Source organism: Streptomyces anulatus (assembly GCF_014650675.1).
GTDB lineage: Bacteria > Actinomycetota > Actinomycetes > Streptomycetales > Streptomycetaceae > Streptomyces > Streptomyces anulatus.
This window is the reverse complement of record NZ_BMVK01000007.1, coordinates 114,891-170,673: the sequence shown is the minus strand read 5'-3', so window position 1 is coordinate 170,673 and position 55,783 is coordinate 114,891. Positions and strand designations below refer to the sequence as shown.

The 55,783-nt window shown below is 72.6% G+C and carries 56 protein-coding genes (2 of these 56 only partly in view); 38 read left to right on the top strand and 18 right to left on the bottom strand.

What is annotated here, in order from left to right; translation table 11 throughout:
- Positions 1–271, top strand: the final stretch of a protein-coding gene (locus IE272_RS19400) for an iron chelate uptake ABC transporter family permease subunit (protein WP_056699344.1). 788 nt of this gene lie to the left of the window's left edge; the window shows 271 of its 1,059 coding nt (coding positions 789–1,059); the start codon falls outside the window, past its left edge; the stop codon is at positions 269–271.
- Positions 268–1,302 (top strand): FecCD family ABC transporter permease, encoded by a 1,035-nt coding sequence (locus IE272_RS19395; protein WP_190007357.1) that lies wholly within the window; start codon positions 268–270, stop codon positions 1,300–1,302. The genes IE272_RS19400 and IE272_RS19395 overlap by 4 nt, the downstream gene beginning before the upstream one ends.
- A 115-nt stretch (positions 1,303–1,417) precedes the next feature.
- On the opposite strand, the gene IE272_RS19390 is transcribed toward IE272_RS19395, so the two are convergent.
- Positions 1,418–2,014, bottom strand: coding sequence for a GNAT family N-acetyltransferase (locus tag IE272_RS19390; protein ID WP_229897351.1), 597 nt, complete (start codon positions 2,012–2,014; stop codon positions 1,418–1,420).
- Between the two features lie 153 nt (positions 2,015–2,167).
- On the opposite strand from IE272_RS19390, the gene IE272_RS19385 reads away from it, so the two are divergent.
- Together IE272_RS19385 and IE272_RS19380 are read left to right on the top strand one after the other, a co-directional pair.
- Positions 2,168–2,536, top strand: coding sequence for a BlaI/MecI/CopY family transcriptional regulator (locus IE272_RS19385; RefSeq protein WP_098893597.1), 369 nt, complete (start codon positions 2,168–2,170; stop codon positions 2,534–2,536).
- Positions 2,533–3,432, top strand: a complete 900-nt coding sequence (locus tag IE272_RS19380; protein WP_057661376.1) for a M56 family metallopeptidase — start codon at positions 2,533–2,535, stop codon at positions 3,430–3,432. Before IE272_RS19385 ends, IE272_RS19380 begins: the two co-directional genes overlap by 4 nt.
- A 30-nt stretch (positions 3,433–3,462) precedes the next feature.
- Here the strand turns inward: IE272_RS19380 and IE272_RS19375 are convergent, their stop codons facing one another.
- From IE272_RS19375 to IE272_RS19355, 5 genes are all read right to left on the bottom strand, one after another.
- The gene (locus tag IE272_RS19375) at positions 3,463–4,521 is read right to left on the bottom strand and encodes an NlpC/P60 family protein (RefSeq protein WP_056699335.1); all 1,059 of its coding nucleotides are present in this window, start codon (positions 4,519–4,521) and stop codon (positions 3,463–3,465) included.
- A gap of 214 nt (positions 4,522–4,735) precedes the next feature.
- Positions 4,736–5,263 (bottom strand): GNAT family N-acetyltransferase, encoded by a 528-nt coding sequence (locus tag IE272_RS19370; RefSeq protein WP_056699330.1) that lies wholly within the window; start codon positions 5,261–5,263, stop codon positions 4,736–4,738.
- 41 nt (positions 5,264–5,304) lie between these two features.
- Complete coding sequence (locus tag IE272_RS19365) at positions 5,305–5,724, bottom strand: hypothetical protein (protein ID WP_190007355.1); 420 nt, start codon at positions 5,722–5,724, stop codon at positions 5,305–5,307.
- A 99-nt stretch (positions 5,725–5,823) separates the two neighbouring features.
- Entirely contained in the window at positions 5,824–7,341 is a 1,518-nt protein-coding gene (gene glpK, locus IE272_RS19360; protein ID WP_050357550.1) for a glycerol kinase GlpK, read from the bottom strand.
- 27 nt (positions 7,342–7,368) lie between these two features.
- The gene (locus tag IE272_RS19355; protein WP_050357549.1) at positions 7,369–8,214 is read right to left on the bottom strand and encodes an MIP/aquaporin family protein; all 846 of its coding nucleotides are present in this window, start codon (positions 8,212–8,214) and stop codon (positions 7,369–7,371) included.
- A 284-nt stretch (positions 8,215–8,498) separates the two neighbouring features.
- Between IE272_RS19355 and IE272_RS19350 the strand changes: the two genes are divergently transcribed.
- The 8 genes from IE272_RS19350 to IE272_RS19315 all read left to right on the top strand — a co-directional run bounded on the left by IE272_RS19350 (position 8,499) and on the right by IE272_RS19315 (position 17,896).
- The gene (locus IE272_RS19350; protein WP_229897350.1) at positions 8,499–9,341 is read left to right on the top strand and encodes a heparin lyase I family protein; all 843 of its coding nucleotides are present in this window, start codon (positions 8,499–8,501) and stop codon (positions 9,339–9,341) included.
- A 108-nt stretch (positions 9,342–9,449) separates the two neighbouring features.
- Positions 9,450–11,471: an outer membrane protein assembly factor BamB family protein gene (locus IE272_RS19345; protein WP_190007354.1), complete on the top strand. Its 2,022-nt coding sequence runs from the start codon at positions 9,450–9,452 to the stop codon at positions 11,469–11,471.
- A 71-nt stretch (positions 11,472–11,542) separates the two neighbouring features.
- Positions 11,543–12,673 carry a substrate-binding domain-containing protein gene (locus IE272_RS19340; RefSeq protein ID WP_268254180.1) on the top strand — a complete coding sequence of 377 codons (1,131 nt, stop codon included), beginning with the start codon at positions 11,543–11,545 and terminating at the stop codon, positions 12,671–12,673.
- A gap of 114 nt (positions 12,674–12,787) precedes the next feature.
- A complete protein-coding gene (locus IE272_RS19335; protein WP_057661367.1) occupies positions 12,788–14,092 on the top strand; it encodes an ABC transporter substrate-binding protein in 1,305 nt (434 codons plus the stop codon).
- A 272-nt stretch (positions 14,093–14,364) separates the two neighbouring features.
- Complete coding sequence (locus IE272_RS19330) at positions 14,365–15,261, top strand: carbohydrate ABC transporter permease (protein WP_050357545.1); 897 nt, start codon at positions 14,365–14,367, stop codon at positions 15,259–15,261.
- The gene (locus IE272_RS19325) at positions 15,258–16,157 is read left to right on the top strand and encodes a carbohydrate ABC transporter permease (protein WP_007449227.1); all 900 of its coding nucleotides are present in this window, start codon (positions 15,258–15,260) and stop codon (positions 16,155–16,157) included. The genes IE272_RS19330 and IE272_RS19325 overlap by 4 nt, the downstream gene beginning before the upstream one ends.
- A 21-nt stretch (positions 16,158–16,178) precedes the next feature.
- A complete protein-coding gene (locus tag IE272_RS19320) occupies positions 16,179–17,189 on the top strand; it encodes a hydroxyacid dehydrogenase (protein ID WP_229897349.1) in 1,011 nt (336 codons plus the stop codon).
- A gap of 26 nt (positions 17,190–17,215) precedes the next feature.
- A complete protein-coding gene (locus IE272_RS19315; protein ID WP_050357543.1) occupies positions 17,216–17,896 on the top strand; it encodes a ThuA domain-containing protein in 681 nt (226 codons plus the stop codon).
- A 37-nt stretch (positions 17,897–17,933) separates the two neighbouring features.
- Here the strand turns inward: IE272_RS19315 and IE272_RS19310 are convergent, their stop codons facing one another.
- The 5 genes from IE272_RS19310 to IE272_RS19290 form a co-directional block, all read right to left on the bottom strand.
- Positions 17,934–18,872: a dihydrodipicolinate synthase family protein gene (locus IE272_RS19310; RefSeq protein WP_190007352.1), complete on the bottom strand. Its 939-nt coding sequence runs from the start codon at positions 18,870–18,872 to the stop codon at positions 17,934–17,936.
- Positions 18,869–19,876: an oligopeptide/dipeptide ABC transporter ATP-binding protein gene (locus tag IE272_RS19305; RefSeq protein WP_190007351.1), complete on the bottom strand. Its 1,008-nt coding sequence runs from the start codon at positions 19,874–19,876 to the stop codon at positions 18,869–18,871. The genes IE272_RS19310 and IE272_RS19305 overlap by 4 nt, the downstream gene beginning before the upstream one ends.
- Positions 19,873–21,846, bottom strand: a complete 1,974-nt coding sequence (locus IE272_RS19300; protein WP_056699305.1) for a dipeptide/oligopeptide/nickel ABC transporter permease/ATP-binding protein — start codon at positions 21,844–21,846, stop codon at positions 19,873–19,875. The genes IE272_RS19305 and IE272_RS19300 overlap by 4 nt, the downstream gene beginning before the upstream one ends.
- A 1-nt stretch (position 21,847) precedes the next feature.
- Positions 21,848–22,798 carry an ABC transporter permease gene (locus tag IE272_RS19295; protein WP_050357539.1) on the bottom strand — a complete coding sequence of 317 codons (951 nt, stop codon included), beginning with the start codon at positions 22,796–22,798 and terminating at the stop codon, positions 21,848–21,850.
- A gap of 74 nt (positions 22,799–22,872) precedes the next feature.
- Positions 22,873–24,468, bottom strand: a complete 1,596-nt coding sequence (locus IE272_RS19290; RefSeq protein ID WP_050357538.1) for an ABC transporter substrate-binding protein — start codon at positions 24,466–24,468, stop codon at positions 22,873–22,875.
- Positions 24,469–24,632: 164 nt separating this feature from the next.
- Here IE272_RS19290 and IE272_RS19285 point away from each other — a divergent pair, with 164 nt between their 5' ends.
- The 3 genes from IE272_RS19285 (at position 24,633) to IE272_RS19275 (ending at position 28,043) form a co-directional block, all read left to right on the top strand.
- Positions 24,633–25,364 (top strand): FadR/GntR family transcriptional regulator, encoded by a 732-nt coding sequence (locus tag IE272_RS19285; RefSeq protein ID WP_050357537.1) that lies wholly within the window; start codon positions 24,633–24,635, stop codon positions 25,362–25,364.
- Positions 25,365–25,535: 171 nt separating this feature from the next.
- Positions 25,536–26,552, top strand: a complete 1,017-nt coding sequence (locus IE272_RS19280) for an acetylxylan esterase (protein ID WP_050357536.1) — start codon at positions 25,536–25,538, stop codon at positions 26,550–26,552.
- Between the two features lie 51 nt (positions 26,553–26,603).
- Positions 26,604–28,043, top strand: coding sequence for a sialidase family protein (locus tag IE272_RS19275; RefSeq protein WP_050357535.1), 1,440 nt, complete (start codon positions 26,604–26,606; stop codon positions 28,041–28,043).
- Here the strand turns inward: IE272_RS19275 and IE272_RS19270 are convergent.
- Positions 27,986–28,744 (bottom strand): FadR/GntR family transcriptional regulator, encoded by a 759-nt coding sequence (locus tag IE272_RS19270; protein WP_050357534.1) that lies wholly within the window; start codon positions 28,742–28,744, stop codon positions 27,986–27,988. The genes IE272_RS19275 and IE272_RS19270 overlap by 58 nt on opposite strands.
- A gap of 173 nt (positions 28,745–28,917) precedes the next feature.
- On the opposite strand from IE272_RS19270, the gene IE272_RS19265 reads away from it, so the two are divergent.
- The 11 genes from IE272_RS19265 to IE272_RS19215 all read left to right on the top strand — a co-directional run bounded on the left by IE272_RS19265 (position 28,918) and on the right by IE272_RS19215 (position 39,159).
- Entirely contained in the window at positions 28,918–29,877 is a 960-nt protein-coding gene (locus tag IE272_RS19265; RefSeq protein WP_050357533.1) for a dihydrodipicolinate synthase family protein, read from the top strand.
- Positions 29,874–30,818: an ROK family protein gene (locus tag IE272_RS19260; protein WP_050357532.1), complete on the top strand. Its 945-nt coding sequence runs from the start codon at positions 29,874–29,876 to the stop codon at positions 30,816–30,818. Before IE272_RS19265 ends, IE272_RS19260 begins: the two co-directional genes overlap by 4 nt.
- Complete coding sequence (locus IE272_RS19255) at positions 30,815–31,528, top strand: N-acetylmannosamine-6-phosphate 2-epimerase (RefSeq protein WP_050357531.1); 714 nt, start codon at positions 30,815–30,817, stop codon at positions 31,526–31,528. Before IE272_RS19260 ends, IE272_RS19255 begins: the two co-directional genes overlap by 4 nt.
- 139 nt (positions 31,529–31,667) lie before the next feature.
- Positions 31,668–32,594 carry an AEC family transporter gene (locus IE272_RS19250; protein ID WP_050357530.1) on the top strand — a complete coding sequence of 309 codons (927 nt, stop codon included), beginning with the start codon at positions 31,668–31,670 and terminating at the stop codon, positions 32,592–32,594.
- A 72-nt stretch (positions 32,595–32,666) separates the two neighbouring features.
- Positions 32,667–33,227 (top strand): RNA polymerase sigma factor, encoded by a 561-nt coding sequence (locus tag IE272_RS19245; RefSeq protein WP_007449202.1) that lies wholly within the window; start codon positions 32,667–32,669, stop codon positions 33,225–33,227.
- Positions 33,224–34,027, top strand: coding sequence for a cupin domain-containing protein (locus IE272_RS19240; protein ID WP_050357529.1), 804 nt, complete (start codon positions 33,224–33,226; stop codon positions 34,025–34,027). The genes IE272_RS19245 and IE272_RS19240 overlap by 4 nt, the downstream gene beginning before the upstream one ends.
- Positions 34,024–34,866 carry an ABC transporter ATP-binding protein gene (locus tag IE272_RS19235; RefSeq protein ID WP_050357528.1) on the top strand — a complete coding sequence of 281 codons (843 nt, stop codon included), beginning with the start codon at positions 34,024–34,026 and terminating at the stop codon, positions 34,864–34,866. Before IE272_RS19240 ends, IE272_RS19235 begins: the two co-directional genes overlap by 4 nt.
- Positions 34,863–36,245 carry a hypothetical protein gene (locus IE272_RS19230; protein WP_050357527.1) on the top strand — a complete coding sequence of 461 codons (1,383 nt, stop codon included), beginning with the start codon at positions 34,863–34,865 and terminating at the stop codon, positions 36,243–36,245. The genes IE272_RS19235 and IE272_RS19230 overlap by 4 nt, the downstream gene beginning before the upstream one ends.
- Positions 36,242–36,805, top strand: coding sequence for a hypothetical protein (locus IE272_RS19225; RefSeq protein ID WP_050357526.1), 564 nt, complete (start codon positions 36,242–36,244; stop codon positions 36,803–36,805). The genes IE272_RS19230 and IE272_RS19225 overlap by 4 nt, the downstream gene beginning before the upstream one ends.
- A gap of 171 nt (positions 36,806–36,976) precedes the next feature.
- Entirely contained in the window at positions 36,977–37,606 is a 630-nt protein-coding gene (locus tag IE272_RS19220; RefSeq protein ID WP_050357525.1) for an ABC transporter ATP-binding protein, read from the top strand.
- Positions 37,603–39,159, top strand: coding sequence for a hypothetical protein (locus tag IE272_RS19215; RefSeq protein ID WP_050357524.1), 1,557 nt, complete (start codon positions 37,603–37,605; stop codon positions 39,157–39,159). Before IE272_RS19220 ends, IE272_RS19215 begins: the two co-directional genes overlap by 4 nt.
- Positions 39,160–39,226: 67 nt before the next feature.
- On the opposite strand, the gene IE272_RS19210 is transcribed toward IE272_RS19215, so the two are convergent.
- Positions 39,227–40,330, bottom strand: a complete 1,104-nt coding sequence (locus IE272_RS19210; protein WP_050357523.1) for a hypothetical protein — start codon at positions 40,328–40,330, stop codon at positions 39,227–39,229.
- Between the two features lie 105 nt (positions 40,331–40,435).
- On the bottom strand, positions 40,436–41,017 hold the full coding sequence (locus tag IE272_RS19205) for a TetR/AcrR family transcriptional regulator (protein ID WP_050357522.1): 582 nt from the start codon (positions 41,015–41,017) through the stop codon (positions 40,436–40,438).
- A 194-nt stretch (positions 41,018–41,211) separates the two neighbouring features.
- Here IE272_RS19205 and IE272_RS19200 point away from each other — a divergent pair, with 194 nt between their 5' ends.
- From IE272_RS19200 to IE272_RS19185, 4 genes are read left to right on the top strand one after another with little or no spacing between them, the layout of a single operon-like run.
- Complete coding sequence (locus IE272_RS19200; protein ID WP_073960137.1) at positions 41,212–41,790, top strand: 2Fe-2S iron-sulfur cluster-binding protein; 579 nt, start codon at positions 41,212–41,214, stop codon at positions 41,788–41,790.
- Positions 41,787–42,779 (top strand): FAD binding domain-containing protein, encoded by a 993-nt coding sequence (locus IE272_RS19195; RefSeq protein ID WP_050357520.1) that lies wholly within the window; start codon positions 41,787–41,789, stop codon positions 42,777–42,779. Before IE272_RS19200 ends, IE272_RS19195 begins: the two co-directional genes overlap by 4 nt.
- Positions 42,776–44,938, top strand: coding sequence for a xanthine dehydrogenase family protein molybdopterin-binding subunit (locus IE272_RS19190; RefSeq protein WP_190007350.1), 2,163 nt, complete (start codon positions 42,776–42,778; stop codon positions 44,936–44,938). Before IE272_RS19195 ends, IE272_RS19190 begins: the two co-directional genes overlap by 4 nt.
- Positions 44,931–46,088, top strand: a complete 1,158-nt coding sequence (locus tag IE272_RS19185; protein ID WP_098892895.1) for an XdhC family protein — start codon at positions 44,931–44,933, stop codon at positions 46,086–46,088. The genes IE272_RS19190 and IE272_RS19185 overlap by 8 nt, the downstream gene beginning before the upstream one ends.
- Here the strand turns inward: IE272_RS19185 and IE272_RS19180 are convergent.
- Positions 46,075–46,764, bottom strand: a complete 690-nt coding sequence (locus tag IE272_RS19180; protein ID WP_050357517.1) for a TetR/AcrR family transcriptional regulator — start codon at positions 46,762–46,764, stop codon at positions 46,075–46,077. The genes IE272_RS19185 and IE272_RS19180 overlap by 14 nt on opposite strands.
- A 152-nt stretch (positions 46,765–46,916) precedes the next feature.
- Here IE272_RS19180 and IE272_RS19175 point away from each other — a divergent pair, with 152 nt between their 5' ends.
- On the top strand, positions 46,917–48,356 hold the full coding sequence (locus tag IE272_RS19175) for an MFS transporter (protein ID WP_190007349.1): 1,440 nt from the start codon (positions 46,917–46,919) through the stop codon (positions 48,354–48,356).
- 18 nt (positions 48,357–48,374) lie between these two features.
- Here the strand turns inward: IE272_RS19175 and IE272_RS19170 are convergent, their stop codons facing one another.
- Positions 48,375–49,061, bottom strand: coding sequence for a DNA alkylation repair protein (locus IE272_RS19170; protein WP_190007348.1), 687 nt, complete (start codon positions 49,059–49,061; stop codon positions 48,375–48,377).
- Between the two features lie 274 nt (positions 49,062–49,335).
- Here IE272_RS19170 and IE272_RS19165 point away from each other — a divergent pair, with 274 nt between their 5' ends.
- The 4 genes from IE272_RS19165 to IE272_RS19150 are packed head-to-tail and all read left to right on the top strand — an operon-like array spanning position 49,336 to position 51,548.
- Complete coding sequence (locus IE272_RS19165; RefSeq protein ID WP_190007347.1) at positions 49,336–49,512, top strand: hypothetical protein; 177 nt, start codon at positions 49,336–49,338, stop codon at positions 49,510–49,512.
- A gap of 41 nt (positions 49,513–49,553) precedes the next feature.
- Positions 49,554–50,273 (top strand): HemK2/MTQ2 family protein methyltransferase, encoded by a 720-nt coding sequence (locus tag IE272_RS19160; protein WP_056699755.1) that lies wholly within the window; start codon positions 49,554–49,556, stop codon positions 50,271–50,273.
- On the top strand, positions 50,257–50,520 hold the full coding sequence (locus IE272_RS19155) for a CDGSH iron-sulfur domain-containing protein (protein ID WP_229897348.1): 264 nt from the start codon (positions 50,257–50,259) through the stop codon (positions 50,518–50,520). Before IE272_RS19160 ends, IE272_RS19155 begins: the two co-directional genes overlap by 17 nt.
- Positions 50,517–51,548: an iron-containing redox enzyme family protein gene (locus IE272_RS19150; protein ID WP_056699231.1), complete on the top strand. Its 1,032-nt coding sequence runs from the start codon at positions 50,517–50,519 to the stop codon at positions 51,546–51,548. Before IE272_RS19155 ends, IE272_RS19150 begins: the two co-directional genes overlap by 4 nt.
- Positions 51,549–51,586: 38 nt before the next feature.
- Here IE272_RS19150 and IE272_RS19145 read toward each other — a convergent pair whose 3' ends face one another.
- Together IE272_RS19145 and IE272_RS19140 are read right to left on the bottom strand one after the other, a co-directional pair.
- Positions 51,587–52,255, bottom strand: coding sequence for an HAD family hydrolase (locus IE272_RS19145; protein ID WP_057661329.1), 669 nt, complete (start codon positions 52,253–52,255; stop codon positions 51,587–51,589).
- A 51-nt stretch (positions 52,256–52,306) separates the two neighbouring features.
- Positions 52,307–52,633 (bottom strand): hypothetical protein, encoded by a 327-nt coding sequence (locus tag IE272_RS19140; RefSeq protein WP_056699753.1) that lies wholly within the window; start codon positions 52,631–52,633, stop codon positions 52,307–52,309.
- Positions 52,634–52,860: 227 nt separating this feature from the next.
- On the opposite strand from IE272_RS19140, the gene IE272_RS19135 reads away from it, so the two are divergent.
- The 3 genes from IE272_RS19135 to IE272_RS19125 form a co-directional block, all read left to right on the top strand.
- Positions 52,861–53,427 (top strand): PadR family transcriptional regulator, encoded by a 567-nt coding sequence (locus IE272_RS19135; RefSeq protein ID WP_050357511.1) that lies wholly within the window; start codon positions 52,861–52,863, stop codon positions 53,425–53,427.
- 63 nt (positions 53,428–53,490) lie between these two features.
- The gene (locus IE272_RS19130; protein WP_056699226.1) at positions 53,491–55,221 is read left to right on the top strand and encodes an acyl-CoA dehydrogenase family protein; all 1,731 of its coding nucleotides are present in this window, start codon (positions 53,491–53,493) and stop codon (positions 55,219–55,221) included.
- 100 nt (positions 55,222–55,321) lie between these two features.
- A protein-coding gene (locus IE272_RS19125; protein ID WP_057661328.1) for an ATP-dependent Clp protease ATP-binding subunit crosses the window boundary here: on the top strand, positions 55,322–55,783 show its 5' portion. The gene runs 2,079 nt beyond the window's last position; only the first 462 of its 2,541 coding nucleotides appear in the window; its start codon is at positions 55,322–55,324; the stop codon falls past the right edge of the window.

The following is a 55,783-nucleotide window of genomic DNA, read 5'->3' as shown; positions in this document are numbered from 1 at the left end:
CCTGCTGTGCGGTTCGGCCACGGCCGCGGCGGGTCCGCTGATGTTCGTCGGTCTCATGGTGCCGCACGCCGTGCGATGGCTCACCGGTCCCGACTGGCGCTGGATCCTCGTCTACTCCGCCGTCCTCGCCCCGGCGATCGTGCTGTTCGCCGACGTACTGGGCCGGCTGATCGTGATCCCCTCCGAACTGCAGGTCGGCGTCATGATGCCGCTCATCGGCGCGCCCGTACTGATCCTGCTGGTGCGCGGAAGCCGGGTGAGGGAACTGTGAGCGGGGCATTCGTCCTCAGGGCGGGAAACCTGAGCCTGCGAGCGACCCGCCGCGGGGTCGTGGTGTGCGGGCTGCTGTCGGCCGCGCTGCTCGCGCTGGCCCTGTGGGCCTTCACCCTCGGCAGCTACTCGCTGAGCCTCGGCGACCTGGCCTCGGTCATGTCCGGCACCGCCGGGAACAGCGTCCGCACCGTCGTCCTGGAGTGGCGGGCGCCGCGCATCGTCGCCGCCGTACTGTTCGGGGCCGCCCTCGCGATGGGCGGCGCGGTCTTCCAGTCCCTGACCCGCAACCCGCTCGGCAGTCCCGACGTCATCGGCTTCACCACCGGCTCCTACACCGGAGTCGTCGTCACGCTGCTCGCGGGTGCGAGCAGTTACTCGGCACTCGCGGCGGGCGCCCTCGCCGGCGGGCTCGTCACCGCCCTCGCCGTGTATCTGCTGGCGTTCCGGCGGGGCGTACGCGGCTTCCGGCTCATCATCGTGGGGATCGCGGTCGGGGCGCTGCTGTCCTCGGTCAACACCTGGTTCTCGGTGAAGGCCGACGTGGACACCGCGCTGAGGGCCGCGGTGTGGGGCGCCGGCTCGCTCAGCGCCATCGGCTGGCCCGCCGTGCTGATGGCCTCCGCTCTGATGGCGGTGGTCGCCCTGGCGGCCCCGGTGGCGCAGCGCCGGATGCGATGGCTCGAACTGGGCGACGACACGGCGGCGATGCTGGGCGTACGCGTCGAGCGCACGAAGCTGCTGCTGGTCGTCCTCGGCGTGGCCGCGACCGCCGCGGTGACCGCCGCGGCGGGCCCCATCGCCTTCGTGGCACTGGCGGCGCCCCAGATCGCCCGCCGCCTCACCGGCCGGGGAACCTCCGTCGACCTCACCGGTTCGGCGCTCGTCGGCGCGCTGCTGCTGCTCGGCGCCGACATCGCGGCGCAGCACGCGATCGAGGGCGTGGTGCTGCCGACCGGCGCGGTCACCGTGTGCGTCGGCGGGGCGTATCTCCTGGTACTGCTGGTGCGGGAGTCCCGCCGGGGGTGGTAGCGGCCCGCCTCGGACGGAGGAGGGCCACGGGCTTCGTCGCCCTTCCGCGTGAGCGGGGCGGCGTGGTGACGGAGACTGCTCGCCGGTGCCGGGGCCGGGTGGGCTGCCCTGGCTTTCAGCGGCGACGGGCACGTGGCGCGGAGTCACCGGGCCTCGTCCCGATCCCGGTCAGCTCGTACCGGATCTCCACGGCGTCCGGGCCGGAGCCGGAGGGGGCGGCCGTGGGGTCCTGGCGCCAGCCGCCCTTCCGGTAGAAGTCGCGGCCCCGGGTGTTGCGTTCCAGCACCCAGAGATATCCGGCCCGAGTGCCCCGCTCCGCCCAGACGGACAGCGTGGAGCGCATCAGGCTGCGTCCGACCCCGGTGCCCCAGGACTCGGGGCGGGCGTAGAACGCGTACAGCTCCTCGACGTCGCGCCGTTGCCCGAGGTCGTCGTCGCGGGCCGGGCCGAAGGACGAGAAGCCGAGGATCCGCCGGCCGTCGTCGTGGACCAGCACGTCGGCGCCGGCCGCGGTGCCGGCCCCGATCCGGTCGCGCCAGAAGCGGGCGAGGGCGGCGGTGTCGAGACCGTGCAGTTCGGCGGCCGGCAGGATTCCGGCGTATGCCGCGCGCCATGCGGCGACCTGGAGCCCGGCGATCTGCTCGGCGTCGTCCTCGCACGCGTGCCGGTCACGCCGGGGGGCGGCCCGGCCGTGCGAATCCGTGGTCAGCACGTGTACTCCCTGAGGTTCGGGGTTGCTCGGCGCCCGGCGCCGTCTGCCGGCCGTCGCGGTCCGTCGCGGTCCGTCGCGGCCTTCGGAGGCGGCGGAGCGTGAACCCACTATGCTTCCCGGGCGCGCGAAGGCGCACGGAATTGGGGACGGGGAATGCGACGGCTCGGAGAGCTCGAAGCCGAAATCATGGACTGTCTGTGGACGTGGGGCAGGCCTGCGACGGTCCGTGAGGTGGTCGACGACATCAACCTCCGCCGCCCGGCCGCCTACACGACGGTGATGACCGTGGCCACCATCCTCTACAACAAGGGTTGGCTGACCCGGCGGAAGCAGGGGCAGGCGTGGCTCTACACGCCGGTCCGCAGCCGCGAGGCCTACTCCGCCGCCCTGATGGAGGACGCGCTGGGAGCGAGCCGGGACCGGTCGGCCGCGCTCGTGCACTTCGTGGAGCGGATGACGGACGAGGAAGTCGCCGCGCTCCGCGAGGCGCTGCGTGCGACGGGCCGGGGCGGCGAGCTGTGAACGCCGCCCCCTTCTTCCTCGGTTACGCGGCGGCCGTCGGCGTCCTGGCCCCGCGCGCGCTGCTCCGCAGCGGCTGGCCCCAGCGGTCACCGCTGCTGGCGGTAGCCGTGTGGTTCGCGCTGGCGGCGTCCTTCTCCGTCTGCGTCGCCCTGGCCGCCCTGCACCTCACCACCCCGGGCGCGCACCTGCACGGAATCCTCTACTCCTGCCGCTCCGCCCTGGGCCTCGGCCCGTCCGGCGGCGGCCTCCTGCCGGGCCTGGGTCTCGCCGCCGTCACTGTCCTGGTCGCCGCCCACCTCATCGGCTTCGCCGAGCACACCGGGCGGGCGTACGCCGCTCGCGCCCGGCACCGCGAGATCCTGGACAAGGTCGGCCGCCGGTCGGCCTGTTCGCGGGCCACTGTGCTGGAGCACGCCGAGCCCGCCGCCTACTGCCTGCCCGGTCGGCACCCGAGGATCGTCATCAGCAGCGGGGCCGTCGGCCTCCTGTCCGGCGGCGAGATCGACGCCGTCGTCGAACACGAGCGGGCCCACATCCGAGGCCGCCACCACCTCGTCCTGGCGGCGGCCCACGCCTTCACCCGGGTTTTCCCCGGTGTGCCGCTCGCCCGCCATCTCCGGCAGCAGATTCCCCTGTTGCTGGAGATGGCCGCCGACGACCACGCGCTCCGCCGCTGCCCGCGCGGCGCGCTGGCCGCCGCCATGTACACCCTGGCGGCGGGCGAGGCGCCGAACGGGGCCCTGGCGGCGGGCGGCCGGACGGTGCTGGTCCGTCTCCGGCGCGTGCTGGCCCCGGCGCACCGCGCGCATCCCGCCCTGCGCTGCGCGGTCGGCACGGGCGCCCTGATCACGCCCGTGCTCCCCGTACTGCTGACCTGCCACGCCGGACTCGGGTGACACCCGTCGGCCGCGAACCGGCCGACGGCATCAGATCCGTACGCCCCACATGAAGGGCATCCCGCTGCGGGCCATCGACTCGTACCGCACCTGGGCGCCGGGCTTCGGCGCGTGGAGTATCTGGCCGTTCCCGGCGTAGAAGCCCACATGGCTCAGGTCGGTGCGCATGATGACGAGATCGCCGGGCTTGAGCGCACCGATCGAATTGATCCGGGTGCCGGCGTTGGCCTGCGCCTGCGACGTACGGGGGAGTGAGACATCGGCCTGCCGGAACGCCCAGGAGGTCAGACCGGAGCAGTCGAAGGACCCCGGCCCGGTGGCTCCCCACACGTACGGCATGCCGACCCTGCTCTTCGCCGCGTCGAACGCCGCGGCCGTACGACCGGACGCACTGGCCTCGTTGCCCAGCCCACCCTGCTCGCTCGCCAGTTGGGTCCGCTCGCTCGCCCGGTTGGCCCGCTCCTCCTTGGCGGCCCGCTCGGCCCGCTCCTCGGCTGTGAGGGTGTTGAGGAGCCGCTGGGCCTCCGCCAGCTTGCCCTGGATCTCCTTCTTCTTGCTCCCCAGTTCCTTGCGGGTGTCCTGGAGGCTGTCGAGCTTCTCCGCGGCCTGAGTGCGCTGCTGTTGCAGGGCGCGCTGCTGCGAGAGGAACCGCTTGAGCGTGTCCGACTGCCGTGCGCTGAGCCGGTCGAGGCCCGAGGCCTTGTCCAGGTAGGCGTCCGGGTCGGCCGAGAGCAGCAGTTGGAGGGAAGGGTCGAGGCCCCCGCTGCGGTACTGCGCCGTGGCCACCGAACCGAGCTGCTGCCGCAGCTCGTTGAGCGCCGCCTGCTTGCGGACGACCTCCTCGTGGAGGTTGTCGGCCTCCTTCTGCAGTTCCCCGGCCGATTCCTTCGCCCCGTTGTACTTCTCGGTGGCCTGGGTGGCCTCCTCGTACAGCCGGTCGACCTGCGCCTGCACACCCTTCTTGTTCGGGTCCGGCAGCGGATCGGCCGAGGCCGACTGCGCCGACAGGGCGACCGTCACCGCCGCTGTCGCGGTGAGCACGGACGTGTATCCGTGGCTGGGCTGCTTGGGACGACGGTGGGACGCCACTGAGGCGAGCTCCTTCTTCCTCGGCCGCTGTCCGACGGTCCATGGACCGTCAAGTACCGCTGCGGGACCACGGCTTCAGCGACACCTCCACCGGTGACCCGGGCGGGCGACCGGCCGTTCGGAGGCCGAGCCACGCATACTAATCAACTTAGTGGCTCACATCCAAGCGCGGCCCGGGGAGCGTTCCGCTCCGCCCGAGCCTCCCGTGACCTGCTCAGTCGCCGAGGATCCGCTCCCACAGCAGCCCGTCCCGCCAGCTCCCGTCGAGAAAGATCGCCGAGTGCGCGACGCCGTACGGGGTGAACCCGTTGCGACGCAGCACCCGCTGCGACGGCAGGTTCTCCAGGTTGGTGGACGCCTCGGCGCGGTGCAGGCCGAGTTCCTCCGTCATCACCCGGAGCGCGAGCCCGACGGCGTTCCCGGCGTGCCCCCGGTTCTGGGCGACGGAGGCGATCCAGTAGCCGACGGAGCCGCGGCGCAGATGCGGCTGCGGCAGGATGCCTCCCACGGTGATCTGCCCGATCACCTGGTCGTCGGCGAGCACCACGCCCGGCCAGACCGTGCCGGCCCGGTATCCGGCCAGCAGGCCCTCGATCCGCTCCGCCTGGCCCTCCGGCGTGAAGTAGTCGGCCGGCTGGGCCGGTTCCCACGGCCGGAAGGCCTCGACGTCCCGCACCCGGTGCGCGGCGATCGGGGCGGCGTCGGTGGGCTCTATCAGGCGGATCCTGGTGCTGCTGCTCATGGGCCGGTCCTCGTCGCGGTGCGTTCGATGGGACGGCCAACCTATGCGAGGGCGTCCGAGGCCCCCCGGGCGGAGGTGGGGACATCGATGGCGAGGAGGCCGTCGCCGTCCGGCCGCGCGGTGGCGCCGGGGTTCAGGCGCGTGACCAGACAGTCCATCACGCGGGCCGTCAGCGACGCGTCCGGGACCGCGGTGCCTTCCGGCGGCAGGAAGTTCTCGTCCTCGCGCGGGGGATGGTCGCCGAGGTAGCGGGCCAGGTCCTTGTTGACGACCCAACAGGCCAGGGAGACCTTCGCGAGCCCGGGGGTCGTGCGCCTCACCCGGACCTGGGCGCGGAGAGTGAAGTCATCCCCACCGAACGACACGGTCGTGGTGAATTCCTGCCCTCGGGGGAACCGTTGGAGCAACTCGGCCACGGCGGGTCCCACCACCGCCCGTGCCATGGGCTCCGCGTACACCATGTGACCTCCTCGTCAGGTGTTCTCCAGCATGCCGGACACACGCATGCCGGAGAACACCGCGACGAGCCTCGGCCGGGACCGCCGCGCCGTCGGAGCGGTTCAGGGGACCTTCACCCAGTCGAGGGTGCGCTCCACCGCCCTCTTCCAGCCCGCGTAGCCCTCCGCGCGCTGCTCCTCGGACCACTGGGGCGACCAGCGCTTCGACTCGTGCCACTGGGTGCGCAGCTCGTCGGTGTTCTGCCAGAAGCCGGTGGCGAGCCCCGCCGCGTAGGCGGCGCCGAGAGCGGTCGTCTCGGCGACGACGGGACGGCTGACCGGGACGCCGAGGACGTCGGACTGGATCTGCATGCAGAGGTCGTTGGCGGTGACCCCGCCGTCGACCTTGAGCACGTCGAGATGGACCCCGGAGTCCTGCTCCATGGCCTCGACCACATCGCGGCTCTGGTAGCAGATCGCTTCCAGCGTGGCCCGCGCCAGGTGGGCGTTGTCGTTGTACCTGGCCAGGCCGACGATCGCGCCGCGGGCGTCGGACCGCCAGTACGGCGCGAACAGACCGGAGAACGCGGGCACGAAGTACATGCCGCCGTTGTCCTCGACGCTCCGGGCCAGCTCCTCGCTCTCGGGCGCCGACTTGATGATCTTCAGCTGGTCGCGCAGCCACTGCACCGCGGAGCCGGTGACGGCGATGGAGCCCTCCAGCGCGTAGACCGCCGGGCTGTCGCCGAACTGGTAGGCCACCGTGGTGAGGAGGCCGTGCTGCGAGCGCACCAACTCGGTGCCGGTGTTGAGCAGCAGGAAGTTGCCGGTCCCGTAGGTGTTCTTGGCCTCGCCCGGGGCGAAGCAGACCTGGCCGACGGTGGCCGCCTGCTGGTCGCCGAGGACGCCCCCGATGGGGATGGCGGCGCTCAGCGGCCGGGAGGTGCGCGTCGAGCCGTACGCCTCCGGGTGCGACGAGGGGTTGATCTTCGGGAGCATCGCCCGGGGGATGCCGAAGAAGCCCAGGAGTTCCTCGTCCCAGTCGAGGGTCTCCAGGTTCATCAGCATGGTGCGGCTCGCGTTGGTCACATCGGTGGCGTGGATACCGCCGTTCGGGCCACCGGTCAGGTTCCACAGGACCCAGGCGTCCGTGTTGCCGAAGAGCGCGTGACCTGCCTCCGCCGCTTCCCGTACGCCGTCGACGTTCTCCAGGATCCACTGGATCTTGCCGCCGGAGAAGTACGTCGCCGGCGGCAGCCCGGCCTTGCGCCGGATGACCTCGCCCTGCCCCGAGCGTTCGAGGTTCGCCGCGATGGCGTCGGTACGGGTGTCCTGCCACACGATGGCGTTGTAGTAGGGCCGCCCGTTGCGCGGGTCCCAGACCACCGTGGTCTCGCGCTGGTTGGTGATCCCGATGGCCACCAGGTCGCTCGGTGACAGGCCGCCGTGCCGCAGGGCGTTCTGTATCACCGAGTTGGTGCGCTCCCAGATCTCCACGGGGTCGTGCTCCACCCACCCGGAGCGGGGCAGGATCTGCTCGTGCTCCAGCTGGTGCTTGGCGACCTCGTTGCCGCCGTGATCGAAGATCATGAACCGAGTGCTGGTGGTCCCCTGGTCCACCGCACCGATGAATTCCGCCATGATGTGTCGCCTCTCCGGCCGCAGTCGTCAGGCCTCGGGCGCCGGGACGCGTCCCGGCGGTTCGGGTTCGGCGGACGGCAGGAAGCGTCCGATGAGGGCCTTGTAGAGACCCGCGCCCAGCAGGCCGCCGATGAGGGGGCCGAGGATGGGCACCCAGAAGTAGAGATTCCCGTACTGGTCGCGCCACGCCCCGCCGTAACCGGTGAGGAAGCTCGCCAGCCGGGGGCCGAAGTCACGGGCCGGGTTGATCGCGTAGCCCGCGTTGGTTCCCCAGGCCATGCCGATGGCGACCACGACCAGGCCGATGATGAACGGGCCCATGTTCGAGCCGGGCGGGGTGTTGAGCAGGTCCGTGATGGCCATGATCAGGAGCAGCAGGATCGCGGTGCCGATGATCTGGTCGCGGAACGCGCCCCACTCGTGGACCGGCAGCGCCGGGTTGCCATTGGCCGGCAGGGTGGAGAACACCGTCTGCGTCTTGATGGTGTGCCCGGGGTCGGCCTTCGCCAGCGCCTCGCTGTAGTTCCACCGGACGAGGAGCGCGGCCACGAACGCACCGGCCGTCTGCGCCAGCGCGTACGGAGCCACCTTGCTCCACGGGAACCCCTTGAACGCGGCCAGTGAGAGCGTCACCGCGGGATTGAGATGGGCCCCGCTCAGTCGCGCCGCCACATAGACGCCGAGCGTGACGCCCAGCCCCCACGCCCAGGCGATGCTGTCGTGGTCCCCGAGTCCGCCGGCCGGATCCGTCAGGGCTCCGCCCGCCGCCACCTGGGCGACGACGCCGCATCCGAAGAGGATGAGGATCATCGTGCCCGCGAACTCGGCCGACAACTCGCCGAGCAATCCGGACTTCTTGCGTAGTTCAGCCATGGAAGCTCGCCCTCCGCCGACCGTGCCGGCTGTCGACTACCCGAGCAGTGTCAGCAGGCTAAGTCGTTTTACAAGATCGGGCATATCGGGATGTTCGGTGCGTTGAGGTGGGGTGACTCTGTGCGCTTGGTCGCATCATTCGCAACCGAGTCTTTCGAATGAAGGCCAAAAGTGCTGTCTCTGGTCTTCCGGTTTCGTTCGGAGGCGTGTCAGCATGCAGGCTGTCAGGCCGCTTCGATGCGATGTCGCTGATGGCCGGTGCCCCGCAGACATGGAGGAGCCCAATGGTCCGTCTTCGCAAAGTGTCGATCGCCTTCTGCGCGGGAGCGCTGCTCGTTCCCGTCCTGCTCTCCGATCCGGCGGGAGCCGGGCCGGAGAGGACCGAGGACGCGGCGCCGGCACCCGCGCCGCCCGCCGAGGACCGCCTGCGGGTGGACTACGAGAGCGGAACGCTGAACTCCGGAGTGGAGGGTCTGACCACCACGAAGGCGACGGCGCCGGATGCCTCCGGCGTCGTGCGGCCCGCGGACGAGGGCAGTCACGCGGTTCAGCACAAGGTGACCCTCGGCGACCCGGGATACGAGTCCAACGGCGCGCCCCGCAGCGAGAGCGCGACGGACCTGCTCCCGTCCGGACGCTTCGTCGTGGGGGACGAGCAGCGCTACGAGTTCAGCGTGCTGCTCAAGGACTGGAAGACCTACACGCCGGGAGACAGCGAGTCGGGCGACATCGTCTTCCAGGGCAAGTACGCGGGGGACAACGTCCCGGCGTTCTACCTCATGGCGAAGCGCGACGAGATCGCGTTCCGCTCGCCGCACCTGAACCGGCAGTCGACGGTCGTGGAGGACCTCGGCCCGCAGGTGAACCGGTGGATGCGCTTTCGCGTGGACGCCCGCTGGACCACCGACGGGACGGGCTACCTCCGGGTCGCCGTACGGCTGTCCGGCGAGGACGGCTTCCGGCCGGTCGTCGCGTACGAGAACGTGCGCACCTACCAGCCGGAGAATCCGGCCGACCACGGCTACCTCAAGTGGGGCCTCTACCGCCCCTCGCAGTCGATCGGGAACGGTGACGTGCCCACCCGGATCGTCCGGCACGACGACCTCCGCGTCACCGACCTGGCCTGACCCGGGCCTGTCCTGACCCGGGCCGGACCTGTCCTGACCCGGACGGGACCCGCGCACTCGATACACCCCTCCCCGCACCCCACACCCCACACCCCCCATGGAGTACAGATGACCCATTTCCCTTCCCCGAGCAGGCGCCGACTGCTCCAGGCCGGTGGCGCGTTCGGGCTGGCGGCGGCCGCCGGATCCCTCCTCGCCCCCCGGGCCGGGGCGGCCGGGCCCGCGGCGGCCTCGACGACGGTGACCGATCTGGGGCCCGGTCTGGTCCAGTTCTCCCTGATGAGCGGGCTGCTGGTCGGCGACACCGTGTACATCGGGTCGCGCAACATGCAGCCCTCCAGCGTGATCGGGTTCCATCTGCCGAGCCGCACGGTGGTGTCCCGCACCGCCCTCGATGCGGGGCCCGAGCCGTCCGTCCAGGCGCTCGCGGCGGACCCCACGGGCCGCTACCTCTACATCGGCGTCCTGGTCAAGGCCGACCGGGGCGGGCCGAACCTCTACCGGTGGGACCTGAAGACGCCCGAGACCCCCGCCGTGGCCATCGGCAGGACCGAGGACCGTGACATCCGCGATCTGGCGGTGGCCCCCGACGGCACCGTCTACGCCGTGGGCGGCGTCCCGGGGAAGGCGCCCTCCCTGTGGGAGTACGACCCGGCCACCGGGGCGGTCACCGGCCGCGGCGTACCCGACCCGAAGGCGACCCTGGCCAGGGCGGTCGCGGCCTCGGACACCACGGTCTTCTTCGGGGCGGGCAGCGTCCTCGCCGGTGGCGGCGGAGCGAGCAAGGCCTCCCTGTACGCCTTCGACCGGAAGACGCACGCCTTCACCCCGATCGTGCCCAAGGAGATGGAGAAGGACCCCAGCCTGCGGGAACTCGCCGTCGTGGACGGTCATCTGGTCGTCGGAACCTCGGGCGGGGTCGACCCCGCGAAGCTCGCCGTGATGGACCTGGACGACCTGTCCTCGTACACCGTCGTGCCCACGAAGGGCACGGTCGTCAAAACGCTCGCCGCCGACGCGGACCGTATCTACTTCGCCTCCGACGCGGGCCTCCACGCCTACGGGAAGGCGGACCGGACGCTCTCCCCCGTGGAGTTCGACGGGCCGGACCTGGGCGAGATCTGGGGCCTGGACCACGTCGACGGGAAGCTGGTGGTCGTCTCGGCGTACGGATTCGTCGCCGAGATCGACGTGGCGGCACGTACGTCGGTCGTCACCGATCTGCACGAAGCGGGCGCGGAGGCCGGTCCGCAGGCGGGCATGGGGATAGCCGCCGGTGCCGGATACGTCTACCTCGGCGGCAACGGCGCCATCTCCCGGCGCGACCTGAGGACCGGCGAGGTGGTCAACCTGCCGGCGCCGGGTGAGGCGAAGGACGCCGAGGTGATCGGGGGCGTCCTGTACACCGGCCAGTACAACGCTCAGGGCATCTGGCGCTACGACCCTTCCCGGTCACGGGATCCGCGGCAGGCCGCGAGCTTCCCCAGCGAGCAGAACCGGCCGCTGGACACCTCGTGGGACCCGGAGAACAGGCTGCTCCTCGTCGGGGTCCAGTCCGACACCGAGGGCGGAGGCGCCCTGTGGACCTACTGCCCGAGGACGGGCAGGAAGGCCTCGTACGTCAACCCGATCGACGACGTCCAGCTCGTCCGGGCGGTGGTCAACCGGGACGGCGTCGCCTTCCTGGGCGGTGACAACGCCTCCAAGGAGGGCCCGCGCGCCACCGTCGTCGCCCTCGATCCGGTCACGGGCAAGGAGCGGTGGCGCCTCGACCCCCGGCAGGCGGCGGGCGTGGCGGCCCTGGCGGTGCAGGGCCGGAACCTCTACGGGCTCACGACCAGGGGCGCCCTGTTCGTCGTCGACCTGCGGACCAGGCAGGTGGTGCACACCGCGGACGTCAGCGCCGTCAGCAAGGGGTTCGCCGCCATGGTCACCCATCGCGGCGCGGTCTACGGCGTCTCGGACACCACGCTGTTCCACTTCCACCCGAAGACGTTCGCCGTCAGGACGGTCGTCGCCGGGATCAACGGTGCCTGGTACAGCGGCCCCCACATCAACGTTCACGGCGGTCTGCTCTACACGCTCCGCGGGCACAACCTCGTCGCGGTCGACGACAGGCCCTCGCACTGAACCGCCGCCGTTCGGGTGATCCGGCGTTCCAGGCCGATGTTGACCTTTGATTGATATCTTTCGGTTGTCGAGTGAAGGGCTGTGACTCACTCGCTACCGAGAGGGGACTAAAGGTGTTGGCTGACGAGCGGCGGGAAGCGATTCTGCGCGCTGTGGAGCGCCAGGGGTCGATCACCGTGAAGGAACTGGCCGAGGAGATGGGCGTTTCCGCCGTCACCCTGCGCCAGGACGTCCGGGAGCTGGCCGGCCGAGGGTTGCTGACCCGGGTGCACGGCGGTGCCAGGGCCCTGGCACCGGCGGGCCCCGCCCCGGCCGAGACGCCCGCAGCCGCCGAACCGTCCGCGACGGAGCGGTACGCCGTCGGGCTGGTGGTGCCCCCGGGCGGCTACTACTACGCGGAGGTCATCCGGGGAGTCCAGGACGCGGCCCGCCCGCTCGGCGTCCGGGTCGTGCTGGCCGTCTCGGGGGAGTCCCTGTCGGAGAACCAGGAACAGGTCCGCCGGCTCGTGGCCGGGGGCATCGACGGGCTGCTGCTGATGCTGCACCCGGGGCTGCGTCCGGTGGACGAGGCCGAGCAGTGGCTGAGCGGCCTGGAGGTGCCGGCCGTCCTGGTGGAGCGCAGGGCGGGGATCAAGGCGGGCAGGCTGGAACAGGTGGCGTCGGACCACGCCTACGGTGCGGCGCTGGCGGTACGTCACCTCGCCGGGCTCGGGCACGACCGGGTGGCCCTGGTCGCACGGGTCGAGAGCCCCAACACGGCTCATCTCAGCGCTGGTTACGCCGAAGCCGTGGAGTCCATGGGGCTCCGGCCGGGACCGGAGTACCGCATCGTCACCGGCGCCGACGCGGCCCCGGCGGACGGGCGGTTCGACGAGGTGGTCCGGGCCGTGGAGGCAGGCGAGGTCCGGGCGGCGCTGGTGCACAACGACATCGACGCCATCGCGCTCGTCGGCATCCTGCGCGCGCGGGGGCTGCGGGTGCCGGAGGACCTGGCCCTGGTCACCTACGACGACGAGGTCGCCGAGCTGAGCGAGACGCCGCTCACCGCGGTGGCCCCGCCCAAGCAGGCCGTGGGGGCGTGGGCCCTCGACCTGGCGGTACGGCGGCTGTCCCGGCCCGACACGCCCCAGGCGGAGATCCTGCTCCGCCCCGAGCTGCGGGTACGGGCGTCCTGCGGCGCCCGGCGCCGGGCGAGCGCCTGAGCAAGTGATGCATCTGCTTTCGTTTCCGAAAAAAACGAAAGCAGATGCATTGACTCGATGTCGTACGTAACGAATGATTGCTGTGACACCCAAGCAAACGATCGGTGGCACATCATGTTTCGTAGACGGCTGACAGCGCTGGTCTGCTCCGTCGCGGCCCTCGGCCTGCTCGCCACGGGATGTGGAGACTCGGACGGTGGGACGCCCGCGGCGGAGAAGGGCACGGGGAAGATCACCTTCTGGTCCTTCGTCAAGGGCTCCGACAAGGTGGCGGAGGCCTTCAACCGGTCCCACCCGGACATCGAGGTGACCTTCGAGGCGGTGCCGTCGGGCCAGGAGTACTACTCCAAGCTTACGAACGCCGTGAAGGCCGGGACCGTCCCCGATGTCGCGGTGGCCGAGTTCGCCCAACTGCCCGAGTTCGCCACGCAGGGAAAACTGGAAGGCCTGAACGACCGGCTCGGCCCGCTGGTCGAGGACCATTTCCCCGAGGCGACACGGGAGTTGGTCCAGTTGGGGGGCGAGACCTGGGGTGTCCCCCGTGACGCCGCCCCGCTGATGATGTTCTACCGGAACGACTTCTTCACGTCCCACGGGATCGACGTCCCCACGACCTGGGCCGAGTACCGGACCATGACCGGACAGGTGAGGAAGGCGGATCCGAAGGCCCGCGGCGGAGTCCTGTACACCGACAACCCCGGCCTGCTGACCGCCCTCGCCCAGCAGGCCGGATCCCAGTGGTTCGACACGGAGAAGGACGCCTGGAAGGTGTCGCTGACCGACGCGCCCTCCCGGAAGGTCGCCGACTACTGGGGCGACCTCGCCGGCCAGGACCTCGTCCACTCACTCAGCTCGCTCGACCCGTTCTGGACGAGCGTCCAGCAGAACCGGACCGTCGCCTACGTCTGCGCGAGCTGGTGCGCCGGAGCCCAACAGGCCACCGTCGCCGACCAGAAGGGCAAGTGGTCCGTCGCCCCGGTCCCCACCTGGGACGGCAAGCCGGCGTCCGCCATGTACGGCGGCTCCTCCTTCGTCATCCCGAAGGGCGCCAAGAACAGCGCTGCCGCCGCCGAGTTCATCAAGTGGATCACCACCGACCCCGAGGGCATGAAGGCGTGGGTCTCCACCGGCACCAGCAGCATGTTCCCCGCCGACCCCCGCCTCGTGCCGGTCACCAAGTCCGCCTTCCCCACCGACTACTTCGGCGGCCAGGACATCTACGCCGTGGGCAGCGAGTCGTACAAGTCCATCGTGCCGGGCTGGACGTGGGGTCCCGTCATGGGCACCACCAACACCGCCGTCGTCGACCGGCTCCCCAAGGTCGCCGACGGCGGGACGAAGCTCATCGACGTCCTCGCCGACGCCCAGCGGGCCACCGTCGAGGACATGGAACGTCGCGGGATGAAGGTCGCCCCTTAAGGGCTGTCCCGCGATTCCCGGCGGGCGCGCGACGACAGCTACGGCACCTCGCCGCGTTGTCGGAACATCCCCGTACATCCAGTACGCGGACGTCCCTCCGCCTTGCGATGCACCGCATCTGACGCCGCGCACTGTTCCACCGGGAATCGCGGGACACCCCTTAGGGGCGTTCCGGACGCCGAACCACAGGTGAGCCGATGCCCGCCCCACCCGGCGGGGCCGGCATCGGCCCACTCCCCGCACCTTCCCGCTCTCCTCGAGAAAGGCCCGGTATGACAAGCCCGTCAGCCCGCGCCCAGCGCCGTACCGCCGCGCTGCTTCTGGCACCGTTCTTCGTTCTCTTCACCGCCGTCACCATCGCCCCGCTGGTCTACGCGGGCTGGATGAGCCTGTTCACCACCCGCACCTCCGGCCTCGGCTTCGGCGGCGCGGAAGAGGTCTTCGCCGGAGTCGACAACTACGTCCAGGCGTTGTCCGACCCCGCGTTCCGCGGCGGATTCGTCACGATCGCCGCGTACGTCGCGGTCTACATACCGGTGATGATCGGCGGCGCACTCGTGCTCGCCCTGCTGCTGGACACGGCGCTCGCCAAGGCGCGGGCCTTCTTCCAACTGGCCCTGTTCCTCCCGCACGCGGTGCCCGGTCTCATCGCGGCGCTCATCTGGGTCTACCTGTACACGCCGGGCCTGAGCCCGGTGACCGACTTCCTCGCCTCCGGCGGCCTCGACATCGACTTCCTGTCGGCGGACAACGCGGTGTTCTCCGCGGCGAACATCGCCGTCTGGGAGTGGATCGGCTACAACATGGTCATCTTCTACGCCGCGCTCCAGGCGGTGCCGGGCGAGACCCTCGACGCGGCGAAGATCGACGGAGCCGGCGGCATCCGCACCGCCCTGTCGATCAAGGTGCCGATGATCCGCCCGGCCATCGCCCTCGCCGTGCTGTTCACCGTCATCGGATCGGTCCAGCTCTTCACGGAGCCGAAGGTCATCTACAGCGCCTCCAGCTCGATCGGCAGCAGCTGGACACCCAACATGTTCGTCCAGACCGCCGCCTTCACCCACAACAACTTCGGTCTGGCAGCGGCCGCCTCGCTGCTCATCGCGCTGTTCGCCGCGGTGCTGTCCTTCCTCGTGACCCGTTTCTCGCGCAGCAGGAGCAAGCCGTGACCCAGCCCACGACACGCACCGCCCCGGCCCCGCGCGGCCCGGGCAGGCGTCCCTCGGTCCTGCTGTCCAAGGCCGGCGTGACCGCGATGCTGGGGCTCGCCGCCCTCTACACCCTCCTGCCGATGCTCTGGCTGGTCCTCTCGTCCACCAAGAGCCGTCAGGACCTCTTCGCCACGAACGGCTTCGCACCGGGCGACGACTTCGCGCTCCTCGACAACCTCCAGTACCTGTTCGAGGCCGACAACGGCATCTTCCTGCGCTGGCTGCTCAACACGGTCCTGTACGCCGGCGTAGGCGCGCTGCTGGCCACGGTGTTCAGCGTGGCCGCCGGGTACGCGTTCGACAAACTGGACTTCCCCGGCAAGGAGAGGATCTTCTCCCTCGTCCTGCTCGGCGTCATGGTGCCCGGAACCGCGATGGCGATCCCGCTGTACCTGATCGCGGCCGAGGCCGGTCTGGTGAACAGCTTCTGGGGCGTGTTCATCCCCGGACTCGTGTTCCCGTTCGGGGTCTACCTGGCCCGGGTCTTCAGCGCGTCGTACGTCCCCGGCGAGGTCCTCGAAGCGGCCCGGGTGGACGGGGCGGGCGAGTTCAGGACCTTCTGCCGGATCGCCCTTCCCATGGTCGCGCCCGGCTTCGTGACCATCTTCCTCTTCCAGTTCACCCAGATCTGGAACAGCTTCTTCCTGCCCCTGGTGATGCTGTCCGACGAGGAGCTCTTCCCGGTCAACCTCGGCCTGTACGTGTGGTATTCGTCCGCGCTCTCCCAGGGCCACCCGCAGGACTACCTCCTGGCGATCGTCGGATCACTGGTGTCCGTGGTCCCCCTGGTCGTCCTCTTCCTGATGCTCCAGCGGTTCTGGAAGTCCGGCATGACCGCCGGCGCCGTCAAGTAGGCCCCCGTCATGAGGATCCCCATGCCTTCCACCCCGCCCCGCCCGCGCGCCCTGTTCGCCATGGCCCGCCGGCACCGCGACGCCCTCTTCACCCCGGCCGCGGTCGACCGGCTGACCCGCCATGTCGACATCGACCCGCACCTGGTCGCCGAGACCTTCGACGGGGTGCCGGACCCGGCGGCCGTCGAGCTCCTGATCACGTCCTGGGGATGCCCCCCGCTCGACGCCGCCGCCCTCGCCCGCATGCCCGGGCTGAAGGCCGTCGTGCACGCGGCGGGCAGCGTCAAACACCATGTGACGGACGCCTGTTGGGACCGGGGCATCCGCGTCTCCACCGCGGCCGCCGCCAACGCCGTACCCGTCGCCGAGTACACGCTCGCCGCCATCCTCTTCGCCAACAAGCGGGTACGGGAGATCGGCGGGCTCTACCGCGAACACCGCGCCGCCCTGGACTGGGCGGCGCACTACCCCGGCTTCGGCAACTACCGCCGGACGATCGGCCTGGTGGGCGCGTCCCTGGTGGGCCGCAGGGTGCTGGAGCTGCTCCGCCCCCACGACCTCGACGTCCTGCTGGCCGATCCCCACCTCGACCCCGCCGGGGCCCGGTCGATGGGCGCCCGGCTCGTCGGGCTCGACGAGATGCTCGCCGTCTGCGACGTCGTCTCGCTCCACGCGCCCGCCCTGCCCGAGACCCACCACCTGCTCGACGCCCGCAGGCTGTCGCTCCTGCGCGACGGCGCCACCCTCGTCAACACCGGCCGGGGCTCGCTCGTCGACACCGACGCCCTCACCGCCGAGGCCTCGTCGGGACGCATCCACGCCGTCCTGGACGTCACCGAACCCGAGGTGCTGCCCGCCACGTCGCCCCTGTACTCGCTGCCGAACGTCCTCCTGACCCCGCACATCGCCGGGTCGCTCGGCGGCGAGCTCCAGCGCATCACCCGCAGCGCCCTGGACGAGGTCGAACGCTACTGTGCCGGCGAGGAGTTCGCCCACGCGGTGACCCGCGCGGCCCTGACCACCTCGGCCTGATCCCGCGCGAGAACCGGAGTAACCGCATGCCCCCGACCGGCCACCTGTCGGACGTCCTCGTCTACACCCGTACGACGGCCTACCGGCACGACTCGATCCCCGCCGCGCGCACCGCGTTGCGCGAACTGGGTGAAGAGGAGGGCTTCACCGTGGAGACCTCCGAGGACCCCGCGGTCTTCACCGACGCCTCCCTGGCGGGACGCGGAGCGGTGGTCTTCCTGTCCACCAGCGGCGAGGTCCTCACCGAGGACGGACGGGCCGCGCTCCAGCGGTGGATCACGGACGGCGGCGGCTTCATGGGCGTCCATTCCGCCGCGTGCACCGAGTACGACTGGCCGTACTACGGCGAACTGCTCGGTGCGCGCTTCGGGGGCCACCCCGCGTTCCAGCCCGGCACCGTGCTGGTCGAGAACCGGAACCATCCGGCGACGGCCCACCTGCCGGCGCGGTGGGAGTGGAGCGACGAGTGGTACGACTTCCGGACAGGCCCGCGCCGCCCGGGCGTGCGGGTCCTCGCCACCGTCGACGAGACCGGTTACGAGGGGGGCGGCATGGGCGCCGACCACCCCCTGGTCTGGTGCAAGGATTCCGGGGCGGGCCGCTCCTTCTACACGGCACTGGGCCACGCGGACGAGGCCTACAGCGACCCCGCCTTCCGCCGCCACCTGCTGGGCGGCCTGTGCTGGGCCGCGGGCGTGACCGCCTGACGCCCGGCACGGGCCGCCCAGCAGGTGGCCATGCCCACTACCGGGCCAGGGAGAGCCCCGCCAGCTCCAGGCAGGCCGCGATCGAGGCGGTCTCCGCCTCGTCCAGGCGGCGCATCGGCGCGCTCATCACGTTGGTGTCGATGATGCCGCGCAGCATCAGGGCCGTCTTGAACGCCCCCAGCCCCGCGGCCGTCGCCGAGGCCGTGCCGGGGCGGGCCGCGCGGACGATGTCGAACAGGCCGACGAGCCGGTCCTGTTCGGCCCTGGCGGTGTCCCAGTCACCCTTCACGGCCGCCTCGTGCAGCCGCACATAGCCGTGCGGGTCCACATTGCCCAGGCCGGGCACGGAACCGTCGGCGCCGCTCAGCATCATCGCGTCGACCACCAGCTCGTGGCCCGTGAGCACCGAGAACCCCGGAAGGTCACGGGCCCCGATGACAAGGCGCCGGAACGAGCCGTCGTCCCCGCTGGAGTCCTTCACCCCGGCGAGCACCCCGTCCGCCGCGAGCGGCAGCAGGAGCTCCGGGTCCAGCTTGCTGTGGACGCAGACCGGCACGTCGTACGCCAGGAGCGGCAGGTCCACGGCCGCCGCAAGCTCCCTGAAGTGGCGGTCGATCTCGGTGACATGGGTGCGCGTGTAGAAGGGAGCGGTGGCCACGACCGCGTCCGCGCCCAGGGCCGCCGCGGCACGGGCCCGCTCGGCGGCCCGGTCGGTGGTGGTCTCGATGGCTCCGACGAGGACCGGGACCTGACCGGCCGCCGTCGCGGTGATCACCTCGATGACCTCGTCCTGCCGGCCGGGTGTCAGGTAGGCCGTCTCGCCCGAACTTCCCAGGGCGAACAGGCCGTTGGCCCCGCCGTCGAGGAGATGGCCGACGACCCGTTCCAGGGAGGCGCGGTCGAGCTCGCCGTCGGCCGTGAGCGGGGTCACGACGGGCGGGATCACTCCGGAGTACAGGGGGGAGGGGGCGGTCATGCGGTGCTCCTTGCGGGCGGTACGGAGGTCCGGTCCCCCGAGGGGGAGACGGAGTTCTGGGGGTGGACGCAGTGCCAGCGGTGTTCGGCGGGGCCGGACGTGGCCACGGGGAAGACCTCGGCGCACGCGTCGTCGGCCTTCCAGCAGCGGGTGCGGAACGGGCAGCCGGTCGGCGGGTTGGTGGCGGAGGGCACGGGGCCCGTGAGCACGATGCGTTCCGTCGCCTCCAGCAGGCTGGGCGTGGCGGAGAGCAGCGCGTCGGTGTACGGGTGCCCGGGGGAGCCCGCCACGTCGGCGGCCCGGCCCTCCTCGACGATGCGGCCGAGGTAGAGGACGGCGATGCGGTCGGCGAGGTAGCGCACGGTCTGGATGTCGTGGCTGATGAACACCATGCCCAGGCCGAGGCGTTCGCGCAGGTCGACCAGGAGGTTGAGCACCTGGGCGCGTACGGAGACGTCGAGCGCGGAGGTCGGTTCGTCGGCGACGATCAGCTCCGGTTCGAGGGCCAGGGCGCGGGCGATGGCGACGCGCTGGCGCTGGCCCCCGGAGAGCTGCCCGGGCAGGGCGGCGAGGGTGTGGCCGGGCAGTCCGACCAGGTCGAGCAGCTCCTCCACCCGGGCCTCGCGCGCCTCCCGCGTGCCCCGCCGGTGCACGTCCAGCGGATCGCGGAGGATCTGCCGGACCGTGAGGCGGGGGTTGAGGGCGGTCGCGGGGTCCTGGAAGACGACGCCGACGGCCGAGCCGAAGTCGTCGCGCCGCTCCGCGCCCGACATCTTCCACAGGTCGCGCCCGTGGAAGAGGACCTCGCCCTCGGTGGGCTTCTGCAGTCCGGTCAGCACGCGGGCGAGCGTGGACTTGCCGCAGCCGGACTCCCCGACCAGGCCGACGATCTCGCCGCGCTCGACCTTCAGCGTGGCGTCGGTGAGCGCGTGGACGGCATCGCGGGAGAAGATCCCGCCGCTGCGTGCCTTGTGGCGTACGTGGACGCCGTCGAGCCTGATCACAGGGCGCTCCCTTCCAGTTCCTCGGCGGTCGTCCTGGCCGGGTGGTGGCAGGCGAAGCCGTGGTCGTCCGTGGTGCCGCGCGGGGTGAGCGCGGGTGTCGTGGTGCGGCAGAGGTCGGTGGCGGCTCCGCAGCGCCCGGCGAAGCGGCACCCCTCGCCGAAGCCCTGGGGTGCGGGCACGACGCCCCGGATCTGGTGGAGCCGGTTCGCGCCGGCCTCCAGGGAGACGACGGAGCCGAGGAGGCCGCGGCTGTAGTGGTGGGCGGGGCCGGTCAGGACGGACCGGGTGTCGCCGACCTCGGCGAGGCGGCCCGCGTACATCACGGCGACCCGGTGGGAGAGGTCGCCGACCAGGGCGAGGTCGTGGGAGACCAGCACCATGGCGAAGCCGAGCTCGTCGCGGAGCTTGATGAGGAGTTCGACGACCTGCGCCTGGACGGTGACGTCGAGGGCGGTGGTCGGCTCGTCCGCGATCAGCAGGCGCGGGCTGCGGGAGAGGGCCATGGCGATGAGGACCCGCTGACGCTGTCCGCCGGAGAGTTCGTGCGGGTAGCTGCGCAGCGTGCGTTCGGGGGAGAGGCCGACGAGTTCGAGGAGCTCGGCGGGGGTCTGCGTGGAGCCGCGCGAGGTCAGCTGCTTCAGCTGGGTGCCGACGAGCACGGAGGGGTTGAGGGAGGAGAGCGCGTCCTGGTAGACCATCGCGATCTCGGGGCCCATCAGGGCGCGACGCTCCTTGGGCGGGAGCTTCAGCAGGTCCCGGCCCCGGTAGAGGATCTCGCCGGTGACCTCGGCGTTGCGGGCGAGGAGGCCCATGACGGCGAGGCTGGTGATGGACTTGCCGCAGCCGGACTCGCCGACCAGGCCGAGGGTCTCGCCCTCGTGGACGGTGAAGTTCAGCCGGTCGACGACGGGGATGTCGCCGTAGCGGTCGGGGAAGCGGATCGCCAGGTCGCGGACGACGAGGAGCTCCTCGGCGTCCTCGCGGACCGGGGTGATGGTGGGCTCGGTGGCGTTGATGTGCCGGGCGAGCTTGGCGAGGGCGGCGTCGATGTCGACGGTGGCGGCGGCCTCGACCGGGTCGGGCGTCGTGGTGGCGGCGGGCGCGGGGGAGGTGCGGGCGCTCCTGGGCGCGGCGGAGGCGTCGGTGAGCCCCTCGGAGAGGATGTTGAGCGCGAGGACGGTGACCAGGATGGCCAGGCCCGGGAAGAAGGTGGCCCACCAGCCGCCGGCCAGGAGGATCTGCCGGCCGTAGGCGAGGACGCTGCCCCAGCTGGGGTCGGGGTCCTGCACGCCGGCCCCGATGAAGGAGAGGCTGGCCTCGAAGATGATCGCCTCGGCGACCATGACGGTGGCGAACACCATGACCGGCGCCATGCAGTTGACGGCGACGTGGCGGAGCACGATGTACCCGCGCCGGGCGCCGATGACCTTCTCGGCCGCGACGTAGTCCTCGCCGTACTGCGCGAGCACGTTGGCCCGGACGACGCGGGCGAGCGAGGGGGTGTAGACGAAGGCGATGGTGAAGATGATCACCGGGACGCTGGTGCCGAACACGGCGACCAGGACGGCCGCGAGGGCGATCGGCGGGAACGACATCACGACGTCGAGCGTCCGCATGACGGACTCGTCGCCGAGCTTGCGCGAGGTGGCGGCGATCGAGCCGAGCACGGCGCCGGCGATCAGTGCGACGGCGGTCGCGCCGAGGCCGATGACCAGCGAGTAGCGCGATCCGTGCACCACGCGGGCGAAGACGTCGCGGCCGGCCCGGTCGGTGCCGAACCAGTGGTCGGCGCTCGGGGCCTGGACGGGGGTGCCGGTGGTCAGCGGGTCCTGGGTGAGGAGCGGGGCGAGTACGGCGCCGAGGATGACGACGACCAGAACGCCGAGGGCGACGCGGGAGGTGACCGGCAGGGCGCGGAAGGCGATGCCCGGTCGGGAGAGCTTCTTGGCCAGACGGCCCGTGGCGAACATGTCACACCGTCCTGATGCGCGGATTGACCAGCAGGTAGAGCAGGTCGACGATGACGTTGACCACCAGGAAGGCGATGGCGATGGTCAGTACGGTGCCCTGGACCAGGGCGACGTCGCCGCCGGTGACACCTTCGAGGATGAGTTTGCCCATGCCGGGCAGGTCGAAGATCGCTTCGATGACGACGGCGCCGCTGAGCAGATAGCCGACCTTGACGCCGAGCACGGTGAGCGGGGTGACCAGCGCGTTGCGCAGCACCGAGCGGATCACCAGGAACACCGGCAGGCCGTTGCCCTGGGCGGTGCGTACGTAGTCGCGGTCGAGTTCGGCGACCATCGAGGTGCGGACGAGCCGGGCCAGCGACGCCGCGACCGGCACCGCGAGCGACACGGCGGGCAGGGCCATGGTGGTGAGCCAGCCACTGAACGAGTCGGCGGGGTTGGTGTATCCGCCGGTCGGGAAGATCCGGGTGTTGAGCGCGAACTGCTGGATGAGCAGGACGCCGAGCCAGAACGAGGGGATGGCGACCCCGGCCATGGACAGCACGCGGAAGAGCTGGTCGGGCCACCGGTCGCGGTACATCGCGCCCAGGACTCCGCCGATGACGGCGAGGGTGACCGCGAGGAGCAGCCCGAGGAAGGTCAGTTGGAGGGTGAGCGGAAACGCCGCGGTGATCCGGTCGATCACGGGCTGGCTCGGTGGGACGGTCATCCCGAGGTCGAAGTGGAGCAGTTGGCCGAGGAAGTCGAAGTAGCGGATCGGCAACGGGTCGTTGAGCCCGTTGGCCTCCGCGAAGGCTTCCCTGGCCTCAGGACTGGCGCTCTCCCCGAGCGCGTTGTAGGCCGGGTCGGCCGGCGAGAACTGCAGCACCACGAAGACCAGCAGTGCGATGCCGAGAATCATCACCGGCATCATCGCGACGCGGCGCAGCGCGAGCCGGAGAAAAGCAACCATCGTCGGGTTCCTTGCGATCGTGCGGAGGGCGGGTCCGGGCCGCCGGGGAGGTGGCGGCCCGGACCGGGCGGACGTCAGGCGCGGCCGACGCCCACGAAGGACAGGCCCGTGGTGGGCAGCGGCTTGAAGCCGGGGAGCGCCTTGTCGTTCCAGGCGGTGGGCAGCTTGCGGTGCAGGATCGGGTAGAGCGCGGCCTCGTCGGCGACCAGGTCGGTGATCTCGCCCCACAGCTGCTTGCGCGTCGCCTCGTCGGCGGCCCGGGCGGCCTTGTCGAGGAGCTGCTTGACCTTCTTGTACGCGGGGGAGCCGGCCCACGCGTAGCGCTTCTCGGGCCAGAAGCCGTAGTAGAACCAGCGCATCAGGAGGTCGACGTCGTTGCCGAAGACCGAGGGGTCGCCCGGGGCCACCATGACCTCGAAGTCCCCGCCGTCGACCTTGGCGTACTGGGCGGCGGACTGGGCGATGTTCAAGGTGGCCTCGATGCCGGCCGCCGCCCAGCTCTCCTTGAGCAGCGGGGCGATGTCCTTGACCCAGCCGGTGTCCGTGGTCAGCACGGTGAACTTCAGCTTGCCCACGCCCGCGTCGGCCAGCAGCTTCTTCGCCTTCGCCACGTCGTGGGTGTAGGCGGTGGCGGCCTCGTGGTGGTCGGGGTGGGTGGTGGGGACGTAGCCGGTGGCGGCCGTCGCGTTGCCGACCATCGCGGTCTTGATGATCTTCTCGGTGTCGAGGGCGTAGTGCAGGGCCTGGCGCACCCGCTTGTCGGCGAAGCGCTTGTCGGCCGTGTTGAACATCAGGAAGAGGAGGCCGAAGGACTGCACGGACTCGGTCTTCGTGGTGGCGGAGAGCCGCTGGACGTCGATGTACGGGACGTCCTCGATGGCCTGGACACGGCCGGACTCCATGGCGCTGACGCGGGCCGACTGGTCCGACATCAGGCGCCAGATCATCTTCTGGGCCCTGGCCGGGTGCGGGCCGTTGTACTTCGCGTACTTCTCGAAGACGATCTTGTCCTCGCGGGTCGCCTCGACGAACCGGTACGGCCCCGAGCCGACGGGCTTGGCGTCGAAGCCCTTGACGTCCGCCTCGACGATCTTCTTCGGCACGATCCGCGCCACGGCTATCCGGGAGGGGAAGAGCGCGAAGGCGTGACGGAGCTTGAACTCCACCGTCTTCGCGTCGACCGCCGTGACCGTGTCGATGAACGGCACGAACTGTGCCATCAGCGACGCGTTCTTCTCGTCCAGGATGCGTTCGAAGCTGAACACGACGTCCTCGGCGGTGACCGGTGATCCGTCGTGGAAGGTCGCGCCGTCGCGCAGGGTGGCGCGGTAGGTCGTCGCGTTGATCTTCTTCGGCATCTCGGTGGCGAGCGCGGGGCGCGCCACGAGTGTTGCGGGATCGAGATCTACGAGCCCCTCGAAAATGTGCATATTGGCGGCGTACGGGGTGGCGCCCGACGTGATCATCGGGTCGAATCCGGTCGAGAGGGGATACGACAGACCCGCCTCGATGGTGCCGTTGCCATCGCCCTTCGCGGCCGCTCCGTCGGCGGTCGAGGAGGGCCCGCCGCAGGCCGAGAGGCCTGCCGTGATGGCGGCTGCCGCGCCGAGGGCACTGGTGTAACGCAGGAAGGTGCGGCGCTCGACGCCGGCTGGCCTCAGCTCGGGCACGGGTCCTCCAAGGGACGTTGGTGAGGAATGGGTGGAGAACGGATTTTCGAAGGCTATCGGGACGCCTCAGCGGCGTGAGCATCAGACGTCAGATGTCTGATGCCTTGATAGCGTGGGAACGTAGCTTGACAATCGAGAGGGGTCAAGAGGTGGGGAGTTCACCTATGTCCGGCGCGAGACCCGGTCGCACCCTGTTGCGGCAGGAGGTCGTCGAGGGCATCAAGCGGTACATCCTCGACGAACGGCTGCGCCCGGGGGACCCGTTGCCGACGGAACCGGCCCTGTGCGAGGCGCTCGGCGCCAGCCGCTCCAGCGTCCGGGAGGCCGTCAAGATTCTCGCCGCCCTCGACATCGTCGAGGTCCGTCACGGCCACGGGACGTACGTCGGCCGGCTGAGCCTGTCGGCGCTGGTGGAGAGCCTCACCTTCCGGGGCCTGCTCTCGCCCGACGACGACTTCCAGGTGATGGCCGACCTCGTCGACGTGCGCGAGCTCTTCGAGCGGGGCATGGCCGACCGGATCATCTCCTCGCTGGACGCCGGGGAGCTGGACCGGCTGGACAGCCTGGTGGCGACCATGCGCGAGACCGGTGTGGGCGACGGGCACGGCTTCGTCGCGGCGGACCGCGCCTTCCACGCGCTGCTCGTGGCGCCGCTCGGCAACGATCTGATCGGGCAGCTGTCGATGGCCTTCTGGGACGTCTACACGATCGTCGCGCCGCATCTGCAGGGCTTCACGCACGCCGACGAGGCCGAGACCGTCGCCGCCCACCAGAACATCGTGGACGCGGCCCGCGCGGGCGACGTCACCGCGTTCCTGAAGGCCCTCGGCGAGCACTACGCCCCGGTCAGGCGCCGGATCGCCGAAGCCAGGGCCTGCGGGGAGGGCAAGGGCTGATCGAGGCCGCCGGGCTCCCGTCCGCGCTCCCGTCGGGCCTCCGGGACGGGGGCGCGGGGCGGCCCGGCCCTTGACGGGCGGCCCACGGCTCCCTACGGTCTGGTTTGCCATCAGGACATCTGACGTCTTCTGTCCTGTCGCTCACCTCGTCGCCTCCAGGAGGGCACCGCCATGCCGTCGGCCGATCTCACGCTCGCGGAATGCCGCGCCTACCGGCCCGAACTGCCGCTTCCCGACGGGTTCGACACCTTCTGGTCCGACACCCTGGACGAGAAGGCCCCCGGCGGCGCAACGGACCGGCAGCCGCGGTTCGACCGGTTCGACCGGGTCGACAGCGGGCTGGTCCAGGTCCGCACGTACGACGTGAGCGTCCCCGGATACGACGGCCGTCCCGTACGGGGGTGGCTGCGGATGCCCGCCGGGTCCACCGGGCCGCTCGGCTGCGTCGTGGAGTTCCTCGGGTACGGGCGCGGCCGGGGTCTCGCCCACGAGCAACTGATGTGGGCCTGCGCCGGATACGCGCACCTGGTCATGGACACCCGCGGCCAGGGCTGGTCCTCGGCGACCGGCGACACCCCCGACACCGACCCCGGATCGGCCGGCGCCGTGCCGGGCTTCCTGACCCGGGGCGTCGAGAGCCCCGGAACGCACTACTACCGGCGGGTGTTCACCGACGCGGTCCGGTGCGTGCAGGCGATGCGCGAGCACCCCGAGGTCGACCCCGCCCGCATCGTGGTGACCGGGGTCAGCCAGGGCGGAGGCATCGCGCTGGCCGTGGCCGGGCTCGTGCCGGGGCTCGCCGGAGTGATGCCGGACGTGCCGTTCCTGTGCAACATCCCCCGGGCCGCGCGGATCGCCGCGACACCCCCGTACACCGAGATCGCCGCCTACCTCCGGCTCCACCGCGACCGCGTCGAGCCGGTGTTCCGCACCCTGTCGTACTTCGACGGGGCCCACCACGCCACCCGGGCCACCGCCCCCGCACTGTTCTCCATCGCGATGGCGGACGACATCTGTCCGCCCTCCACCTGCTTCACGGCCTACAACCGGTACGCGGGCCCCAAGGAGGTGCGCGTCTACGAGTTCAACGGGCACGAGGGCGGCACCGAGCACCACCGGGCCGAGCAACTGGCCTGGGTGCGCGCCCTGTTCGCGGGCCTCCCGGCCGGGCAGGCCGACCGCGCCTGACCACGGAACGCTCCATCCGCACGTCTCCCCTCACGAGAAGAGAGATCGTCCATGCAGCGCAGAGTCACCGTCGCCATGCTGTCAGCCGCCCTCCTGGTGGCCACCACCGCCGGCACCGCCCACGGCGCACCGGCCGCCGCCCCCGGCGAACTGACCTCCCAGGACATAGCGACCCAGGGCGTCGGATCCCCCCACTACCGCATCCCCGCGCTCACCACCTCCGTCAAGGGCACGGTGATCGCCGCCTACGACACCCGCCCCACGCTCGGCGACCTCCCCGGCAACCTCGGCGTCGTCGTACGGCGCAGCACCGACGGCGGCACCACCTGGGGGACCCAGCAGGTCGTCCGCAAGGAGGCGGCCCCCAAGGGCTTCGGCGACCCCAGCCTCCTCGTGGACCGCACGACCGGCCGGATCTTCGTCTTCTACGCGGGCTCCGTGAACCAGGGCTTCTTCGGCTCGGGCACCGGCAACGACGAGAGCGACCCGGACATCCTCCAGGCCGACTACAGCTACTCGGACGACGACGGCGTCACCTGGACCCACCGCCGCATCACGAAGCAGATCAAGAACCCCGCCTGGGCCGGTATGTTCGCGGCCTCCGGCGAAGGCATCCAGGTGCGCCACGGCGCGTACAAGGGGCGGCTGATCCAGCAGTACGCCATCCGGAACAACGGCGCCAACTACGCTGTCAGCGCCTACAGCGACGACCACGGCGCGACCTGGGCGATGGGCAACCCGGTCGGACCGGGCGGCGACGAGAACAAGACCGTCGAACTCAGCGACGGCCGGATCATGCTCAACAACCGCTCCGCGCCCTACCGGACCGTCGCGTACTCCAGCGACGGCGGCGTCACCTACACGCCGTTCACCCAGGACACCAACCTGCGCGACCCGGCGAACAACGGCTCGGTCATCCGGTACGCCCCGGACGTCCCCGCCTCCCACCCCCAGGCGCCCTGGCTGCTGTTCAGCAACACCGACAGCACCGCACGGAAGAACCTGACCGTGAAGATGTCCTGCGACAACGGGAGGACCTGGCCGATCCGGAAGGTCGTCAACCCCGACAGCGCCGCCTACTCGACGCTGACCCGGCTGCCGGACGGCCGGCTCGGGCTGCTCTACGAGCGCGACGACTACCGGCACATCACCTACTCCTCGTTCGACCTGAAGTGGCTCGGCGGCACCTGCGCGGACATCACCATCACGCCCCCGGCCGCGCTGAAGGCGGGGACGGCGACGGAGGTGACCGTGCGGGTCGTCAACCGGATGGACGTCACCCGCAACGCGGGCACGCTCGACCTGACCGTGCCTGCCGGCTGGGCGACCCGGCAGGTGGCGTTCCCGGCGCTCCGGCCCGGTGAGGGCGCGAACATCAAGGTCCCGGTCACGATCCCGGCGGGCACGTCCGGCGCCGCCGAACTGACCGTGACCTACAGGGCCGACGGCAAGCAGGCGTCCGGAAGCCGGTCGGTGACCGTGACCCCGTAGCCGCCCCCGGCCGGGCGCCGCTCCAGGCGGGAGCGGATGCCGTCGAAGTGGGCGCGCATCGCCGACGCCGCCAGGACCCCGTCGCCCGCCGCCACCGCCACGACGATCTCGTGGTGCTGGCGGCAGGTGGTGACGGGGTCCTGGTGGCCGTCGTCCGTGCTCGTGCGCACCCGGTCCATCGCCGCCCAGAACGCGTCCAGCACCTCGCTGAGCAGGTGGTTGTCGAGCGAGGCGTAGAGCGCCAGATGGAACGCGCGGTCGGTCGCCCGGGCTACCCGGCCGTCCCGGGCGGCCTCCGCCTCCATCGTGGCGACCAGACTCCGCAGCACCGCCAGGTCCTCGGCGGGAATGCCCGCGCTGACGGCGCCGACCAGCCCGGTCTCCAACGCCTCGCGCACCTTCATCAACTCCAACAGCCCCGGCTCGCCCCGGCCGTGCCGCACGACCGCCCGGAAGGCCAGTCCTTCGGCGAAGGGCGTCAGCGAGAGCGAGCCGACGAAGGTGCCGAAGCCCCGTCGGATCTCCACGACGTTCATGGCCTGCAGCGCCTTGAGGGCCTCGCGCACCGAGACCCGCCCGGCGGCGAACAGCTCCATCAACTCGGGTTCGGTGGGCAGCGGATCGCCCGGACCGAGCCCCCGGTCCAGGATCAGTTCCTTGATCCTCCGCTCGATGTCCTGCGCCATGGTGGGGCGGGCCACAACCGTCCTCCTGAGGTGTCGTCGGCCGCCGCGGCCTCTTGACCGGCCGCCGGGGCATCGGCTTAAGGTAAGCCAAGACGTAAGACATCTTACGTCTCATGTCCTGGTCTCGTCCTCCCTTCCGGGCGAAAGGCGAAAGACCGGCGTCCCGAGCGAGCTGGAGCTCTCCCACCATGTCCCTGACCGCACCGCTGCGCGGCGTCGTACCGCCGGTCTGCACCCCGCTCGACGACCGGGGCGAGGTCGACACCGCCTCCCTCGCCCGGCTCGTCGGCCACCTCGTCGACGGCGGAGTGCACGGCCTCTTCGCCCTCGGTTCGACCAGCGAGGTCGCCTACCTGACCGACGACCGGCGAGCCACCGCCCTGAAGGCCGTCGTCACCGCCGCCGCCGGACGGGTCCCCGTACTCGCCGGGGTCATCGACACCACGACCCCCCGGGTGCTCGCCCACGCCCGGACCGCCGCGGAACTGGGCGCCGACGCCCTCGTAGCGACGGCGCCCTTCTACACCCGCACCCACCCCACCGAGACCGCGCGGCACTTCCGCAGGCTGCGGGCGGACGTCGACCTGCCGCTGTTCGCCTACGACATCCCGGTAGCCGTGCACTCCAAGCTCTCCACCGCCCTGGTCCGCGAGCTGGCCGAGGACGGCACCCTGGCCGGCCTCAAGGACAGCAGCGGCGACGAGGGCGGGCTGCGCAGGCTCGTCGTCGCGCTCGGCGGACGCGAGGGCCGGGCGCAGGGCCCCGTGCCGCACTTCAGCGTGCTGACCGGATCCGAACTCACCGTGGACGCCGCCCTGCTGGCCGGAGCCGACGGCGTCGTCCCCGGACTCGGCAATGTCGATCCGGCCGGCTACGTACGGCTGTACGACGCCGCGCGAGCGGGCGACTGGGCGCTCGCCGCCCGCGAACAGGAGCGGCTCGTCGAGCTGTTCGCCATGGTCGACGTCGGCCCCGAGCAGGAGATGGGCCGCAGCTCGTCGGCGCTCGGATCCTTCAAGGAGGCGCTGCGGCTGCTCGGCGTCATCGATCGCGGCGCCACCGCCTTCCCGCAGATCCCGCTGTCCGCCGCGTCCGTCGCATCCGTCGCGGAGCGGCTGCGCGGCGCCGGACTGCCGCCGGTCCGATGACCGGGCGGACGACCGGAGCCGTGGTCATCGGCCTCGACCTCGGGGGCACGAAGATCGCGGCGGCCCTCTTCGCCCCCGACGGCGCGGTGCTGGCCCGGCACACCCGGGCCACCCCCGCCCGGGAGGGCTCCGCCGCCGTGCTCGACGCGCTCGCCGCGGCGGCGGCCGAGGTGGACCCCGACGGCCTGGCCTCCCTGATCGGCATCGCCGCCGCCGGGGTCGTCGACCCCCGCAGCGGCATGGTCACCAGCGCCACCGACTCCATCCGGGGCTGGGCCGGCACCGCACTCGGCGCAGGCCTCGCGGACCGTACGGGTCTGCCGGTGGCCTGCGACAACGATGTGCGCGCCACGGCGGGACCCGAACTCACCGCCCTGGCCGACAGCCGGGGTTCGCTGCTGTACGCGGCCGTCGGCACGGGGGTGGGCGGCGCCCTCGCCGTCGACGGGCGGATGCTGCACGGCGCCGCCGGGATCGCCGGGCACCTCGGCCATCTGCCCAGCCCCGAGGCGGCCGGACTGCCCTGCACCTGCGGCGCCACCGGACACCTGGAGGTCATCGCCTCCGGCCCGGGCATCACCGCCCACTACGCACGGCTCACCGGCACCCGGCCCGACCGGCTCGAAACGGTCGCCGCCCGCGCCGCCGAGGGAGAGCAGGCCGCCGTACGGGCCATCACCACCGGGGCGACGGCGGCCGGCCGGGTCCTCGGCGGCCTGGCCAACGCACTCGGCCCCGACCGGGTCGTCGTCGGCGGCGGGGTCCCCCGCATCGGCGCGCTGTACCGCGACGCGCTGGCCACGGCCTTCGCCGCCGAACTGATGCCACCCCTGCGGGGACTCCACCCCGAACCCCCGCTCCACGGCGGGGACGCCGCCGTACGCGGCGCGGCGGCCCTGCCCGCCACCCTTCCCCTCCACCGTCCGGGAGCACACCGATGAACGCACAGGATCTGGCCGCCGCACTCCGGGGCCGGCTGATCGTCTCCTGCCAGGCGCCCCCCCGGGACCCGATGCGCGAGACCGCCACCCTCGTCCGCCTCGCGCTCTCGGCGGCCGCCGGCGGCGGCGCCGCGATCCGCGCCAACGAACCGGAGGTCGTCGCCGCGATCGTGGCGGCGGTGGACCTGCCGGTCATCGGCCTGTGGAAGGACGGCGACACCGGGGTGTACATCACCCCGACCGTCCGGCACGCCCTGGCCGTCGCCGCGTCGGGCGCCGCCGTGGTCGCCGCCGACGCCACCGACCGGCCGCGCCCGGACGGCTCCACCTTCGCCGAGCTCGTCGCCGCCGTGCACGCCGCGGGCGCCCTCGTCATGGCCGACGTCGCCACCCTCGCGGAGGGGATCGCCGCCGCCGGACACGGGGCGGACTTCGTCTCCACCACCCTGTCCGGCTATGTACCGGGGACCCCGAAGCAGAGCGGACCGGATCTGGACCTCGTGGCGTCCCTGTCGGCCGCGATCTCCGTACCCGTCGTCGCCGAAGGGCGCGTCAACACCCCCGAGGAGGCCGCCGAGGCGCTCGCCCGCGGCGCCCACAGCGTCGTGGTCGGCACCGCCATCACCGCACCCACCGCCCTGACCGCCCGCTTCGTCGGCGCACTGGCAAACGGACCGGGCGACGGCGCGGGCGAAACCGCCCGGGGCTGACCGGCAGGCGGTGGCCCACCGGGTCGCGCCCCACCCCGCCTCGGGGGCGCGACCCCAGGTCTGAGACGCTGTCCGGCACCTGACCAGGTGTTCCACCCGTCCGGCCGCCCACCGCAGCTGATCCACCCGCAAGGAAGACATGCAGGGAGTCCTCACCGGCTTCACGGTGATCGCCACCGTCATCGCCGTCGGGTACGTCATAGGCCGCCGCGGATATCTGGGACAGGACGGCCGCACCGTGCTGACCCGGCTGGCCTTCAACGTGGCGACCCCGGCCCTGCTCTTCACGATGCTCGCGGGCGCGGACCTGTCCGTCGTCCTGTCGACACGTCTGCTGGTCACCGCGACGGCCACGGCAGCCGCGGCCGGCGTCTTCGTCGTGGTGGCCGGGCTGTTCCTGCGCTGGGACGCCGGACGGGTCACCATCGGCGCCCTGTGCTCCAGTTACGTCAACGCCGGGAATCTCGGCATCCCCATCGCCGTCTACGTCCTCGGGGACGCCTCCCTCGTCGCCCCGGTGCTGCTCCTCCAGCAGATCGTGGTGACCCCGCTGGCCCTGACCGTCCTCGACCTCGGCCGCCCCGGAGAACCGGTCTCGGTCCTCCGGCGGCTGACCACCCCGCTGCGCAACCCGATGGCGATCGGATCGCTGGCCGGCGTCGCCGTGGCCGCGTCCGGCCGGACCCTGCCCGGACCCCTGCTGGAACCGCTCGTCCTCATCGGCAACATGTCGGTCCCCGCGGTCCTCCTCGCCTTCGGGATATCCCTGTACGGCGGCGAGCGCCCGGGCCGGGGGGAGGACCGGGGCGCGCTCTACCTGTCCGCCCTGCTGAAGACGGTCGCCCAGCCGGTCGTCGCCTGGGTCGTCGGCGCGGGGCTGTTCGGTCTGCGGGGCGAGGCGCTGCTGGCCGTCGTCGTGATCGCCGCTCTCCCGGCCGCCCAGAACCTCTTCACGTACGCCTCGCACTACGGGGTCGCCGAGCGGTTCGCCAGGGAGTCGATCCTGCTGTCCACCCTGCTCTCGGTCCCGGTGCTGATCACCGTCGCCGCGCTGCTCGGGCGGTAGCCCCGTCCACCGGGTATGACGCAGACCACTCCCAGGTGAGAACCCGCGGGCCCCGCCCCGCGTCTGGCCGGTGTGAGACTACGAAAGAAGCGGCCCCCGGAGCCGGCCGAGGAACATCTCCTCCGCCTGGTCGCCGACGGAGACCGCGCCGCGTTCGACGAGCTGTACCGGCGCACCTCGCCCTGGCTGGCGGTACGGCTGCGACGTCGGTGCGCCGACGAGCAGATCGTCGCCGAGGTCATGCAGGAGACCTATCTCGCCGTGTGGCGCGCCGCCGGCGCCTTCGTCGGCAGCGCCGTCGGCGGGAGCGCCGCCGGATGGCTCTGGACGATCGCGGCCCGCCGCCTGGTCGACGCGTTCCGCCGCCGCGCCCACCACGCCGAACCGCCCGTCGCCGCCGCCGGACGAGTCACCGCCCCGGCCGCCGAGGACGAGGTGCTGGCCGCCGCCGTCGGCGGAGAGGTCGGGGACGCCCTGCGGACCCTCGCCCCGGAGCTGCGGCAGGTGCTCCAGGCCCTGGTGCTCGACGGGCTCTCGGTCCGGGAGACCTCGGTCCTGCTCGACCTCCCCGAAGGCACCGTCAAGACCCGGGCCCGCCGGGCCCGTATCGCCATGAGAAGGGCACTGGCATGAGCGTCGAGCACCCCTCCGACCGACTGGTCGCCGGCTACGCGCGAGGAGACACCGATCTGCCCGCCGACGAACTGTGGGCCGTGGAGGCCCATATGGAGCAGTGCGCCGGCTGCCGGGGCCGGCTGGCCGGCGCGGCGGCCGACGTACCCGCCGTCACCGCCCTGCTGACCGCCGTCCGCGACGGCCTGGAGCCCGCCCTGGACCGTTCGACGCCCGCACCGCGCCGTCGCCGCCGCCCCATGGCCTGGGCCACCCCGGTGATGGGCCCCTGGCTGGCCATGGTCATCGGCGTGAGCGTCGTCGCGGTGCTGCTGGACCGCACCGCGGGCTGGACGCGGGGCGCACCGCCCGTCCTGCTGCTGGCGCCGGTCCTTCCGCTCGCCGGAGTCGCCGCGGCCTGGTCGCGGGGCCTGGACCCGGCGTTCGAGCTGACCGCCGTCACCCCGCGCGCCGGGCTGTCCCTGCTGCTGCGGCGCACCCTGACCGTGCTCGCCGTCGTCCTTCCGGTGCACCTGGTGGCCGGGCTCCTGACGGGCGTCGCCCTCGCGCAGTGGCTCCTGCCCTCCCTCGCCCTCACCGCGACGGCGCTGGCGCTCGGCAGCGTCATCGGCGTCGGCCGCGCCACCGCCGCCCTCGGAGCGCTGTGGACCGCGGCGGTACTGGCCCCGGCCGCGGCCCTGGGCCGGCTCTTCCTCCTCCAGCCCGAACACCTCCCGCTCTGGGCCCTGACGCTCGCCGCCGCGGCCGTCGTCACCCTGGCCCGCCGCCGCGCCTACACCACCCCCAAGAGCCTGCGATGACCCCCCGCAAGGAGCCCCCGTTGACCGTACCGACCGTCCCGACCGGCGCGCTGGACACCGCGCCACGCGTCTACGCCCATGAGATCCATGCCACCGGCCTCACCGTCAGGGTGGGCCGCGACCGGCTCGCCGTCGACGGGCTCGACCTCGCCCTGGGCACCGGAACCCATGGTCTGCTCGGCCCCAACGGCGCCGGAAAGACCACTCTGATCCGGGCGCTCGCCACCGTCCTGCGACCCACCGGGGGAGACCTCGAACTGTTCGGCCACTCCGTCCGCGACAGCGCCCGCCACCGCGAGCTGCGCCGCCGCATCGGCTATCTGCCGCAGGAGTTCGGCTACTACAAGCGGTTCACCGTCCGGGAGTTCGTCACCTACATGGCCTGGCTGAAGGAGATGCCCGCGCGGGACATCCCCGGCGCCGTGCAGCGCGCCGTGGAACGGGTCGGACTCGCGGACCGGGCCGACAGCCGGATGAAGGCGCTCTCCGGAGGAATGGTGCGCCGCGTCGGCATCGCCCAGGCCATCGTCAACGACCCCTCGGTGCTGCTGCTCGACGAACCGACCGTCGGCCTCGACCCGGCACAACGCCTCCAGTTCCGCGCCCTGCTCCAGGAACTCGGCCGGGAGAGCTGCGTGCTGGTCTCCACCCACCTGGTCGAGGACGTCGCCGCGGCCTGCACCGATGTGGTGCTCTTCGACCGGGGCCGCCTCGTCTTCCAGGGGACGCCGGAGGCGCTGGCCGCCGCCGGAACCGCCGACCAGCCGGGCGACAGCCCCTTGGAACGCGGCTACTCCGCCCTCCTGTCCGGCTCCGACCACGAAAAGGGCAGCTGGTGAACCTCCGCGTCCTGCGCACCGAACTCCTGCGCTCAGCAGCCCCCTTGGCCGGCCTCACCGTCCTGGCCTGCGGGTTCGCGTTCCTCTACGGCATCGACGGGAGCTGGTGGGGCACCACGGTGGACTGGACCGGGCAGTGGACCTCCCTGGCCCTGTGGACCCGGGGGCTGCTCGCCTACCTGTGGCCCCTGGTCGCCGGGATCGGCGCCCTGTACGGACTGCGGGACCACCGCTCCCGGATGCCGGAACTGCTGGCTGCCACCCCCCGGCCCGGATGGCAGCGCGCGGCGACCCCGGTGACCGCGGTCGCCCTGGCGCTGGTCGCCGGGTTCGGGGCGCTGCTGGTGTGGGGCGGCGTCCAGGTGGCGCTCGGCCCGACCTCGTACACCCACCTGGGCTGGCTGCCCATCTCGGCCGTCGCGCTGCTGGCCCTGGTGGCGGCCGCGGTGTTCGGCATGGGCGTGGCACGGGCCCTGCCCTCACCGCTGACCCCGCCGGCCGTGGCGGTCCTGTTCCTCGCGGTGACCGTGTTCCTGATGCAGCAGACCGACAGCGAACTGCCCACCGCCCGCGTCGGATCCCAGCTGCTCTCGCAGCTCTCCCCGGCGGTCGCCGAGCCGCGCCAGGTGCTGCTGACCCTCACCGGAGCCGTGCACCTGGGCCAGACCCTCTGGCTGCTCGGTCTCCTGGCCACCGGGTTCGCCCTGCTGAGCGCCACCCGCCGGCGGAGCCGCCTGACGGCCGTGGCGCCCGTGCTCGCCGGAGCCGCCCTGGCGCTGCTGGTGCTGCCCGGCGACGCGCGCGGCGGCTACCGCATCGACCCGGCGGCGGCCGCCCAGGTATGTGAAGGCCAGGTCTGCGTCACGGAGGTGCACCGCCACCGGCTCGACGCCCTCGCGCCTTCCGCCACCCGGGCCCTGGAGGTCCTGGACACCGCCCTCGGCGACGCGGCGCCCCGACAGGTCCGGGAGGAGACCGCGCTCCGGGCCGTGGGCGAGGAGCGCCGGCTCGCCCCGGCGGCGGTGCTCGTCAACTTCGAGGACCCGCAGATCGACACGGCGAAGGGCGACCGACTGGTGCGTCGCCTCGTCGGCGAGGGCCTCGCGCCGAGTTGCCGGGCCATCACCTCCCGGGAGTTCGGCGGCGACGAGGTGCTCGTCGTGCAGAGCGTGCTGGCGAGCTGGGCGCTGGGCGCCTTCCGGCCCATCGAGGCCGATGTGTACGACCGCGCGGCCTACCGGGCCTCGACGGGGAAGGCGTGGAAGCAGTTCACGGCACTCTCCCCGGACCAGCAACGGAGCCGGGTCGCCGAGGTGCGCGAAGCCGCCCTCGGCTGCGAGTTCACCTGGGCCGACGACCTGGCCGGGGGAGCGCGGTGACGAGCGGTCTCCTGCTGTACGCGCGATCGCGGCGGGCCCCGGCCGCGGCCTGGGCGCTCCTCGCCTCGGCGGCGCTGCTCGGGGCGGGCGCGGCGGCCGACGGCGCCGCCGATCCTCGGCCGAGCGTCCTGGCCGTGGCGGTCGCCGTCGCCTCGGCGGCCCCCGGGCTCGGCGGCCAGGACGCCGCCCTGGACCGGACGGCGGCGATCCGCTGGGCCCCGCTCCGGGCGGCGCACGTCCTGCTGATCGCCGCCGCCGTCACCCTCGTGCTCCTGGCGGCGCAGACGGCGGTGCGGGAACCCGTGACGGTGGCGTTCCTGCTCCGGGACGCCGCCGGGCTGACCGGTCTCGCCGCGCTCGGGGCCGTCCTGTTGGGTGCGGAGTACGCCTGGACGCCGGTCGTCGGCTGGCCGGCCGTCACCCTCTTCGCAGCGCCCGACCCGGCCGGGGTCGGCGGCTGGCTGCTGGCCCCGCCCGACGGCCGGGCCGCCGCCTGGACCGCCGCCGCCCTGCTGGTGGCCGGCGCCACCGGATACGCGGCGGCCGGGCCCCGGAGGTGACGGCCGGTCGTGGGTGGGCCGGGGGAGCGTCGGCGAGGGCGATGCCGGCGCTTCCGGCCCGGTGGACGAAGGCGGGCCGGGCTCGGCACCCCGGCGCGGCAGCGCGTACCGTACGCGGCGAGGAGACCGGCAACACATCAGGGAACGCCGGTAGTTCTTCCGGAGGGGGAGATGATGGTGGTTCCCGCCATCGCGGCGGACGGCGCGACGGTCGCACTGGGCGACACCACACTGCTCGCGCCCACGACGTTCTCGGTCCCGCCGGGCCAGTTCTGGTGTGTCACCGGCGGCAACGGCTCGGGCAAGACGACGCTGCTGCGCGCCTTCCTGGGCAGCCGGACCCTGACGGCCGGATCGTGCTCGGTGCTGGGGGACCCCGTCGACCTGGCGAAACCCCTGCACCGCCGACTCGTCGCGTCGCTCGTCGACCCGGTCCCGTACGCCCGGGACATGACGCTGCGTGAGCAGGTGACGCTGGTCGCCGCCTCCTGGTACGGCAACTCCGCGAGCACCGCCGAACGCGCCGGGCGGATCATCGACCGGCTGGGACTGGCCCCGCTGGGCGAGCGGTTTCCCCATCAGGTCTCGTCCGGGCAGCTCCAGCTCTTCGGCCTGGCGCTGACGCTCGTCCGCCCTGCCGAGGTCGTCCTGCTCGACGAGCCCGAACGGCACCTCGACAGCGACCGCGTGGCCCTGGTGGCCGCCCTGCTCACCGAGCGGGCCGAGGAGGGCACCGCCTTCCTGGTGGCCACGCACGAGGAGGCGCTGGTGGCGGTGCGGGACGGTCGCGTGGGCCTGTGACGACGACGCGCCCCGTCGCCCCGCCCGCGTCCGAAGCGCGCGCCCGCGTCCAGGCCGTACGGCAGGGCTACGCCCGGCGCGGCGGCAGGGCGACGGTGCGGGGTCGCGCGTACCCCGCCTATCTCGTCGCGCTGTTCACCGTCTTCTACCTGGTGCCGGTCGTCCACGCCCGGAGCACATCGCCGGCGCCCCTCTCCGTGTCCTCCGTGAACTTGTCGGCCGGGGCCGCGCCGCTGGTCTGCGGGCTCGCGGTGGCCGTGTGCTGGGGCGGCCAGCTCGTCGGCCGGTTCTGGGGGCCGCTGGTGGTCCAGCCGTTCCTGCTGCACGTGCTCATGTCCACGGACCTCTCGCCCGCCCACTACCTCGGGACGATCGCCCGGCGCAGGCTGGCGTACGCGGGCACGGTCACGCTGCTCGCGGTCTGCTCGGCGGCCTACCTCGCGACCGATCTGTTCGACCGCCCCGGCACCGCGCTGCCGGGGCTCGCGGTCACGGCCGGGACCAGTGCCGTCGCCGCCGTGGCCTGGCTGTGGGGCCAGGTCAGGGCGGTACGCGACAACCTCCTGCTCGCCGGTGCCGTCGGCGCCTCGGCACTCGTCGTGGCCGCGGTCGGCGGCACGGCCCCGGACGGCCGTTACGGTCACTGGCTCGCCGCCCTCGTCCCGGCGCTCCTGGCAGCGGCCGTCGGACCGCCGGCGTTCCGCGCGCTGCCCTCGATCGACCTCGCCCGGCTCGCACGGGAGTCGGCGCGCGCCTCCCAGGCCCGGGCGTACGCGTGGACGGGCACGCTCCACCATGCGCTCGACCTGTACCGGCCGGAGCCGCGCGGGTTCACCTCCGCCCTGATCCGCACGGACGGATCCCTGCGCGGGTATCTCGCCCAGGGGGCGGTGCGGGCGCTGCGAACGCCCGGACGCGCGGCCGCGGCGGCGGTGCTCCTTCCGGTCGGCGGCGCCTCGTTGACCCACGGGGTGGCCGGATCGGGGGGCGGCCCGGAGTGGTGGTGGTGGGCGGCCGGCTCGGTCGGGGTGTATCTGGGGTCCGGGTGGGTGGGCGAGACCTGGCGCGGTCTGCGCGACGAGCTGACCATGGCCCCGCTGTTCGGTGAGCGGTGGGGCGGGCTGCCTGCCCGGGCTCTGGCGTGGCCCGTCGTCGCCGTGACCGCCGGAACCTTCCTGGGCGGCGCCCTGGTGGCCCTGTTCCGGTGGCCACTCCCCGCCGGCCGGGCGGGGAACACGGTCCTGCTCGTCGCGGGATCGGTGGTGCTGGTGCTCGGCGCCCGGTTCCTGCGGGAGATGAAGCTGCATCTGCCGCTCGAACTGCTTCTCCCGGTCATCACGCCCTTCGGCGACCTCTCCGGACTGCGTGTCGTGGCATGGCAGTTCGACGGATTCGTCGTCGTGCTGACCGGGGTCGCGCTGATGAACGCCGTCCCGTCCGCGACCGGCGCGGCGGTGCTGGCGCTCTGCCTGGCCGCGGGCTGCGTCGGGGCGGGGCTGCGCCGGACCGGGTGGGCGCACCGGGGGCTGTTCTCCCGTCTCCGCCGGGGGTAGCACCGCGAACAGGGCCTGCTTCGCGGCGCTACCCGAAACGCTCCCGTGCCGTGCGGACCGTCCCTCCTCAGGAGCGGGAGGCGGTTCCGCAGCCCTCGTCGTCGCTTTCCCGCATGCGCTCCTCCATCGACGTGCTCCGGTCGTACGGGTCGACCTCGGCGCCGCCGTCCGGGCGGGTGGCGGCGCGCTCGGCGAGGAACGCGGGCGTCAGATAGCCGGTGTGGGTGTCGCAACCGCCGTTGGTGGTGTCCACCTTGTAGGAGACGAGGGAGAACGTCCCCGGCTCGATCACGATCTTCGCCGGGTCGTCCCAGCTCATCACCACCTCGCGGCGCACGATGGTCCGCGCGACCTCGTCGTCGCCCCCTTCGGCGCGCACGAGCGGATAGACGTAGGTGATGTCGGTGGACACCTCCACCGCACCGCGCTCGCCCTCCCGGAAGGTGACCCGGCCGCGTGTCTTGACCACGTCCCCGGCCGGCCGCGCGTCGGAGGACCGGAAGCGGCTGAACAGCAGGAGCGGGTCGTTCTCGCGATCGGGCGCGCGGAACGCCTTCTTGAGGAATTCCCGCACGTCCGACTGGTGCGGGTTGATGAGCGCCATGGCCTTGTCAGGCCGCTCGCCGCGCAGTACGGCGGGGTCGAGAGCGGACGCCGCGAGGAAGTCCTGGGTCTTCTCCAGCGCTCGCGCGACCTCGGCCCTGCTCATCCAGCCGGTCGCCCGTGCCTCGGGCAGGTGGATGCCCGCCGTTCCGTCGCTCCACCGCGCGGCCGGTGATCCCCTGAACGGCTCGTCCAGTGTGGGAGGCCGTTCTGTCGCCTCCCGCGCGGGAGGCCCGGTCGGGCGCTCCGACTCCGCGGCGAGGGGCGTGGCGCTCGTACCGTCGCCGCCGTCGAACCAGTCGGCGATCCCCCAGGGGCCGACGGCCACGACCACCACGGCGACGGCGGCCGCCAGACCGAGCGCGGCCCAGCCCTTGCCCTTGCGCCGCCGGGCCGGTGAGTACGTCCGCCACCCCTCCGGCGGGCCGTCGGGCTCTTCCCGGAGTCGCTGTGCCACCATCCGGGCCCGCGCCGACGGCTCCTCGGGCGCCCCCGCGCCCCCGGCCTCGGCCTCCTTCAGGAAACGCTCCCACTCCTCGTCCGGTATGGACGCCCCGCCCTTGCCCAACTCACCGCTCCCGTCGTGCGTGTTGTGCTCAGTCCCTCCCCAGGTCCGAGCGTTGTACGGGGCATCATCACACGGCCCGCCGACACCCGGCGGCGGGCGGTCGGGTCACCGGCCGGGCGCCCCGAAGCGCAGTCCGTCCATGACGAAATCCAGGAGCCGGCCGGCCCTCGGCTCCCAGTCCTCGTGCGGGTCGATCTGCCAGAGACCGGCGATGGCGAGGAAGAAGTCGTCCGGGGTCACCCCGGGGCGGACGACGCCGGCGTCCTCGCAGGCGCGGAGCAGCGCTCCGGCCGCCTCCATGACCGGGGTGGGGCCGGGCTTGGCGGGGCCGCCCGGGGCGCTGGTGACCAGCCGGATCGCGTCCGCCAGACCGGCCTTGGTCAAGGCGAAGCGGGCGAGGCGGTCCATCCACTCGCGCAGGGCCCGTTCGGGCGGGCGCGTCCGGAGCAACTCGCCCGCGGCGTCGGCGACCTGCTGCATCTCGTAGCGGTAGACCTCCAGGACGAGGGCCTCCCGGTGCGGGAAGTTGCGGTAGAACGTGCCCTGCCCGACGCCCGCCTTCTTGGCGATCGCGCTCAGCGGGGCGTCCGCGCGCAGCGTCAGCTCGGCCATGGCCACGCGCAGGATGCGCTCGCGGTTGCGCTGCGCGTCGAGACGCAGGGGAGCGTCCTTCTTCGGCTGGGACACGGATCCTCCTCGCGGGTTCGTGGCCGAAACCCGTCCTTGTTAACCGGACAGCTGTCCGTTACGTTTTTTCCCGTGAGCGGACAACAGTCCGGTTAGGGCTACCTTAGCGCCGGTCGCGTTCGCCGGTGGCCGGGTCGACCGGTCGTCGGCCGACGGCCCGGTTCCTCGTCACCCGACACCAGAGAAGGCTGATCATGGCCCCAGCGACCTCGTCGACGTCCAGTGCGATCACCCTGAACGTCAACGGCGAGAAGCACCACCTGCCCATCGACCACCGCACCACCCTGCTCGACGCCCTGCGCGAGCGCCTCGATCTCACCGGCACCAAGAAGGGCTGCGACCAGGGGCAGTGCGGCGCCTGCACCGTTCTGGTCGACCAGCGGCGCGTCGTCTCCTGCCTCAGCCTCGCGGTCGCGGCCGAGGGACGCGAGATCACCACCATCGAGGGCGTGGCCGAGGGCGACGACCTGCACCCCGTCCAGCAGGCCTTCCTCGACCTCGACGGCTACCAGTGCGGCTACTGCACACCCGGCCAGATCTGCTCGGCCATCGCCGTCATCGAGGAACACGCGGCCGGGTGGCCGAGCGCCGTCACCGACGACGTCGGCCCCGAGGCGGGTCCGCCACCGCTGACGCCCGACGAGATCCGCGAGCGGATGAGCGGCAACCTGTGCCGCTGCGGCGCCTACGTCTCGATCGTCCAGGCCGTCGCCCGCGCCGCCGAGGCACACGCCGAGGACCCGACGGCAGACACGAAGGAGACCGCCGCATGAAGGAGTTCGGCTACCGGCGCGCCCACGACGTCACCGGCGCGGTCGCCCTCCTCGCCGCCGACCCGGAGGCGCGGTTCCTCGGCGGCGGAACCAACCTCGTCGACCTGATGAAGTCGGGCGTGGAGCGCCCCGCCCTGCTCGTCGACGTCCGCGAACTCCCCCTGGACCGCATCGAGACCACGGCCGACGGCGGTCTGCGCATCGGGGCGACCGTCACCAACAGCGATCTCGCCGCCCACCCCGAAGTCCGGCGCCACTACCCGGCGTTGGCCCAGGCCGTGCTGGCCGGAGCTTCCGGACAACTGCGCAACATGGCCACCGTCGGCGGCAATCTCCTCCAGCGCACCCGCTGCGGCTACTTCACCGACGTCTCCAAGCCCTGCAACAAGCGGTCCCCGGGCAGCGGTTGTCCCGCCGTCGCCGGCGAGCACCACAACCACGCCGTCCTCGGCGCCTCCGGCCACTGCGTGGCCGTTCACCCCTCCGACATGGGCGTGGCGCTGACGGCGTTCGACGCCGTGGTCTCCTACGAGAGCGCCGACGGGCCCGGGCGGAGCCCGATCACCGACTTCTACCTCCCCGTCGGCGACACCCCGCACCGGGAGACGGCCCTGCCGCCCGGCGCGCTGATCACCCACGTCAGCCTGCCCGCCGCGCCCGTCGCCGCCCACTCCCGCTACCGCAAGGTGCGCGAGCGCGCCTCGTACGCCTTCGCCATCGGCTCCGTCGCCGCGGCGCTCGACATCGAGGACGGCGTCGTACGCGAGGCGCGCCTGGCCCTCGGGGCCGTCGCCTCCCGGCCCTGGCGCGCGCGTGCGGCGGAAGCCGTGCTGACCGGCGCGCCGGCCGACGGCGCGACCTTCGCCGCCGCGGCGGACGCCGAACTCGCCGCCGCCCGCCCGCTGCCCGACAACGGATACAAGGTGACCCTCATGCGCAACCTCGTGGTCTCCGTACTCACCGAACTCGCCGGGAGTGACGCCCGATGACGACCACCACGCCGGGACCCCCGGCCGTGCGCGGAGCCGTCGGCGTCGCCCACACCCGCGTCGAGGGCCGCGACAAGGTCACCGGCGCGGCCCGCTACGCGGGCGAGATCCCCTTCGCGGACCTGGCCCACGGCTGGCTCGTGCTGTCCACGGTCACCCGTGGCCGGATCCTCGACGTGGAGACCGCCCCGGTCCTCGAGATGCCGGGCGTGCTCACCGTGCTGCACCACGGCAACGCCCCCCGTCTGAACACCGATTACATCGGCCTGCTCGGCACCCCGCCGGACCCGACCTGCGCCGTCTTCCAGAACGACAGGGTGCCGTTCGCCGGCTGGCCGGTCGCGCTGGTCGTCGCCGAGACCCCCGAGGATGCCCGGGAGGCCGCCGAGGCGCTCGTGGTGACGTACGACCAGGAGCCCCACGACACCGCGCTCGTCGATGACCACCCGGACGCCTACCCCGCCGCGGGCCATATGCCCGCCGAGACGGAGAAGGGCGACCTGGAGGACCGGCTGGCCGCGTCCGCCTTCGTCGTGGACGCGCGGTACACCACCCCCGAAGAGCAGCACAGCATGATGGAGCCGCACGCGGCGACCGCCCGCTGGGACGGCGGCCGGCTGGAGGTCGTCGACTCCAACCAGGGCACGAGCTGGGTGCAGAGCGAGCTGGCCGCGATGTTCTCGCTCGACGCGTCCTCGGTGCGGGTGCGCTCCGAGCACATCGGCGGCGGCTTCGGCAGCAAGGGCCTGCGCGCCCACCAGGTGTCCGCCGTGATGGCCGCCACCGCCCTGCAGCGCCCGGTGCGCGTGGTGCTGACCCGGCGCCAGACCTTCTCGCTGGGCGGCTACCGCAGTCCCACCACCCAGCGGATCAGGCTCGGGGCGGCCCCCGACGGCCGGCTGCTGGCCCTGGAGCACCTCTCGCTGAACCAGACGTCGACGGTGTACGAGTTCGTCGAGCCCAGCGCGGGCGTCGCCCGGGTGATGTACGACGCCGAGGCGCACCGCACCGCCAACCACGTCGTACGGCTCGACGTGCCGTCCCCGACCTGGATGCGCGCACCGGGGGAGGCCCCGGGGTCGTTCGCGATCGAGGCGGCCCTCGACGAACTCGCGACACGCGCCGGTGTCGACCCGATCGAACTGCGGCTGCGCAACGAGCCGGACGTGGGCCCCGTCTCGGGGCTCCCGTTCAGCAGCCGCAATCTGGCGGCCTGCTTCCGCGAGGGCGCCCGCAGGTTCGGCTGGGCGGGCCGCGATCCGCGTCCCGGCACGCGCCGCGACGGACGCTGGCTGCTGGGCACCGGCACGGCGGCGGCCTCCTTCGGGGCCGGGGCCGCCCCGTCCACCGCCCTGGTCACGGCGGAGGCGGACGGCTCCTTCACCGTACGGATCGCCGCGGCCGACATCGGCACCGGGGCCCGTACCGCGCTGACCCTGATCGCCGCCGACGCGCTGGGGACCGCACCCGGACACGTCCGGGTCCGCATCGGCGACAGCGACTTCGGCCCCGCGATGATCGCCGGCGGTTCCATGGGCACCCGCTCCTGGGCCTGGGCGGTCACGGCCGCCGCCGCCGAACTCCGGGAGCGGCTCGCGGTCACCACGAGCATCCCCCCGGAGGGGATCACGGTGCGGTCCGACACCACCGAGGCGCTCGGGACCCTCGCGCAGAAGGAACGGCACTCCTACGGGGCCCAGTTCGCCGAGGTCGCCGTCGACATCGCCACCGGCGAGGTGCGGGTGCGCCGCATGCTGGGCATCTTCGCGGCGGGCCGGATCGTCAACCCGCTCACCGCCCGCAACCAGCTCGTCGGCGGGATGACCTGGGGCATCTCCATGGCCCTCCACGAGGAGGCGGTCCGCGACCGGAACAGCGGCGGCCACTACGCCCCCGATCTCGCCGGCTACCACGTGGCCACCCACGCCGACGTCCCGGACATCGAGGTGGACTGGGTGGACGACCACGACCCGGACGACCCGGTCGGCATCAAGGGCGTCGGGGAGATCGGCATCGTGGGCGCGGCGGCGGCCGTCGCCAACGCGGTCTGGCACGCCACCGGCGCCCGCCACCGGAACCTGCCGATCCGCCCCGACCGGGTCCTGGCGGCGACCGTGTCCGACTCCGCCGGGGCGGGCGGGGGAGCGGCGGATGCTTGACATCGCCGGTGAGCTGCACCGATGGATGGCGGAGGGCCGGGAGTTCGCCGTCGGCACCGTCGTCTCCGTCGGCGGCAGCGCACCGCGCGGGCCCGGCGCGGCCCTCGCCGTCGACAGCGGGGGCACCGCGATCGGCTCGGTCTCCGGCGGCTGTGTGGAGGGCGCGGTCTACGAGCTGTGCGCGCAGGCCATCGGCGACGGTGTGACCGTGCGCGAACAGTTCGGCTACAGCGACGAGGACGCCTTCGCCGTCGGGCTGACCTGCGGCGGGGTCATCGACATCATGGTCACGCCGGTCCGCGCCGACTCGCCGGAACGCACGGTGCTGGAGGCCGCGCTGTCCGCCGCGGTCTCCGGCGCGGGGGCGGCCCTCGCCCGGGTGGTGAGCGGCCCGGACGGGTTCCTCGGACGGGCCCTGCTCGTCCGCGCCGACGGCGCCCACGAGGGCGGCCTCGGCGGAACTCCGGAGCTGGACCGTACGGCGGCGGCCGAGGCCTCGGCCCTGCTGGACGCCGGGCGCACCGGCACCGTCACCCTCTCCGAGGACGGGACGCACTGCCCCGGCGGACTCACCCTGCTCGTCGAGAGCAGCGTGCCGCCGCCCCGCATGATCGTCTTCGGTGCGGTGGACTTCGCCGCCGCGCTGGTACGGGCCGGAAAGTTCCTGGGCCACCACGTGACGGTGTGCGACGCCCGGCCCGTCTTCGCCACCCGGGCCCGCTTCCCCGAGGCCGACGAGGTCGTCGTCGACTGGCCCCACCGGTATCTCCGGAGCACCCCCACCGACGGGCGCACGGTGCTGTGCGTGCTCACGCACGAGGCCCGGTTCGACGTGCCGCTGCTCACGGAGGCGCTGCGGATGCCCACCGCGTTCGTCGGCGCGATGGGATCGCGCCGCACCCACGAGGACCGGACGCGGCGGCTGCGCGAGGCCGGCCTGAGCGACCGGGAGCTGGACCGCCTGCGCTCGCCCATCGGTCTGGACCTCGGAGCCCGTACGCCCGAGGAGACGGCCCTGTCCATCGCGGCGGAGATCGTCGCGGCCCGGCGGGGCGGCACGGGCCTGCCCCTGACCGGAGGCGCGGAGCCCATCCACCGGGAACCGCACCGGGAGCCCCACCGGGGCCGGCCGGCCGTCAGCCGGCGCTGAGTCCGCCGCGGATCCGGTCGACGACGGCGGCGACGAGCTGGTCGAACTGCTCGTCCGCGGTGGGCAGGGGCAGCGCGGCCGCCTGCCGGAGGGTGGGGATGTCGAGGTCGGCGTGAGCGGTGAGCCAGTGGTCGGGGACGAGTGTGTTCCGGTCGTCCCCGGCCCGGCCGGCGGGCCCGTCGACCACGAGGGCGAAGGACAGCACGAGCAGGGAGAGATGGCGGTGCGCCGCGAGCGCCGCCGGGAGGTCCAGGCCGACGTCCCGCAGCAGCCGGAGGAAGCGGTCCAGGTTGAGCAGACGGTTGGGGTGCACCGAGGCCGGGGGCGTGTCCTCGTCCAGGGAGACCAGCAGGGCGCGGGGCCAGCGGCGGTAGAGCGCGCGCAGGGAGCGGGCGTAGCCGGCGACGGAGGTCTCCCAGGCCGCGGGGTCGAGCGGGGGCGGGTTCCAGGAGGTCAGCATGAGGTCGACGGCCAGGCTGACGACCTCCCCGCGATCTTCGACGTAGTTGTACAACGCCCGTACGGTCACGTCCAGTTCGGTGGCGAGGGCGCGCATCGTGATGGACGGGAACCCTTGTGCGCCTGCCATCTCCAGAGCCTTGGCGGCGATGATCTCGCGGGTGAGGACGGGGCGGCCCTTGCGCGTGGCGGGTCGGCGGCGAGGCGTGGCAGGCATGGCGACAGCGTACGGTCCCGCTTGAACTTCACGCTTGTTGACTTTAACGGTGGGTGCGGCCAGGCTGGCCGGGCACGGGCCGTCCGGGCCCGTCCGCCCGCTCTCGCCGTGCGGGCCCGTGTGCCCCCCGACGCCCGGAGGCCGGTTCCCGTATGCCCGCTCAGAAGTCCCGCCGTCTCCCGCCGCTGAGCGGGGTTCTGGTGCTCGTGATGGCCTCCACCGGTCTGGTGGTCGTCGACCTGACGATCGTGGCCATCGGGCTCCCGCTGATCAGCGCCGACGTAGCGGACGGAGCCTCGGCCGAGTCCGTGGTGGTGACGTACATGGTCGCCATGGGCGCGCTCACCCAGGTCGTCGGCAGCCTGTCGGACCGGTGGGGCCGACGGGCCCTCTTCCTCGCCGGGATCGCCGTGTTCGCCCTGGCGTCCCTGGCCGCGACCGTGGCGCCGGATCTGCTGTGGCTCAACGCCGCCCGTGTGGTCCAGGGGGCGGGAGCCGCCGCGATCATGGTGAACGGCATTCCGCTGCTCTCCGACCGCTACGAGGGCGAGGAGCGCAACCTCGCGATCGGCGCCTGGGGCTCGTTCGCCACCGCGGCGGGCCTGCTCGCACCGACCCTCGGCGGGGTGCTGGCCGAGACCTTCGGCTGGCGGGCGGTCTTCGCGGTCAACCTGCCCCTCGGCGTGGCCGCCTGGGTGCTCGCCGTACGCGTGCTGCCCCGTTCCCCGGGTGCTTCGGAGGCGGGGCGGACGGACTGGCTCGGCAGCCTGCTGCTCATGCTCGGCCTCGGCACGGGGACGCTGCTGATGCTCCGCCCCGGCGACGCCCCGTGGTCCGGGCGGGAGACCGCCGTGCTGCTCACCGCCTGCCTGGCGCTGGCCGCCTTCCTGGCCGTACAGCTCCGGGCGCCCGCGCCGACCCTGGAGCTGCGGATGTTCGGCCGGCCCGCGTTCCTGGGCGCGATGCTGGCCGTCCTGCTCTCGCGCGTCCTGACCATCGGCGGCTCGGTCTACCTGGTGCTGTACTTCTCCGACGGCCTCGGCCTGAGTCCGACCGCGGCGGGCCTGCTGATGACCCCGATCTTCCTCGCCCAGATCGTCATGGGCATGGTCGGCTCCAAGCTGATCGGCAACCGGGCCCCCGGCCTGGTCATCGGCGCCGGCTACGCGCTCAAGGGCGCCGGCCTCGCCGCCCTGGCGTTGCTGATCACCCCCGGCACCCCGTGGTGGGTGCTCCTGGTGCCGCTGCTCGCCTGGGGAGCGGGCGGCGGGATCGCGGGCGCACCCGTGATGGCCGTCGCCGTGCAGGTCACGGCTCCCGAACGGGTCGGCATGGTCGCCGGGACCGTCGCCACCCTCGCATCCCTCGGCGCGGGGGTCGGCACCGCGGCGCTCGGCGCGGTCTTCACCCTCCACGGCGGCCACGGCGCCCAGGCGGTCACCGACGGCGCCCGAGCCGTACTGGGCGTGTCCGCGGTACTCGCGGTCGTCGCCGTGCTCACCACCGTCACGCTCATCGGACCGCGCCGCGCCCCCGCCCCCGCCTCGGCCTCGGCGGAGGAAGGCGGCGATCCCTCGCCCGCCCGGAGATGAGGACCGCCGGAGGCTCCGCTACGCGGCGTCCTGCCGGCGCACCATCTCGGCGATCCAGACGGGCGCGTACGGGGACGTGCAGCCCGGAGAGGTCGGATAGTCCTTGAGCACCTCCAGCCGCTCGCCGATCCCGACGGCGCGGGCGCGGAGGCCGGGGTGGTCGATCCCGATCCGGGCCAGACAGTGGTTCATCGCCCACTGAAGGCGGTCCGGAGCGTCCTTCATCCGCGCCTCGATGACGTCGAGCAGCCCCGGGAGGTCGAGGCCCTCGGGCTTCTTTCCGACGCGCTCGGTGGTCAGCGCCCACCCGGCGCTCGCGACCACGGGATCCGGATCGGCGGACCAGGCCACCCGCAGCTCCTCGGCGTGCGGGCTCTTCTTCACCACGTAGTTCACGAGCCAGTCGTGCACCTTGGGCGCGCGGGCCTCACGCACCATGACGTCCAGCGCGTCCCGCTCGAACGCCTTCGGCCGGCAGATCAGGACGGCCAGCAGCATCGCCGCGGTGTCATCCGTCTCCCACAGCCGGCACGCGAGCTCCTGCTGCGTCCTCAGCCGCTTCGCCAGGGCACGCAGCTTTCCGAGGTTCACCCCGTGATCGTCACCGTGCTTCTCGTTCACCGCGCGCGCTCTCGGATCCTCCAGCGCGGCCAGTTCGGCCATCACCTCGGCCACCGTCGCGTCGGTCGGCGTCTCCGCGGCCACCTCGGGCCTCCTGTCGGTCCGTTCGTCGCTCGTCCGTGCTCTGCCGGCCGGAACGAGGGATTCAGCCTACGACGGACCTCCGGCGCACGGCCCGTGCCCCGGAGAGGCGCGGGGCGGCGCATGTTTGGCAGGGCCGTTCGGGGTCACTCCCCTACAGCGGCGCGAGCCACCAGGAGCAGGCCCGCCCACGTGACGGAACCTGGGGTGTGCACCGAGGACGAGGAGACACGAACCGCTCGACGACGAACTACCGCTGACCGCACAGGAGGACACGATGCGTGACGTACGCAGGATTCTGCGGGCCAAGGTGCTGAAGGCCCGCGGACTGGCCATGGAATCGGACGGCAAGGCGCTCGACGACCAGGACCGCAGGGACGAGGGCCGACGCCGGCAGGCCGAGGCGCGCCGCCAGGAGCAGCAGGACCGGCCCGACGGGCGTTCCGGCCGTTGAACGGGCGAGGGGTGCGGGTACCCGAGGGCGAGGACGGCCCGATGACGCGGCAGGCCCTGCCGGACGCCCCCGACAGGGCGCCACGGCCGGGCGCGGAAGCTCCGCGGCCCGGCCGGGTCGTACGGCTTCCCGGCGTCTACCGACCGCAGACCGACACGCTTCTGCTCGCCCTGGCCATGCGCCGCGAGGGGATCGGGCCGGGCACGGACCTGCTGGACCTCTGCACCGGGAGCGGCGCACTGGCCCTGCACGCCGCCCGGCTCGGCGCCCGCGTCACCGCGGTGGACATCAGCCGCCGGGCCGTGGCGTCCGCACGGCTGAACACCGCGCTCGCCCGCCTGCCCGTCACCGTACGGCGGGGGGACCTGCTCCGGGCCCTGCCAGGACGTACGTTCGACGCTGTCGTCAGCAACCCCCCGTACGTTCCGGCCCCCGACCCGACGGCTCCACGGCACGGGGCAGGCCGCTCCTGGGACGCGGGCCCCGACGGCCGGGTCGTCCTCGACCGTATCTGCGACGACGCCTTCGCCGCCCTGCGCCCCGGCGGTCTGCTTCTGCTGGTCCAGTCGGGACTGAGCCGACCCGAGGACACGGTCGGCCGGCTGACCGAGGCCGGGCTGGACGTCACCGTGACCGACCGGGTGACGATCCCGTTCGGACCGGTCACCCGCCGCCGGGCCGCCTGGCTGCGGGCACGTGGCCTGCTGCGGGACCGCCTGGACAGGGAAGAGCTGGTGGTGATCCGTGCCCGGAAGGAATGAGACGCCGCGCCGCGTGGTGATGAACCGGGAAGGCCCGATCCTGGTGGAAGGGCCGGTCGAGGTCGTGGGCGACGACGGCACGACGGCCCGGTCCGACCGCTTCGTCGTCGCGATCTGCACCTGCCGCCGCAGCCGCGCCTACCCCTGGTGCGACACCAGCCACCGCCGCCGCGAGCGCGCCGGGTCCTCCGGGGCCCCGCCCGGCGGCCGACAGCCCCAGCAGGGCGAGGAGGAGTCCCGACCGTGACGACCCCGGCCACCACCCCCCACCGGAGCCCCGCGGACTCTCCCGGACTTCCCCGGGCCCGCGGACCCCTGAGCGGGAGCGTCCTCGCCGCACTGGCGGGCGGCGGAACCCGTCTGCCCGAAACCGGTGCGGTCCGCGCGTCCGACCCGTACGGGGACGACCTGCAACTGCTCCTGTACGTCCTGTACGAGCTCCACTATCGCGGCTTCGCGGGCGTGGACGAGCGCCTGGAATGGGACCCCGCCCTGCTCGGCGTGCGCGCGGCGGCCGAGGACGTCTTCCTGGACGCGCTGCGCCGTGACAGCGGCCCGGGCGGGAACGACGTGGCGGAGGCGGTCGACGCGCTCCAACTGGAACCCGTCGGGGACGACGGCCACAGCGTCAGCCACCACCTCCAGCGGGAGGGGGAGCTGTGGCAGCTGCGCGAGTACGCCGCCGTGCGTTCCCTCTACCACCTGAAGGAAGCCGATCCGCATCTGTGGGTGGTGCCCAGGCTCCGCGGCCGGGCGAAGGCGGCGATGGTCGCCGTGGAGTTCGACGAGTTCGGAGCGGGCCGGGCGGAGGACATCCACGCCCAGCTCTTCGCCGACCTGATGACCGACCTCGGCCTCGACGCGCGGTACGGCCGCTACCTCGACGCCGCGCCCGCCCAGGCCCTGGCCACCGTCAACCTGATGTCTCTGTTCGGGCTCCACCGGCGGCTGCGCGGCGCGCTGGTCGGGCACTTCGCCACCGTGGAGATCACCTCGCCCCCCGGGTCGAGGAGGCTGGCCGAGGCACTGCGCCGCGTGGGCGCGGGTGTCGATGCCCAGCGGTTCTACGACGAGCACGTGGAAGCCGACGCGGTCCACGAACAGGTGGTGCGCCACGAGGTGATCGGCGGCCTGCTGGAGGACGAGCCGGGGCTGGCGGCCGACGTCGTCCTGGGCATCGAGGCGACCGGCCACCTGGAGGACCTCCTCGGGGACCACCTGTTGGCGGCATGGCGTGACGGGCACACCGCGCTGCGCACACACCCCCACCCCTGACGCCGGAGAGCCTCGCGTGACGCCCTGAGAGCCCCGCGTCAGCCGGGGGCCGGACCGAAGGGGCTCTCGTCGAGGCGGTCGAGCAGCTCGGCCACGTCCCGGTAGACCGCTTCCGCTCCCGCCCGCTCCAGGTCGGCGCGCGGGATGCCGCCCGACAGGAGTGCCACCGCGCCCACCCCGGCCCGGGCCGCCGCCTCCATGTCCCACACCGTGTCGCCCACGAAGACCGCCCGCCCCGCACCGACCCCGGCCAGCCGGCAGGCCAGCTCCACGGGCTCCGGGGAGGGTTTGCCCCGCTCGACGTCGTCCGAGCTCGCCGTGGCCCGGATCGCGTCGTCCGCGTCCACCGCCCGCCGCAGTGCCGCGAGTTCGGCCCCGCTCGCCGACGTGGCGAGAACGATCCGCCAGTCGCGTCCGGCCAGCGTGCGCAGCAGATCGCCCGCGCCCCGGAAGGCGGGGAGGCGGTCGAAGTACGTCGCGTAGAGCACGGTGTGCGCGGAGCTGATCGCCGCATCCTGCTCGGGGTCCCGGTCGGACCCCAGCAGCCGCTTGATCAGATCACCTGAGCCGAGGCCGACCGCCCGGTGGATGTCCGGCATCGCCACGGTGTGCCCGGACTGCCGGAAGGCCTCCCACCACGCCACTACATGGAGGTGGTTGGTATCGGTGAGCGTGCCGTCCACATCGAAGATCGCCGCGCCTGTCATGGTCTCCCGTTTCCGTCGTCGGGCCTCGCGGCCCTGGACCTCCGCCGGGCATCAGCGTCCGAGGGCCTTGCGGAGCTGTTCCTTGTTCATGTTGGAACGCCCGTCGATGTTCTTCTTCCTGGCCTCTTCGTAGAGCTGGTCCTTCGTGGGGCCCTGCGCGCCCTTGTGGGAGCGTTCGCCGCCGCGCTGATAGGCGGACTTCTTGTCCTGCGTGGAGGTCCTGCTCGCCGTCTCCGACTCGCCGGACCGGGCACGCTGCTTGTTCACGGTCCGGGCCGCGATCTCCTTCGCGCGTCCCTTCGAAACGCCCCGTTCTTCCTGGCTCTCCTTGATGTGCTCGTACTGTCGCTCACGCTTCCTGCTGGACCCAGCGGGCATGATGCGCTCCTCCTCCACCGCTCTTCCATGGGCGTCGGGCCCGGAATCGCGCCACCGACGACACGGTGGCGCCCCTTCTCCGAGAGCTTCCACCGCGTTTCCCGTACGGATCCCACTAAACAACGCCCGCCGGAATGGCGCTCCCGGACGCCCGGACCCGGGTGAGCCGTGTCTCACCGGGGCTCCACGACTTGTCTATGCAACGAGTTGCATAGAAGGATCGAGGTATGGCCCTCGACCACGCGATCCTCGTCTCCCTGCTGGAGCAGCCCGGCTCCGGCTATGAGCTGGCCCGGCGTTTCGAGCGGTCCATCGGGTACTTCTGGACCGCCACCCACCAGCAGATCTACCGCGTGCTCGGGCGCATGGTGGGCGACGGCCTGCTCCTCGTCCGCGAGGTGGAGCAGCAGGGCCGGCCGGACAAGAAGGAGTACTCCGTCACCGGGCCCGGCCGCTCGGCGCTCGCCGTGTGGCTGCACAAGCCGATCGAACCGGAGAGCCTCCGGCACGACCTGGCCGTGAAGATCAGGGGTGCGGCCTTCGACGACCCGGCCGCCCTGATCCGCGAGGTCGAACGGCACCACCAGGTGCACCGGGACCGGCTCGCGCACTACCTCGCCGGCGAACTGCGCGACTTCACCGGGCCCGACGCCCCCGTGCCTCCGGACGCGGGCCAGGAGCTCCAGCACGTCGTGCTGCGCGGCGGCATCGCGTTCGAGCGCATGACGATCGCCTGGCTCGACGACGTACTCGACACCCTCAACCGGCTCGCGGCTCCGGGGCCGGACGCCTGAACGGCGTCCCGGCCGCCGTCCCCGTGACCACCAGAACCCTCACCCTTCCCGGAAGGCACCGCCATGGCTGAGTCCGCGTCCTTGCTGTTCAACCCGCGTACCTACGACCCCCAGCACTTCGACCCGGAGACCCGCAGGCTGCTGCGCGCCACCGTCGACTGGTTCGAGGAGCGCGGCAAGCGCCGGCTGATCGAGGACTACCGATCCCGCGCCTGGCTGGGCGACTTCCTCGCCTTCTCCGCGAAGGAGGGGCTGTTCGCGACCTTCCTCACCCCGGCCTCCGCCGCCGGGAGCGAGGACCAGCGCTGGGACACCGCCCGGATCGCCGCACTCAACGAGATCTTCGGGTTCTACGGCCTGGACTACTGGTACGCCTGGCAGGTGACCATCCTCGGTCTTGGCCCGGTCTGGCAGAGCGACAACGCCGCGGCCCGCGACCGGGCGGCCGAACTCCTCTCCCGGGGCGAGGTGTTCGCCTTTGGTCTCTCCGAGAAGACCCACGGCGCCGACATCTACTCCACCGACATGCTGCTGGAGCCGGACAGCGAGGTCGACGGCGGCTTCCGGGCCTCCGGCTCCAAGTACTACATCGGCAACGGCAACGCCGCCGGTCTCGTCTCCGTCTTCGGCCGTCGCACGGACGTCGAGGGGCCCGACGGGTACGTCTTCTTCGCGGCCGACAGCCGCCACGAGGCTTACCACCTGGTGAAGAACGTCGTCGACTCCTCGAAGTACGTCAGCGAGTTCCGCCTCGACGGCTACCCGGTGGCCCCCGCCGACATCCTGCACACCGGCCGCGCCGCCTTCGACGCCGCGCTCAACACCGTCAACGTCGGCAAGTTCAACCTCTGCACCGCCTCCATCGGCATCTGCGAGCACGCGATGTACGAGGCTGTCACCCACGCGAGCAACCGCATCCTCTACGGCCGCCCCGTCACCGCCTTCCCGCACGTGCGCCGCGAGCTGACCGACGCCTACGTCCGGCTCGTCGGGATGAAGCTGTTCAGCGACCGCGCCGTCGACTACTTCCGCTCCGCCGGACCCGAGGACCGCCGCTACCTGCTCTTCAACCCGATGACGAAGATGAAGGTGACCACGGAGGGCGAGAAGGTCATCGACCTCATGTGGGACGTCATCGCCGCCAAGGGTTTCGAGAAGGACAACTACTTCGCCCAGGCCGCCGTCGAGATCCGGGGCCTGCCGAAGCTGGAGGGCACGGTCCACGTGAACCTCGCCCTGATCCTCAAGTTCATGCGGAACCACCTGCTCAACCCGGTCGACTACCCGGCCGTCCCCACCCGCCTCGACGCCTCCGACGACGCGTTCCTCTTCCAGCAGGGACCTGCGCGCGGTCTCGGCTCCGTACGCTTCCACGACTGGCGCACCGCGTTCGACGCGTACGCCGAGGTGGAGAACGTCGCCCGCTTCCGCGAGCAGGCCGACGCCCTGTGCGCGTTCGTCGAGACGGCCGCCCCGGACGAGGAGCAGAGCCGTGACCTCGACCTCCTCCTCGCCGTCGGCCAGCTCTTCGCGCTCGTCGTCCACGGCCAGCTGATCCTGGAGCAGGCCCGGCTGACCGGCCTGGACCAGGAGCTGCTGGACGAACTGTTCGCCGTGCTCGTACGCGACTTCTCCGCACACGCCGTCGAGCTGCACGGCAAGGACTCCGCCACCGAGGAGCAGCAGAGCTGGGCGCTCGGCGCGGTACGCCGTCCCGTCGTCGACGCGGCCCGTTCGGCGCGGATCTGGGAGCGCGTCGAGGCGCTGTCGGGGGCGTACGAGATGGCGGAGTAGCCCGCTCCGGGCCGGGGAGGCGGCCGGGGCCCGTTCCGTTTGCGGGGCGGTGGACATCGCGTTTGAGTGGGAGAGCCCCCCTCGCCTCCCTGGAGCTGATATGTCGATGGCGTTCGGTTCACCCCTCGGTCCGTCCGATCCGTTCAGTGACCTGTTGAACCGGTTCTTCGGGATGTCGCCCGCGTCGTCGCCCCCGGCCATGCAGCGCGTCCCGATCGGGCGGCTGCTGACGGAGTCCTCCCACGAACTGCTGGGCCGGGCCACGAGCAAGGCGGCCGACGACGGAACGGCGGACCTCGACACCGAGCACCTGCTGTGGGCGGCGACGCAGGTCGAGCCCTCGCGCGGGCTGCTCTCCCGGGCCGGGGTCGACCCCGACGCCCTCGCCGGGCAGCTCGACGAGGTGCTGCCCCGGGAGGCGGGCGAGCCGTCCGCCGAGCCCGGACTCACCCCGGCGGCCAAGCGGACCCTCACCGCCGCCTACGCCCGCTCGCAGGCGGCGGGGGTGTCCTACATCGGCCCCGAGCACATCCTGGGCGCGCTCATCGACGACGCGGACTCC

What these genes read in the sequence shown, in the direction of transcription:
- IE272_RS19365 (WP_190007355.1), bottom strand. Translation starts at nt 5,724, where the DNA reads ATGGTGTACGCGGAGCCCATGGCACGGGCGGTGGTGGGACCCGCCGTG.
- IE272_RS19220 (WP_050357525.1), top strand. Translation starts at nt 36,977, where the DNA reads ATGATGGTGGTTCCCGCCATCGCGGCGGACGGCGCGACGGTCGCACTG.
- IE272_RS19310 (WP_190007352.1), bottom strand. Translation starts at nt 18,872, where the DNA reads ATGACCGCCCCCTCCCCCCTGTACTCCGGAGTGATCCCGCCCGTCGTG.
- IE272_RS19285 (WP_050357537.1), top strand. Translation starts at nt 24,633, where the DNA reads ATGTCCGGCGCGAGACCCGGTCGCACCCTGTTGCGGCAGGAGGTCGTC.
- IE272_RS19335 (WP_057661367.1), top strand. Translation starts at nt 12,788, where the DNA reads ATGTTTCGTAGACGGCTGACAGCGCTGGTCTGCTCCGTCGCGGCCCTC.
- IE272_RS19255 (WP_050357531.1), top strand. Translation starts at nt 30,815, where the DNA reads ATGAACGCACAGGATCTGGCCGCCGCACTCCGGGGCCGGCTGATCGTC.
- IE272_RS19370 (WP_056699330.1), bottom strand. Translation starts at nt 5,263, where the DNA reads ATGAGCAGCAGCACCAGGATCCGCCTGATAGAGCCCACCGACGCCGCC.
- IE272_RS19295 (WP_050357539.1), bottom strand. Translation starts at nt 22,798, where the DNA reads ATGGTTGCTTTTCTCCGGCTCGCGCTGCGCCGCGTCGCGATGATGCCG.
- IE272_RS19280 (WP_050357536.1), top strand. Translation starts at nt 25,536, where the DNA reads ATGCCGTCGGCCGATCTCACGCTCGCGGAATGCCGCGCCTACCGGCCC.
- IE272_RS19385 (WP_098893597.1), top strand. Translation starts at nt 2,168, where the DNA reads ATGCGACGGCTCGGAGAGCTCGAAGCCGAAATCATGGACTGTCTGTGG.
- IE272_RS19355 (WP_050357549.1), bottom strand. Translation starts at nt 8,214, where the DNA reads ATGGCTGAACTACGCAAGAAGTCCGGATTGCTCGGCGAGTTGTCGGCC.
- IE272_RS19345 (WP_190007354.1), top strand. Translation starts at nt 9,450, where the DNA reads ATGACCCATTTCCCTTCCCCGAGCAGGCGCCGACTGCTCCAGGCCGGT.
- IE272_RS19265 (WP_050357533.1), top strand. Translation starts at nt 28,918, where the DNA reads ATGTCCCTGACCGCACCGCTGCGCGGCGTCGTACCGCCGGTCTGCACC.
- IE272_RS19190 (WP_190007350.1), top strand. Translation starts at nt 42,776, where the DNA reads ATGACGACCACCACGCCGGGACCCCCGGCCGTGCGCGGAGCCGTCGGC.
- glpK (WP_050357550.1), bottom strand. Translation starts at nt 7,341, where the DNA reads ATGGCGGAATTCATCGGTGCGGTGGACCAGGGGACCACCAGCACTCGG.
- IE272_RS19320 (WP_229897349.1), top strand. Translation starts at nt 16,179, where the DNA reads ATGCCTTCCACCCCGCCCCGCCCGCGCGCCCTGTTCGCCATGGCCCGC.
- IE272_RS19135 (WP_050357511.1), top strand. Translation starts at nt 52,861, where the DNA reads ATGGCCCTCGACCACGCGATCCTCGTCTCCCTGCTGGAGCAGCCCGGC.
- IE272_RS19260 (WP_050357532.1), top strand. Translation starts at nt 29,874, where the DNA reads ATGACCGGGCGGACGACCGGAGCCGTGGTCATCGGCCTCGACCTCGGG.
- IE272_RS19160 (WP_056699755.1), top strand. Translation starts at nt 49,554, where the DNA reads ATGACGCGGCAGGCCCTGCCGGACGCCCCCGACAGGGCGCCACGGCCG.
- IE272_RS19140 (WP_056699753.1), bottom strand. Translation starts at nt 52,633, where the DNA reads ATGCCCGCTGGGTCCAGCAGGAAGCGTGAGCGACAGTACGAGCACATC.
- IE272_RS19250 (WP_050357530.1), top strand. Translation starts at nt 31,668, where the DNA reads ATGCAGGGAGTCCTCACCGGCTTCACGGTGATCGCCACCGTCATCGCC.
- IE272_RS19240 (WP_050357529.1), top strand. Translation starts at nt 33,224, where the DNA reads ATGAGCGTCGAGCACCCCTCCGACCGACTGGTCGCCGGCTACGCGCGA.
- IE272_RS19185 (WP_098892895.1), top strand. Translation starts at nt 44,931, where the DNA reads ATGCTTGACATCGCCGGTGAGCTGCACCGATGGATGGCGGAGGGCCGG.
- IE272_RS19235 (WP_050357528.1), top strand. Translation starts at nt 34,024, where the DNA reads ATGACCCCCCGCAAGGAGCCCCCGTTGACCGTACCGACCGTCCCGACC.
- IE272_RS19315 (WP_050357543.1), top strand. Translation starts at nt 17,216, where the DNA reads ATGCCCCCGACCGGCCACCTGTCGGACGTCCTCGTCTACACCCGTACG.
- IE272_RS19200 (WP_073960137.1), top strand. Translation starts at nt 41,212, where the DNA reads ATGGCCCCAGCGACCTCGTCGACGTCCAGTGCGATCACCCTGAACGTC.
- IE272_RS19300 (WP_056699305.1), bottom strand. Translation starts at nt 21,846, where the DNA reads ATGTTCGCCACGGGCCGTCTGGCCAAGAAGCTCTCCCGACCGGGCATC.
- IE272_RS19130 (WP_056699226.1), top strand. Translation starts at nt 53,491, where the DNA reads ATGGCTGAGTCCGCGTCCTTGCTGTTCAACCCGCGTACCTACGACCCC.
- IE272_RS19195 (WP_050357520.1), top strand. Translation starts at nt 41,787, where the DNA reads ATGAAGGAGTTCGGCTACCGGCGCGCCCACGACGTCACCGGCGCGGTC.
- IE272_RS19350 (WP_229897350.1), top strand. Translation starts at nt 8,499, where the DNA reads ATGGTCCGTCTTCGCAAAGTGTCGATCGCCTTCTGCGCGGGAGCGCTG.
- IE272_RS19165 (WP_190007347.1), top strand. Translation starts at nt 49,336, where the DNA reads ATGCGTGACGTACGCAGGATTCTGCGGGCCAAGGTGCTGAAGGCCCGC.
- IE272_RS19330 (WP_050357545.1), top strand. Translation starts at nt 14,365, where the DNA reads ATGACAAGCCCGTCAGCCCGCGCCCAGCGCCGTACCGCCGCGCTGCTT.
- IE272_RS19180 (WP_050357517.1), bottom strand. Translation starts at nt 46,764, where the DNA reads ATGCCTGCCACGCCTCGCCGCCGACCCGCCACGCGCAAGGGCCGCCCC.
- IE272_RS19175 (WP_190007349.1), top strand. Translation starts at nt 46,917, where the DNA reads ATGCCCGCTCAGAAGTCCCGCCGTCTCCCGCCGCTGAGCGGGGTTCTG.
- IE272_RS19145 (WP_057661329.1), bottom strand. Translation starts at nt 52,255, where the DNA reads ATGACAGGCGCGGCGATCTTCGATGTGGACGGCACGCTCACCGATACC.
- IE272_RS19275 (WP_050357535.1), top strand. Translation starts at nt 26,604, where the DNA reads ATGCAGCGCAGAGTCACCGTCGCCATGCTGTCAGCCGCCCTCCTGGTG.